The organism is Pseudomonas sp. RIT411 (genome assembly GCF_003057735.2).
GTDB lineage: Bacteria > Pseudomonadota > Gammaproteobacteria > Pseudomonadales > Pseudomonadaceae > Chryseomonas > Chryseomonas oryzihabitans.
Map to the genome: position 1 here is coordinate 1 of NZ_QBIZ02000003.1, position 56157 is coordinate 56157.

Genomic DNA, 56157 nt, shown 5'->3' on the forward strand with positions numbered 1-56157 from the left:
TTGACCCCGGAGAGGCGGGCCGCCCCCGCGTTCGAGCCCCCCGCGTAGAAGTGGGGCCCCCCGCGGGGGGGGGGGGGGCCCCACCCCCCGGGGGGGGGCCCCCCCCGCCCCCCCCCGGGCCGCCGCCCTGGTGCGCATCGGCGCCGGCAGTCACCAGGCGCCGCGGGCCTTTCCGGGGCTGGCGCACTTTCTCGAACACCTGTTCTTTCTCGGCAGCCGCCGTTATCCGGCGACGGACGGCCTGATGCCGCTGGTGCAGCGCCTCGGCGGTGAACTCAACGCCAGCACCCGCGAGACCACCACCGACTTCTTTTTCGCCCTGGCCCCCGAGCACCTGGCCGCCGGGCTCGCCCGGCTGCTGGACATGCTCGCCGCGCCGCTGCTGGCAGCAGACGCCCAGCGCCGCGAGCGCGAGGTGCTGCACGCCGAATTCATCGCCTGGTCACGCAGCGCCGATACCCGCCGCGACCTGGCGCTGGCCGCCGGACTGCCCGCCGACCATCCGGCCGCCGGCTTCCATGCAGGCAACCGTTACAGCCTGCCGCTGCAGAGCCCGGCCTTCCAGGCGGCCCTGCGCGACTTCCAGCGCCAGCACTACCGGGCGGAAAACGCCCTGCTGGTGCTGGCCGGGCCGCAACCGCTGGCCGAACTGGTCGACCTGGCCCGGGAACAGGGCGCCCTGCTGCCCCCTGGCCCGGCGCCCAGCGCCGTAGCGCCGCAAGCACTTCCGGCTGCAGGCGAACGCTGGCAGACCACCGCCACAACGCCCCCGACGCTGGCCGTACAATTCGCCCTCGATGACCTGCCACCCGGCAGCTGGGAAGCGGCGGAGCTGCTGGAAACCCTGCTGCTCGGCGACCATTCCGGCGGCCTGCCGGCCCTCCTGCGCCAAGCCGGCCAGGCCGAACGACTGGGCCTCGCCTGGCCCTATCGACAGGCCCGCCAGGGCCTGCTCCGACTGGATCTCGCGCCCGGCCCCCAGGCCAGCCCGAGCCACCTGACCGGCATCCTGTGCCCCTGGCTGGACGCCCTGCGCCAGACACCCCTCGCCGCACTGCAGCAGGGCCACGCCGAACGGGTCCGGCGCCTCTGGGCCACCCTACCCGCCCTGGGGCTGGCAAGGCGCCTGGGTGAGCGCCTCTGGCTGGATCGGCGAGGAAACGCCTGGCCACAACCGGCGCTCTCCCCGGCCGCCCAGGCCGCCTGGCCCCGGCTGCTCGCGCAACTGGTCACCGAGCGCCTCAGCGGCTTCGCCGCCGGCCTGGCCGACTCCCCGTGCATAACAGCTCCCGTCGCCGCCCCCTTTGCCCTGCCTCCGATCAATCCTTTGCTCGCCGACCCCGTCACGCCGAGCGCCCCGATGAGGCAGTCCTGGCCGATCAGCCAGGCCCTCGCCCCCCAGCAGCGCGAAGGCCTGCTGTTTTTGCGCTGGCAATGGCCGGGACCGGCACCGGTCGCGCCCGATGTCCGGGTGCTGGGCACGCTGCCCCGGCTGGCCGCCGAGGCGGGCGTCAGCCTGCGCTGGAGTCCGCCCGGGACGCCCTGGGAATTGCGGCTACAGGGCTGGGCCATGGCGCTGCCGGCGGTGCTGGAGCAGGCGCTCGGCCGCCTGACGAACGCGCTGGACCTTTCCCAGCCGCTCCCCGCAGCCTCGATCGAGCCCATGCTGATCCGCCAGTTGCTCAAGGTCCTGCCCGAGCGACTAAATGCGGTCATGCGGCTGACAAGCAATGAAGCAGACCCGCGCTGGCAGGCCCTGGCCTGTGGCCTGCCCGAGGCGGCGCAGGCGTCCCTGGCCGCCCTCACGCCGCCGCCTCAGCCTCGGGCAGCGCCGCTGGGCGAACCCCCGGGCTGCACCGGTCGCCACTGGCACCACGAACCCAGCGCCGACGCCCAGCAGGCGCTGCTGCTGTTCTGTCCGCAACCCGATGCGCGTCCCGCTACCGAAGCGGCCTGGCGACTGCTCGCAGCGCGCCTGCAAGGACCGCTGTTCCAGCGCCTGCGCAGCGAGCGACAACTGGGCTATGCGGTGTTTTCCGCCTATCGCCTGCTGGGCGATCACGGTGGCCTGCTGATCGGCGTGCAGTCGCCCCAGGCCCGGGCGGCGGAGATCCTCGCGGAAATCGAAGGCTGCCTGGCCGACAGCCGCAACGCGGTGCAGGCCGAGGCCACTACGCTGGCAGAAGACATCGGTCAGCTGGGGCGCGACTTCAGCCCCGCCACCCCTCAGCGCGCCGCCCTGGCCGAGCGACTCTGGTGGGGCTTCCAGCGCAGCGGGGCGCTGGATCTCGCCCCCCTGCAGCAGGCCCTGGCCGCCCTGGACGCCGAGGCTCTGCAGCAGGCCTGGCAACAACTCACCGCCAGCGACGCGCCGCGCTTCGCCCTGGCCAATGCCCACGCGCCATCCGGCTGGATGTCATAGCTTTCAACACTTTCCCGGGAGCGTCGGCCGGCCTTGGCGGTCAATCTGTTGCAGGATCGGTAAGACAGTTATGTCCGCCGGACCGCCAGCGATTCGTCGCGGCAAAAACCCTTAGCTAGGTAACATTTGTTAGACTTGACGACCGGATCCTTCCGGCTTTCGCAGTCAAAAGAGGAGACCTCCCATGTGGACCAAGCCTGCTTACACTGACCTGCGCATCGGCTTCGAAGTCACCATGTACTTCGCCAACCGTTGATGCGCCCCACGCCCCGGTTCGCCGGGGCGTACTTTTTCCAGGTTTAGCCTTTCCCATGCATATCCAGATTCTCGGCTCCGCCGCCGGCGGTGGCTTTCCCCAGTGGAACTGCAATTGCGTCAATTGCGACGGCTTCCGCAAGGGCACCCTCAGGGCCCAGGCCCGTACCCAGTCTTCCATCGCCCTGTCCGACGACGGGGTGAACTGGATCCTGTGCAACGCCTCGCCCGACATCCGCGCCCAGCTGGCCGGCTTCGCCCCGCTGCAGCCGGCGCGGGCCCTGCGTGACACCGGCATCCGCGCCATCGTCCTGCTGGACAGCCAGATCGACCACACCACCGGCCTGCTCAGCCTGCGCGAAGGCTGCCCCCATGAGGTCTGGTGCACCGAGATGGTCCACCAGGACCTCACCACCGGCTTTCCGCTGTTCAACATGCTCGAACACTGGAACGGCGGGCTCAGTTGGCAGCCCATCGCCCTGAGCGGCAGCTTCACCATCCCGGCCTGTCCGAATCTGGAATTCACGCCCTTCCCGCTGCGCAGCGCCGCGCCGCCCTATTCGCCCCATCGCCACGATCCGCACCCGGGCGACAACCTGGGCCTGCTGGTCCACGACCGACGCACCGGCGGCAAGCTGTTCTATGCCCCGGGCCTGGGCCAGCCGGATGCCGCCCTGCTGGAGCTGATGGGCCAGGCCGACTGCCTGCTGGTGGACGGCACCCTCTGGACCGATGACGAGATGCAGCGTCGCGGCGTGGGCACCCGCACCGGCACCGAGATGGGCCACCTGCCGCAGAGCGGCCCCGGCGGCATGCTGGAGGTGCTGGCCGGCTTCGAGCGCCAGCGCAAGGTGCTGATCCACATCAACAACACCAATCCGATCCTGGACGAAGACTCCCCCGAACGCGCCATCGTCGCGCGCCAGGGCGTGGAAGTCGCCTGGGACGGCATGTCCATCGAGTTGTGAACGCCATGCCCGACGCCCTTACGCCCGCCGAATTCGAAGCCGCCCTGCGCGCCAAGGGCGACCTCTACCACATCCACCACCCCTATCACGTGGCCATGTACCAGGGCCGCGCCAGCCGCGAGCAGATCCAGGGCTGGGTGGCCAACCGCTTCTACTACCAGGTCAACATCCCGCTCAAGGACGCCGCCATCCTGGCCAACTGCCCGGATCGCGAGATCCGTCGCGAATGGGTGCAGCGCATCCTCGACCACGATGGCGAGCCCGGCAGCGAAGGCGGCATCGAGGCCTGGCTGCGCCTGGCCGAGGCCACCGGCCTGGACCGCGAGCAGGTGCTCTCCCAGGAACTGGTGCTGCCCGGGGTGCGCTTCGCGGTGGACGCCTACGTCAACTTCGCCCGTCGCGCCTCCTGGCAGGAAGCCGCCAGCAGCTCCCTGACCGAACTGTTCGCGCCGCAGATCCACCAGTCGCGCCTGGACGCCTGGCCGACCCACTATCCCTGGATCGATCCGGCCGGCTACGAGTACTTCCGCACCCGCCTGGGCCAGGCCCGGCGCGACGTCGAGCACGGTCTGCAGATCACCCTGCAGCACTACACCACCTGGGAGTCCCAGCAGCGCATGCTGGAGATCCTGCAGTTCAAGCTGGACATCCTCTGGACCATGCTCGACGCCATGAGCATGGCCTACGAACTGCACCGCCCGCCCTATCACAGCGTCACCGCCGAGCGCCGCTGGCACCGAGGAATCGACCTATGAGCTTCGACCGCACCCAGGTGCCGCGCTGGCGCCCCGGCTATCGCTTCCAGTTCGAGCCGGCGCAGGACGCCCATGTGCTGCTCTATCCCGAGGGCATGATCAAGCTCAACGACAGCGCCGCCGCCATCGGCGGGCTGATCGACGGCCAGCGTGACGTGGCCGCCATCATCGCCGTCCTCGACGAACGCTTCCCCGGCGTGCCCGAGCTGGGCGCCGACGTCGAACAATTCATGGAGGTCGCCCGTGCAGAGCACTGGCTCCTGCTCGGCTAGCACCAGCTTGCCGGGCATGCCCATGCAGTTGCCGCAACCGCCAAAAGTAGGCAAACCGGCTGTCGGCCTGCCGCTGTGGCTGCTGGCCGAGGTCACCTATCGCTGTCCGCTGCAGTGCCCCTATTGCTCCAATCCCCTGGACTTCGCCGCCCAGGGTCGCGAGCTGACTACCGAACAGTGGTTCAAGGTGATGGCCGAGGCGCGAGAGATGGGCGCCGCCCAGATCGGCTTTTCCGGCGGCGAACCCCTGGTGCGCCAGGACCTCGCCGAGCTGATCCGCGAGGCGCGCCGGCTGGGCTACTACACCAACCTCATCACCTCCGGCATCGGCCTCACCGAGGCGCGCATCGCCGAATTCAAGGAAGCCGGCCTGGACCATATCCAGATCAGCTTCCAGGCCAGCGACGAACAGGTGAACAACCTGCTGGCCGGCTCTAGGAAGGCCTTCGCCCAGAAGCTGGCCATGGCCAAGGCGGTCAAGGCCCATGGCTATCCGATGGTGCTCAACTTCGTCACCCACAGGCATAACATCGATCGCATCGACCAGATCATCGACCTCTGCCTGTCCCTGGAAGCCGACTTCGTCGAACTCGCCACCTGCCAGTTCTACGGCTGGGCCGAGCGCAATCGCGCCGGTCTCCTGCCGACAAGGGCCCAACTGGAGCGCGCCGAAGGCATCACCAATGACTACCGCGCGCGCCTCAAGGCCGAGAACCACCCCTGCAAGCTGATCTTCGTCACCCCGGACTACTACGAAGAGCGCCCCAAGGCCTGCATGGACGGCTGGGGCAAGCTGTTCCTCACCATCACGCCGGACGGTACCGCCCTGCCCTGCCACGGCGCCCGGCAGATGCCCATCGCCTTCCCCAACGTGAAGGAGCAGGACCTCAGGCACATCTGGTACGACTCCTTCGGCTTCAACGTCTACCGCGGCTACGACTGGATGCCCGAGCCCTGCCGCTCCTGCGACGAGAAGGAAAAGGACTACGGCGGCTGCCGCTGCCAGGCCTTCATGCTCACCGGCGATGCCCGCAACGCCGACCCGGTCTGCGCCAAGTCCCCGCACCACGACCTCATCCTCGCCGCCCGCCAGGAAGCCGAGACCGCGACCCAGCGGATCGAAGATCTGCACTTCAGGAACGAGCGTAATTCGCGGCTGATCGCCAAGGCCTAGGGCCGGCGGCGGCGCCAGGCACGCCAAGGTCGCCGCTGGAATCCAGGTCCCCGCGCCAAGGCGCAGGCTAGCGACGGGACTCACCACCCACGGCTCCGAGGCGTTTGCCTCCCGGCCGGGCAGTGACCATACTGCCCGGCCGGACCTTTTCCCCCGCCTCGTCATGCCTTCGATACGCCCGCTGCGCCCCGCCGACCTCCCGGCCGTCCTCGCCATCCAGGCGGCCAACTACCCCGCCGACCTGCTCGAAGACCACGCCTTCTACGCCAATCGCCTGGAGCTCGCCCCGGAACACTGCTGGGCGGCCCTGGACGCCGAGGCGCGGCTGCAGGGCTATCTGATCGCCTATCCCTGGGACGACGGCCTGCCACCGGTGCTGGGCGCCCGCCTGGAGCAGCTGCCGGGCGCGGCCTCGACCTGGTTCCTGCACGACTGCGCCGTGCACCCCGCCGCCCAGGGCCAGGGCGTGGCCGGGCGGCTCTATCGCCACGCCAAGGGCCAGGCCCGACGCGCCCGCCTGCGCCAGGGGCGACTGGTGTCGCTGTCCAACGCCATCGGCTACTGGCAGCGCCATCACTATCACCCGGTTCCGGCCGACGCCGCGCTCGAGGCCAAGCTGGCCGGCTATGGCGCCGGCGCCTGCCTGATGCAGCGCACCCTCGATACCCCGGACAGCGACCTCGCGTAAAACCTGCAAATCTAAATGCAAGTATTTCGCTTTCGCCTTAACATGGCCTAGCCCAGGAGGGCCTCCGCTGCCCGGCGCTCTGGCGCGGGTATCTTGATCGCCGCTACAAGGAATCCCTGATGAACATCGCTCCAGCGTCTTCGGCCAAGGGCCGGCGCGTCTTTTCCGTCACCCTGCTGGCCGCCCTGCTGGCGCTGGGTGGGCAGGCCGCCCAGGCGCGCTCCAGCTTCGAAGCCCCCGATCCGGACTACCACGGCGAGATCAAGGCCAGTCCCGTCAGCGGCACCGCCATCCTGGCCGGCAGCGAGGTCGCGCTGGACGGCCGCGGCTTCACCCCCGGTCAGCAGATCACCCTGTCGCGCGGTGGCGTGGCGCTCAACCCCGACGCCGCCTACGTGGCCGACGCCCAGGGTAATTTCAAGGCGACCATCCGCATCCCCGAAGACGCCGCCCCCGGCCAGCATCCCATCGTCATCAGCACCGCCCAGCCCTCGGGCGCCGCGGTCTTTCCGCTCAAGGTCTCGCCGGTGGTGCCGCTGTCCGGCGCCGAGGCCTACAGCCTCACCGCGGTCAAACTGGTCCCCGGCCTCTACCAGGTGGACAGCAGCGCCAAGACCGGCGCCCTCTTCGTCACCTCGGCCGTGGGCCGCCCGCCGGTCAAGGTCTCGCAGCTGCTCAAGCTCGACCCCAAGGACCTGTCCATCCAGCGCCAGATCACCCCGGCCGCCGCCCCGGGCGAGGACGCCGGTGTCTACGCCGTCTACGGCGTGGGCGTGGACGATCGCAACGGCACCGTCTGGACCACCAATACCCGGCAGAACACCGTGACGGTCTATCGCCAGAGCGACCTGGGCCTGGTCAAGCAATTCGAACCCGGCCTCGTGCCCCATGCCCACACGGTGGTGGTCGACGAGAAACTCGACCGCGCCTTCGCCTCGGCGGCCATGACCCCGGACATCGTCAGCTTCGACGCCAAGACCCCGGCCGTGCGCAAGCACATCGCCATCGAATCGGGCGTGCGCGGCGAGCAGTTCGCCGTGGTCGGCATGCACCTGGACCCGGCGGTGCACAAGCTCTACGCCGTCAGCCTGAAGACCAACGAAGCCGCGGTGATCGACGCCAAGACCGAGCAGGTCGAGAAGGTCTTCCCGATCCAGGGCGCCAAGACCCCCATGGGCGTGGCCCACGATCCCCAGACCGATCGCCTGTTCATCACCGCCCAGGGCAGCGACAACCTGCTGATCGTCGACGCCAAGACCGGCAAGACCCTGCACAACGTCACCACCGGCGCCGGAGCGCTGAACGTGGCCTTCGACCCGGTCAAGCGCCTGGCCTACGTGACCAACCGCGGCGCCGGCACCCTGACCGTGGTCGATCCGGACGGCACCATCAAGGCCAACCTGGAACTGGGCACCTACCCCAACCACGCGGTGGTGGATGGCAAGGGCGTGGTCTACGCGGTCAACAAGGCCAAGGGGCAGGATGATGCCGAGGGGGACCGGATTACGCGGGTAGTGACCAAGTAAGGGGCCTGAGGCCCTGTGGCTGGGCAGGGCTGCCTTCGTACAGAGCGACTGCCCTATCGCGGTCATGGACCGCTCCTACAGTTTCAAACTCCTGCTGTAGGAGCGGTCCATGACCGCGATAAGGGCATGATTTCAGCCTTGAACTGCGCGCCGTGCAGGTGCCCTGGCTGTTTATTGAGTTCTGCTGATGCCCCTGGTTTCGCCTGGCCGGCGACTCACTTTTCTTTGCTTGCGGATCGCCGCCCGGTGCAAAGAAAAGTAAGCAAAAGAAAGCACACCCCAACAGTTCGGCCTCACTGACGGGGACGGAGCGCCAGCCTGAGGCTTACGTATTCAGAAGATTCGTAGCGTGGAAAACCGCGCAGCGTTTTCCACTTAGGGAGTAACGCTTAACACGTGGACAAGGCTACGCCGTTGTCCACCCTACCGGTTTGCACCCAAGGCATCAGGCGCGTGAATCGCCCCGTTCAGCAGGGCGAACGCCAGCGTCGTGGAGTGGGTCGAGCCGCAGGGATGCGGCGAGAGGTCCAGTGGGCCAGGGACGGCCCATCTGGACCGACCCCGGAACGGCACTGGTGTGAGCGGACCCGGAGCGAAGCGGAGGGCCGGATGGTCGGGGCAAGCGTTTTTGCTTACTTTTTTGGCGACTGCAAAAAGTGAGTCGCCCGGGTGGGCGAAACAAGAACCTTCAAAGCACTCGATAACCAGCCCTGGCACCCAATAGCACAGGCGTTGGGCTTCGCTAACGCTCAACCCAACCTACGCCCAACAACCAACGCCCGCCGAATCCAACCCGGCGGGCATCATCCAAACAGGGGCCAAAGGGGGGAAACTCACCCCTCCAGCGACTCCACCCCCAACTCACCCCATACCGCCTCCGCCAGATGGAAGGTGGCATTGGCCGCCGGGATGCCGCAGTAGATGGCGCTCTGCATGATCAGCTCCTTGATCTCCTCCCGCGTCACCCCGTTGCTGCGGGCGGCGCGCAGGTGCAGGCGCAGTTCGCCTTCGCGGTTCATGCCGATCAGCATGGCGATGGTGATCAGGCTGCGGGTGTGCCGCGGCAGACCCGGGCGGGTCCAGATATCGCCCCAAGCGTGGCGGGTGATCATCTCCTGGAATTCTTCGTTGAAGGGGGTCAGCTTTTCCAGGCTGCGATCGACGTGGGCGTCGCCCAGCACCGCGCGGCGGACCTGCATGCCGGCTTCGTAACGTTCTCTTTCGTCCAAGATCGACTCCTTCAGGCGCTGAGAAAGGCCAGCACGCGCTGGGTAAAGGCAGTGCCCATCTGCACGTTGGACAGGTGGGCGGCGGGAAACTCGACGTACTCGGCGCCGGGGATGCGCTCCTGCAGGAAGCGCCCGTCGGCCGGGGTGGTCACGGCGTCATGACTGCCGGCGACGATCAGCGTCGGGGCCTGGATGGCGTCCAGCACCTCGCGGAAGTCGGCGTCGCGTACCGCCGCGCAGTTGGCGGCATAACCCTGGGGCGAGGTGCCGGCGAGCATGGCGACGATGCGGTCGACCTTATCCGGCTCAGCGCTGGCGAAGTCAGGGGTGAACCAGCGGCCGATGGAGGCGTCGCGCAGGTCGCGCATGGCCTGCTCACCACCAGCTTCCACGGTCTGGATGCGGGTATTCCACACTTCGGGGGTGCCGATCTTGGCGCCGGTGTTGCACAGCACCAGACGGGTGACCCGCTCGGGGGCGTTGATGCCCAGCCACTGGCCGATGGAGCCACCCATGGACAGGCCACAGAAGGCGAAGCGGTCGATACCCAGGGCGTCGGCCAGGGCCAGGACGTCACGGCCGTTCTGATCCATGCGATAGGGGCCGGGCGTCACCAGGGAGGCGCCGTGACCACGGGTGTCGTAGCGCAGCAGGCGAAAGCGCTCGCTGAAGGCGGCGGCCTGGTCGTCCCACATGGCCAGGTTGGTGCCCAGGGAATTGGACAGGATCAGCACGGGGGCGCCCTCGGGGCCCTCCAGCCGGTAGTTCAGGTCGCCATCGGCGAGACGTACGCTGGGCATCAGGCAGTCCTCTGGTTTAGGAATGGGTAGGCAGGGTGCGATGTTCGGCCAGGGCGCGGGCCACCCAGGCCCGGGCCTGGCCCTGGTAATGGGCGGGGTCCAGCAGGCGATCCAGCTCGGCGCTGGAGAGTTCGGCGGTGACCTCGGGGGTATCGCCGAGCACCAGACGCAGATGGCGACCCTCCTGGACGGCGCGCTTGCAGCTCTGCTCCACCAGGTGGTGGGCCGCCTCGCGCCCCAGGCGTCCGGCGAGGGCGATGCTGACCGCCTCGGCCAGCACCAGACCGTGGGTCAACTCCAGATTGGCCTGCATGCGCGCGGCATCCACCTCCAGCCCGGCGACGATGGCCTGGGCCTGCTGCAGGGCACCGGAGACCAGGCAGAACAGCTCCGGCAGGGTTTCCCATTCGGCATGCCAGAGGCCCAGGCTACGTTCGTGCTCCTGGGGCATGGCGGAAAACAGGGTGCTGACCAGTCCCGGCGCGCGGGTGGCAGCGGCGATCAGCACCGCGGCGCCGACCGGATTGCGCTTGTGCGGCATGGTGGAGGAACCGCCCTTGCCCGGCGCCGAGGGCTCGAACACCTCGGCGGCTTCGGTCTGCATCAGCAGCGACAGATCGCGTCCCAGCTTGCCCAGGCTGCCGGCCACCAGGCCCAGCCAGGCGCCGACCTCGACGAGACGATCACGCTGGGTGTGCCAGGGTTGCTCCGGCAGGCTCAGCCCCAGCTCGCGGGCCAGGGCCTCGGCCACCGGCAGGGCGTCAGCGCCCAGGGCGGCCAGGCTGCCCGAGGCGCCGCCGAATTGCAGCACCAGCACCCGCGGCCGCAACTCGGCCAGGCGCTGGCGGTGCCGGGTGATGGCGCCCAGCACCCCGGCCAGTTTCATGCCCAGGGTCACGGGCGTCGCATGTTGCAGCCAGGTCCGGCCGGCCAGCACGGTGCCGGCATGACGCTCGGCCTGGGTGGCAAGGGCCTCGGCCAGCTGCGCCAGATCGGCGTCCAGCAGGTCCAGCGCCTGGCGAATTTGCAGCACCAGGCCGCTGTCCATGGCGTCCTGGCTGGTGGCACCGCGGTGCACATGGCGCTCGGCCTCGGGGTCCTGGGCGGCGATCTGCCGGCCCAGGGCCTTGACCAGGGGAATGGCAGAGTTGCCGGCGCTGACCACCGCCCGGGCCAGCTCGGCCGCGTCATAGCGTTCGGCGCGGCAGGCGGCGGCGATGGGCGCCACCGCCGTCTGGGGGATCACCCCCACCGCCGCCTCGGCGCGCGCCAAGGCCGCTTCGAAGTCCAGCATGCCCTGCAGTCGCCCCTGGTCACAGAACACCGCACGCATGGCGGCCTGGGTGAAGTAGGCGTCGAACAGCAGGTTGGACATGGGGATTCCTCGGGGCTCAGTGGTCGTGATGCAGGTAGGTGGCTTGCCGCGGCAATCTCAGGCTGACCAGGAAGGCCACCGCCAGCATCACCGAGACATAGATGTAGAAGACCTCTTCATGCCCCTGGGTCTTGAAGCTCAGGGCGACGAATTCCGCCGAGCCGCCAAAGACCGCATTGGCCACCGCATAGGACAGGCCCACGCCCAGGGCGCGCACTTCCGGCGGGAACATCTCCGCCTTCACCAGGCCGCTGATGGAGGTGTAGAGGCTGATGATGGCCATGGCCAGGCAGATCAGCAGGAAGGCCACGAAGGGACTCTGGACGCTGGCCAGCGCGGTGAGGATCGGCCAGGTGCAGACCGTACCCAGGCCGCCGAACAGCAGCATGGAGGCGCGCCGGCCGATGCGGTCGGAGAGCATGCCGAACAGCGGTTGCATCAGCATGAACACCAGCAGGGCGCAGGTCATCACGGCACTGGCGGTCTTGGCATCCATGCCGCTGGTGTTGACCAGGTACTTCTGCATGTAGGTGGTGAAGGTATAGAAGATCAGCGAGCCACCGGCGGTGTAGCCGAGCACGGTGAAGAAGGCCGCCTTGTGGTGCTTGAACAGGCCGCTCAGGGTACCGGCTTCCTTGTTGGCGCGGGTCTCGGCGGTGGTGGTCTCTTCCAGCGAACGCCGCAGGAACAGCGAGATCACCGCGGCAGCGGCGCCGACCAGGAAGGGAATCCGCCAGCCCCAGGCACGCAGGTCGGCGTCGCTCAAGACCTGCTGCAGGATCACCACCACCAGCACCGCCAGCAACTGGCCGCCGATCAGGGTGACGTACTGGAAGGAGGCGAAGAAGCCGCGCTGGCCACGCAGCGCCACCTCGCTCATGTAGGTGGCGGTGGTGCCGTATTCACCGCCCACCGAGATGCCTTGCAGCAGGCGCGCGAGCAACAGCAGGGCCGGCGCCGCGACGCCGATGCTGGCATAGGTGGGCAGGCAGGCGATGGCCAGGGAGCCGGCGCCCATCATCAGGATGGAGATGACCATGGAGGTGCGCCGGCCATACTTGTCGGCGATGCGCCCGAAGATCCAGCCGCCCAGGGGCCGCATCAGGAAGCCCGCGGCGAAGACGCCGGCGGTGCTCAGCAACTGCACGGTGGGATCGCTCTTGGGGAAGAAGGCGGCGGCGAAGTAGATGGAGCAGAAGGCGTAGACGTAGAAGTCGAACCATTCCACCAGGTTGCCGGACGAGGCGCCGACGATGGCGAAGATGCGCTTCTTGCGCTCCTCGAAGCTGTAATGCGGGTGAGTGCTCATGGAGATCCTTAATTATAGGTATGGATGGACGGAGGACAGCCTACCGCCATCGGACCAGGAGAGACACACGCGGTTACAGGGGGTGTGGGCATGGTGGAAATGGAACTGGGGCGATTTTCTGGCCTAGCCGCTCTGCAATGAGAGGCTTATCGCGGCCATGGGCCGCTCCTACAAAAGCAGGACCCTGTAGGAGCGGCCCATGGCCGCGATAAGACCGGAACATCGAACCTAAACCGAATCCACCCGCTCCACCGCCAGCGCCAGCCCCTGGCCGACGCCCACGCACATGGTGGCGAGACCCAGGCGGCCGCCGGTCTTCTGCAGGTGGTGCACCGCGGTGAGCACCAGGCGATTGCCGCTCATGCCCAGGGGATGACCCAGGGCGATGGCGCCGCCGTTGGGATTGACCTTGGGACTGTCGTCGGCCACGCCCAGCTCGCGCAGCACGGCCAGGCCCTGGGCAGCGAAGGCTTCGTTGAGTTCGATGACATCGAAGGCCTCGATGGTCAGGTCCAGTTGCTTGAGCAGCTTGCGCACCGCCGGCGTTGGGCCGACGCCCATGATGCGCGGCGCCACCCCGCCACTGGCCATGCCCAGCACCTTGGCCCGCGGGGTCAGGCCGTGCTTTTTAACGGCTTCCGCCGAGGCCAGGATGATGGCCGAGGCGCCGTCGTTGAGGCCCGAGGCGTTGCCGGCGGTGACGGTCTGATCCGGGCCGTTGACCGGCTTGAGCTTGGCCAGGCCGTCAGCGGTGGTGTCCGCACGCGGATGCTCGTCGCGCTCCACCACCACGTCACCCTTCTTGCCCTTGATGGTCACCGGAACGATTTCCCCGGCGTAGTAACCGGATTCCTGGGCCGCGGCGGCGCGCTGCTGGCTGCGCAGGCCGAAGGCGTCCTGGTCGGCGCGGCTGACGCCATAGTCGGCGGCGACGTTGTCGCCGGTGACCGGCATGCTGTCGACGCCATAGGCCTCTTTCATTGCCGGATTGACGAATCGCCAGCCCAGGGTGGTGTCTTCCAGTTTCTGGCCACGGCCGAAGGCGCTGTCGGCCTTGCCCATCACATAGGGCGCGCGGGTCATGGATTCCACCCCGGCGGCGATCACCAGGTCCATCTCGCCCAGGGCGATGGCGCGGTAGGCCTGGCCCACCGCTTCCATGCCCGAGGCGCAGAGGCGATTGAGGGTCACGCCCGGCACCGTTTCCGGCAGTCCCGCCAGCAGCACCGCCATGCGCGCCACGTTGCGATTGTCTTCGCCAGCCTGGTTGGCGCAGCCCATGAACACCTCGTCCACGGCGGACCAGTCCACCTGGGGATTGCGTTCCTGCAGCGCCTTGAGCGGGATGGCCGCCAGGTCATCGGCACGCACGGCGGACAGCCCGCCGTTGAGCCGGCCAATGGGGGTGCGGACGGCGTCGCAGATATAGACGGGGCGACTCATTCCTCGCCTCCCTTCTGGCCGCCGTGGGCCGCCGTGGTGCGGGCCTGCAGATCGCGCAAGGCCTCGAGTTCGGTGGCGGTCGGCGCCTCGGTGGTGGCGACCTGATCGGCGAAGCGGAGGGCCCAGCCGGTGGCGGCCACCACCTGCTCGCGAGTCACCCCGGGATGCAGGGCGGTCACCACGAATTCGTTCGTGCCGGCTTCCGGCTCCATGATGCAGAGGTCGGTGATGATGGCGGTCGGGCCCTTGCCCGGCAGCCCCAGTTGCTGGCGGTGATCGCCGCCCTCGCCGAAGCCCACCGAGGTGATGAAGGCCAGCTTGTCGACGAAACTGCGGTGCGACTGCTTGAGGATGATCAGCACCTCCTTGGCCGAACCGGCGATCTCCGGCGCGCCGCCGGCGCCCGGCAGGCGCACCTTGGGCTGGTGGTAGTCGCCGATCACCGTGGTGTTGATGTTGCCGAAGCGGTCGACCTGGGCCGCGCCGAGGAAGCCGACGTCGATGCGCCCGCCCTGCAGCCAGTAGCGGAAGATCTCGCCGGTGGGCACCACGGTGTCGGCGGTCTCGGCCAGTTCGCCGTCGCCGATGGACAGCGGCAGTACCGAGGGCTTGGCGCCGATGGGACCGGATTCGTAGATCAGCACCACATCCGGCGCATGGGTCAGGCGCGCGAGATTCGCCGCGGTGGACGGCAAGCCGATGCCGACAAAGCAGACGCTGCCATTGCCGAGGCGGCGCGCGGCGGCCACGGTCATCATTTCATTGGTGGTGAAGTCGCTCATGGTTCAGGCCTCCGCAGCCAGCTTCGCCTGGAAGGCGGCGAAGTCCGCGGTACCGCGGATGTAGGTGTCGATCCACTGGGTAAAGGTGTCGCGATCGCGGGCGATCGGATCCCAGGCCTGGTAGAAGCGGTTGTCCCGTTCGTAGTAGCCGTGGGCATAGGACGGATGCGCCCCGCCCGGCACCACGCAGACCGCGCTGAGCGCCCACGTAGGCAGCACGCAGGCGTTCATCGGTGCCTGGAGGTCGTCGACGATCTCCTCCACGGTGACGATGCAGCGCTGGGCGGCCAGGGCCGCTTCCTTCTGCACGCCAAGGATGCCCTGGATCAGCACGTTGCCCTGGCGGTCGGCCTTTTGCGCGTGGATGACGGTGACGTCCGGACGCACGCTGGGCACAGCAGCCAGTTTTTCGCCGGTGAAGGGACAGGCGATGAACTTGATGTCCGGATTGACCTTGGCCAGGTCCGAGCCCTGGTAGCCGCGCAGGACGGCGAACGGCAGGTTGGAGGCACCGGCGACATAGGCATTGGCCAGGGCCGCGTGGCTGTGCTCGGAAATCTCCAGCGGGTGCGGCCAGCCCTTTTCCACCGCATCGCGCAGCCGGTGCAGGGAGCCGACACCCGGGTTGCCACCCCAGGAAAAGATCAGCCGCTTGGCGCAGCCGGCACCGATCAGCAGGTCGTAGACCAGGTCGGGGGTCATGCGCACCAGGGTCAGGTCGCGCCGATTCTGGCGGATCAGCTCGTGGGCGGCGGCGGTCGGAATGAGATGGGTGAAGCCTTCGAGGGCGACGGTCTCGCCATCGTGGACGAAGCGCTGGATGGCTTCGCTCAGGGACAGGATCTGGGCCATGGATTGTCGACTCGCGTCTTTGTTGTCGGCGCCGCCCGGTGCGGCGGTCTGGGGTCAGACTACAAAGCCCCATCGGCGCAAACAATCCGATAATCGACTAACAGTTCGATTATCGAACAGCATCGTTCCGCAGGCGGGCGACCGCTTCGCTGCGCAGCGCGACGTCGCAACGGCTACACTGCCCTGCCCTCACCCAGAGCCCTGCCGATGTCCGACAAGCCCCGCCCCTCCCTGGAAGGGATCACCCTCGAAGCCCTGCTCACCCGCCTGGTGGAGCATCACGGCTGGGAAGAACTCGGGCGGCGCATCCCGCTGCGCTGCTTCACCCATGAGCCCTCCATCAAGTCCAGCCTGACCTTCCTGCGCCGCACGCCCTGGGCACGGGAAAAGGTCGAGCAGCTCTATCGGCGCTTGCCGAAGCAGGGTTGAGCACCCAGCGTAGGCTGGGTTGAGACGGCTCCACCGTCGAAGCCCAACAAGACGGGGTCGAGCCCGGGCATCGTTGGGCTTCGCTGCGCTCAATCCAACCTACGATGCTTGTCTCTGCTGGAACACCAATACTTTAAGGCCGCCCTCGGGATCCTCGTCGGCGAATTCCGGTGGATTGCCCAGGCGCTCGACGAAGGCCAGCCCGGGGGCCTCCTGGGCCATGCCGGCGATGAGGAAATCCGCGCCCACGCCGGGGTCATTGACGCAGGCCAGCACCCGGCCGCCGGGGGTGAGCAGTTCGGGCAGGCGGCGCAGGATGCGGGCGTAGTCCTTGGTCAGGGCGAAGCTGCCCTGCTGGAAGCTGGGCGGATCGACGATCACCAGGTCATAGGGCCCCAGCTTGCGCACCTTGCCCCAGGACTTGAACAGTTCGTGACCGAGAAAGCTGACCTTGCCCAGGTCATGGCCATTGAGTCGGTGATTCTCGCGGCCGCGGGTCAGGGGCCCGCGGGCCATGTCCAGATTGACCACCTGGGCCGCGCCGCCGGCCAGGGCGGCCACCGAGAAGCCGCAGGTGTAGGCGAACAGATTGAGGATGCGCAGGCCGGCGGCCTGCTCGCGCACCCAGCGGCGGCCCAGGCGCATGTCGAGGAACAGCCCCATGTTCTGGTGGCGGGTGAGGTCCAGGCCGAACTTCAGGCCGTCCTCGTGGATGACGTGCTCCCCCACCGGCGCGCCGATCAGCGCCTCGCTGGCGGCGTCCAGGCGATAGCGATGCTGTAAGAGCAGGCTGCGGGCACCGCTGGCCATCCACACCGGGGTCTCGCCCAGGGCGGTCAGGGTGGCGCGCAGGGCCTCCAGCTCGGCCGCGGGCAATTCGCGAAACAGGCCCACCCGCACCACGCCTTCCAGCCAGTCCACGGTGAGTTGCTCCAGCCCCGGCAGCAGCCGGCCACGTCCATGCACCAGTCGGCGTGCCTCGGCGGGCGGCGAAGCGAGGGCGGTAAGCAGGAGCTCGGAGAGGCGGGCAAGGGGGGCGGTATTCATGGGCGGTCACGACGGCAAAGGAGCGGCATGCTACGGCAAAAGCGTCGGCCCCGCCTCTCGCAGCGAGTCCGGTAGACGTCTGCCGGCGCCTCGGCGCGGACACCCGGGCCGGACGTCGCCAGCGAACCGACCAGCCCGATGAAAATATGTCTCAGGCGGTAACGACTCGCAGTTGTATCCACTTTGTAACCCGCTCTAGAATCCGCCTCCCCAACCCCAGGACGATAACAATGCGCCGGCTGGTCCCTGCTCTCTATCTGCTGCCCCTCTGTGCCCTCCCCCTCGCCGGTCATGCCCAGGAGCAGGCGGAAGACTCGCCCCAGGCGCTGTCCGATCTCACCATCGTCGGCGCGGCCGAATCGCCCACCGGTCCGGTACAGGGCTACAAGGCAGAGCGTTCCAGCAGTGCGACCCGCACCGACACCCCGCTGCACGAGACGCCCCAGTCGGTGAGCGTGGTCTCCCGCGAGGCCCTCGACGACCTCTCCGCCACCCGCCTGCAGCAGGCGCTGGACCAGGCCGGCGGCGTCGGCCGTGGCAACAACTTCGGCGGTCAGGGCCTGACCAGCTACACGGTGCGCGGCTTCACCAGCTCCGAATATTTCCGCAACGGCTTCCCCATGAATCGCGGCTATCCCAGCGCGCCGGATGCCGCCACCCTGGAGCGGGTCGAGGTCCTGCGCGGCCCGGCGGCGACCCTCTATGGCCGCAGCGATCCGGGCGGCACCTTCAACGTGGTCACCAAGCAGCCGCTGGGCGAGCGCAAGACCACCCTCGGCAGCCAGTTCACCGACCAGGGCCTGCGGCGCGGCACCCTGGACACCACCGGTCCGGTGGATGAAGACGGCCGCCTGGCCTATCGCCTCAACCTGATCGCCGAAGGCGGCGACAGCTTCCGCGACGATGTCGAGCACGAGCGCTACGAAGTGGCCCCGGTGCTGAGCTGGCAGGCCACCGACGCCACCCTCATCACCTTCGAGGCCGACATCATCCGCAGCAACGCCCCGCTGGATCGCGGTCGCACCAACTACCTGACCCAGCGCGCCGAGGCCAGTCGCTCCACCAATGCCTGGGAAAAGGGCACCACCAACCTGCTGCACAACGACAGCGAGGCCTATCAGCTGCGCTTCGAGCACCAGTTGAACGACGCCTGGACCCTTGCCGGCGGCTTCCAGTACCTCGACGGCAGCCTCAAGGGCAATGCCGTGGAAGCCAACGGCGTGCAGGCCGACGGCGTGACCCTCGGCCGCAACTTCAACTACCGCAAGCTGGAGTGGACCGATCGCGACCTGCAGCTGAACCTGACCGGTCGCTTCGACACCTTTGGCCTCGGCCACACCCTGATCACCGGGATCGAGGTGGAAGACTATGACTACCGCTCCATCATCCAGCGCTCGCCGGGCAGTGTCAGCGCCTATCCGGTCAACCTGGTCGATCCGGTCCTTGGCCAGCCGCGCCCGGCCCTGACCCGTACACCCACCCACGACCACGAGACCCTCAAGACCTGGGCCGCCTTCGTGCAGGACCAGATCGCCCTCACCGAGCGCTTCAAGGTGCTGGGTGGCGTGCGCCTGGAGCGCTTCGAGCACGACTACGACAACTTCGTCGCCGGTGGTCAGAGCTGGTCCAATGCCGACAACGCCGTTACCCCGCGCCTGGGCGTCAGCTATGACCTCACCCCGGAATTGGCCCTCTACGCCAGCGCCTCCAAGTCGTTCAAGCCCAACACCGGCGCGGCGCGCCTGGGCGGCGGTTTCGACCCCGAGGAAGGCAAGGCCTACGAACTGGGCATGAAGTGGGCGGCGCTGGACGGCCGCCTCAGCGTCGACACGGCGATCTTCCACACGGTCAAGGAAAACGTCCTGACCCTGGACCCCGTCGATCCGAATTTCAACGTCGCCGCCGGCGAGGTACGCAGCCGCGGCTTCGAAGTCAACGTGACCGGCGACCTGACGCCCAACTGGCGCATCCTCGGCGGCTACGCCTTCACCGATGCCGAGGTCACCAAGGACAATACCCTGGCCCGCGGCACGCGCCTGACCAACATCCCGCGCAATGCCGTCAACCTGCTCAATGTCTACGAATTCCATGACGGCGTGCTACGCGGCCTGGGACTGGGCGCCAACCTCAAGTACGTGGGCGAACGCGAAGGCCAGAAGACCATTGCCAGCGACTACACGATGGACAGCTACACGGTCACCGACCTCTTGAGCTTCTACAAGGTCGACGAGCACCTGCGGCTGAACCTGGACGTGCGCAACGTCTTCAACAAGGGCTACGACGAGAGCTCCTGGAACGCCTACAGCTATCCGGGCGAGCCGCGTACGGTGCAGGCCGGTTTCACCTACACCTTCTAAAAGCACCCAACAAAACTACTGCGCGTCCGCCAGGCGGGCGCGTGCAGTGCTCGGAGTCCTCATGTACTGCTTGTACACTGCGGCTCCTGCGCGCCGCGCGCACCCGCCTGACAGCCGCTCGCTACGTTTTGTTAGCCGCTTTATGGCTCTTTAGAGTCAGGCCTCGCTGAAGGCCTGACCGGTCAGCGGCTGCACCACCGGGCGGCCCTGGCGGTCGTGGAGGATGTCCACCGCCACGCCGTAGGTGGCTTCCAGCAGGTCGGCGGTGACGATGGCGGCGGGTCGGCCGGCGGCCAGCAGGCCACCGTTGACCAGCACCAGCAGCGAATCGGCGTACTGGCAGGCCAGGTTGAGGTCGTGCAGCACCACCACGGTCACCCGCTGGTGCAGGCGGGTTTCGTGGCGCACGCGATCGAGCAGGTTGATCTGGTGCCGCAGATCCAGGGCGCTGACCGGTTCGTCCAGCAGCATCACCTCGGGTTCGCGCATCAGCACCTGGGCAAAGAACACCAGTTGCCGCTGACCGCCACTCAGGGCGCCCAGCTGGCGCGAGGCCAGATGGCCGATGCCCACCTCGTCGAGCTTGCCCAGCGCCCGTTCCAGCAGCTCATCGTCCAGGTGCAGGGTCAGCCGTTCCAGGCTGCCCATGGCCACCGTCTCCAGCACCGACAGCGCCGCCTCGGCATGGGAATCCTGGGGCATGTAGGCCACGCCCTGGCGCCAGCCGTCCCGCTGACTGCGCAGCGAAGCCCCCGCCACCAGCCGCCTGGCGCCGCGCTCGATCTGGCCGGCCGCCAGCGGCAGATCACCGGCCAGGGCGCGCAGCAGGGTGGTCTTGCCGGTGCCATTGGGGCCGAGGATCACATGCACCTGCCCCGCGTGCAGCTCGGTGCAGAGTCCGGAGATGACGGTGCGGTCGCCGCGCTTCAGCGCGAGGTCCTGGAGGCGGATCATGGGCTGGACCTGCGGGGGGCGAAGATGAGCCAGAGCAGAAAGGGCACCCCGACGATGGCGGTAACGATGCCCACCGGAAACAGCGCCCCGGGCAGGATCGACTTGGACAGCACCGAGGCGAAGGATAGCATCAGGGCGCCGCAGATCGCCGACAGTGGCAGCAGGAAGCGCTGATCCTCGCCCACCTGCCAGCGGGCGATATGGGGCGCGACCAGGCCGACGAAGCCGATCACCCCGACGAAGCTGGTGGCCGTGGCGGTCATCACCGCCACCAGGATCAGCACCTTGAGGCGCAGCCGGCGGATATTTACGCCGAGGCTCTCGGCCCGTGCCTCGCCCAGCCGCAGGGCGGCCAGCTTCCAGGCATCGCGCAGGAGCAGGAGGCAGCACAGTAGGGTCACCCCGGCGACGATGGCCAGGGTGGTCCAGGTGGCGCGACCGAGGCTGCCGAACAGCCAGAAAAGGATCTGCTGCGACAGCTCCGGCGAGGAGAGGAATTGCACCAGCGACAGCAGCGACTGGAAGAGGAACAGCAGGGCGATGCCGCCGAGGATGATGGTGTCGCTGCCGGTGCGCTTGAGCGAGGCCAGGGCGAAGAGAAACAGCGCCGCCAGCATGGCGAAGGCGAAGGCGCCCAGCGGCACCCCGATCAGCGCACCCAGGCCGAAGCTGCCCAGCGCCAGGCTGAGGGCGGCGCCACAACCGGCGGCGGCTGCCATGCCCAGGGTGTAGGGGCTGGCCATGGGGTTGTTGAGCAGCGTCTGCATCTGCGCCCCGCCCGCACCGAGGGCGGCGCCCACCGCCAGGGCCATCAACGCCACCGGCAGGCGCAGGTCGCGGACGATGGCGTCGGTCATCGGCTGCCGCTCGCCGAGCCCGGTCAGCGACTTGAGCACTTCCAGCGGCGAGAGCAGCGACGGCCCGGTGGCGATGTCCAGCACCAGACCCGCCAGGGTCAGCAGCAGAAACACCCCGCAGGCCCGCCAGCGGCGGCGCTCGCGGGCGCGTTGCTCGGCGATGGCGTTGCCGTGGCTGGCGTTCGCGGCCTCGCTCATGGCGTCAGGCCTATGGCAAAGGTGCCCTCGGGCTGGATCGGCATGTAGCGGCGGTAGTACTCGCGGTAGTTGGCCATCGGATCCACGTCCTGGAACAGATCCGGATAGAGCTGCTTGGCGATGAATTGCAGCATGGCGAAGTCTTCCAGGCTGCGCGAGGCGCCTTGGTAGACGCCATAGAGACGCCCGTCGCGGATCGCCGGCAGATTGGCCCAGCCCGGTCGCTGCATGAAGGCGCGCAGGTGGCTGCGGGCGTCGTCGGCGGTGACCCCGGGGCCCATGGGCAAGGCGGAGGGATTGCTGTTGTCCTCGCGCCCGGAGATGAAGATGACCTCCGGCTGGGCCAGGAGCACCTGCTCCGGATTCATCACCCCCCACCACTGGATGAAGGGCGCGGCGATGTTGTCGCCACCGGCCAGGGTCACCATGGCGCCCCACATGTTGCGGCCATAGGTGAAGGAGTATTCGGCCGGGCCCTTGTTGCCGAACTCGGCATAGACCCGCGGTTTCGGGCGATGAGCCGCCGCGATGCGGGTCTGGATGTCCTGCACCACCTTGGCGTAGAAGTCGGCCAGCTCGTTGGCGCGCGCCTCCTGGCCGGTGATCACCCCGAGCAGGCGGGTGGACGCCAGGTGGCGCTCCAGGGTCTGGGCGTTGTAGTCGATCGCCACCACCGGGATGCCGAGCTGTTCCAGGCGCTTGACCTCGCTGTCCAGCGCCTGGAATTGCCAGGCGGCCAGGACCACCAGATCCGGCTTGAGGGCGAGCACCTTTTCCACGGAGAAACTGTTGTTTTCCGTCTCGCCCACATCGGGAAGGCTGGCCAGGGAAGGTCGGTGGGCGACGTTGAGCGCCCAGTTGGCCGGCACCTTGCGCTCCCAGGCGCCACGGGAGACACCGACCACGGCGTCGAAGGCCTGCTCGCCACCGACCGCCAGGTAGTCGCCATAGTGGAAGCCCAGCACCACCCGCTTGGCCGGCGCCTCGATGGTCACCGTGCGCCCGAGGACGTCGGTCACCTGCCGGGTCTCGGCAAAGGCCGGTGCAATCAGAAAGCAAGCGATAAGCGTTACCAGCCGGACAGCCCACTGCCCGCTGCGAGCGAAACCTTTCATGGAACCCCTTGGACGTCTGCACCCGCTCTAGACGGGTGACTGCGGAGCATGCAAAGGGTGCAACTTTACGCGGTGGCAGCGCCTGCGCCTAGCGCCCGCCACGCTCCCAGAGCCCGCTTATAATCTCGCGAGCTAGAGCTAAACAAGGCGAAGGCCCTAGGAAACGGAGTTAGCCACGGTAAATGAGCATTCCGACCGGGCTGGCGACCCAGGGCCTTTTCAACGCAGTTTGGCCGACGCGCAGCAGATTAGGAGCGGGCTCTCAGGTCGCGTCGGCGTGACTGACCACCCCCTTGATCAGCACCGCCAAGGCCGCGAGACCCGCCGGCAGGAGCAGCGCGGTGAGCACCTGGGTGAAGGTCCAGCCCAGGCCCAGCAGGGTCGCGCCCATCCAGGCGCCGGTGATGGCGCCGAAGCGGCCGATGCCGAGCATCCAAGACACCCCGGTGGCGCGGCCGTGGGTCGGGTAGTAACGCGCCGCCAGCGAGGGCATGGCCGACTGGGCGCCGTTGATGCACATGCCGGCCACCAGCACCAGGGTGGCGACCAGGGCGACCTGGCCCAGGCTCTGGCCGACGCAATAGGCGAAGACGCCCGCCAGGACATAGAACAGGCCGATCACCTTGTGCGGATTGAACCTGTCCATGGCCCAGCCGACGAACACCGCGCTGAGCACCCCGCCGAACTGGAACAGCGCGCCGATCAGGGCGGCCTGCTCCAGGCTGGCGCCGGCGTCGCGCATCAACGTCGGCAGCCAGCTGGTGAGCAGGTAGACGATCACCAGGCCCATGAAATAGGTCAGCCACAGCAGCAGGGTGCCGGCGCTGTAGCTGCGGTTGAAGATCACCGCGAAGACGTTGCCGGTCTTGACCGACTTCTGCTCGGGCACCACGAAGTGCCGCGCCTCGGCGGCTTCGCGGCCGATGGGTGCCAGCACCCGGCGGATGCGCTCGGCGCTCTTGCCGTGCACCACCAGATAACGCGCCGATTCCGGCAGCCAGAGCAGCAGCACCACGGCCAGCGCCAGGGGCAGCACGCCGCCCAGCACCAGCAGGCTGTGCCAGCCGTAGGCCGGGATCATCCAGGCCGAGACGAAGCCGCCGCCGGCCATGCCCAGATTGAAGCCGCAGAACATGCTGGTCACCAGCAGCGACTTGAGGCGCTCGGGGGTGTATTCCGAGAGCAGCGTGGTGGCATTGGGCATGGCGGCGCCCAGGCCCAGCCCGGTGAGGAATCTCAGGATCACCAGCTGTTCGAGGTTGCTGCTGAAGGCCGACAGCAGGCTGAAGCCGCCAAAGATGAAGGTGGCGACCACCAGCACGCCCTTGCGACCGAAGCGATCGGCCAGCGGCCCGGAACCCAGGGCGCCAAAGACCATGCCGCCCAGCGCGGCGCTCATCACCGGCCCCAGGCTGGCCCGCGGGATGCCCCATTCCACCGACAGCGCCGGGGCGATGAAGCCCATGGCCGCGGTGTCGAGGCCGTCGAGAAAGACGATGAGAAAGCACAGGGCGACGATGCGCCACTGGTAGGCGGACAGCGCCTGGCGATTGATGAACTGCTGGACGTCCAGGGTGCCGGCTGTCGCCGTGGCCGAGGAATCGGCCAGGGGCACGGCGCCCGCGAGGGTGTGCGTCATGGTGGTCTGCTCGTGTTGTTGTTATCGGCGTGTTGCGCCACTGCGCCGACGTTAAGCCCAACCCCAGACAGCTGACAATTCGATTATCGGCAATATGGCCGATAATCGACCGGATTCGCTAGTGAAACAACCGGGTGCTCAATTCCTGGCTGGCCGCCAGGAGCACCGGCAGGAAGCGCGTCTCCAGTTCCTGGCGACTGACCCGACTGGCGTGGGTGCCGACGTTGAGCGACGCCAGCACCTGGCCGGCGGCGTCTCTCAGGGGCACCGCCAGGGATCTCAGCCCCACCTCCAGCTCCTGGTCGACGATGACGTAGCCCTGCTGGCGCACCTGGCCCAGGCACTCGATGAGCGCCGGCGGCTGATAGAGGGTACGGCTGGTCTTGGCCTGGAGGTCGGCGTGTTCCAGGTAGTCGTGCAGGGCGGCATCGTCCAGGGCGGCGAGCAGGATGCGGCCCATGGAGGTGCAATAGGCCGGCAGCCGGCTACCGACGCTGAGGTCCACCGAGATCAGCCGCTGCGGCGTGGCCGAGCGGGCGATGTAGAGGATCTCGTCGCCTTCCAGGGTGGCCATGGAGCAGGCTTCGTGCAGTTGCTCGCTGAGGCGATCGAGCACCGGCTGGGCGGTGACCGCCAGGGGTGTCGACGACAGATAGGCGTGCCCCAGGGTCAGCACCTTGGGCAGCAGCGAATAGGTGCGCCCATCGGTGGTGACATAGCCCAGCTTCATCAGGGTGTGCAGGCAGCGACGCACCGCGGCGCGAGGGATCTCGGTGCGATGGCTGATCTGGGCGATGGTCAGCTGGCGCTTGCGCTCCTGGAAGGCGTGAATGACCGCCAGGCCGCGGGCCAGGGAGGTCATGAAATTCGGGTCGCCGGTGAAGGCTTCGATGCGCTTGGCCGGCGAGGCGATGATGGGCGGCGCGGCCAGTGGCGGCAGGCCGGTGGCGTGAGCGGTGCGGTTATCGTCCATCGACCCTATCCTCGGCAGGCTTTTGATCGATTATCGAGCGAGGGGGCGATTATCGCAATCGCATTTCTGCCGACACCCGCAGACGCGCAGGGGCCTCCAGGTGCATGCTGAGGCTTCCCGCCCAGCCGCCTGGATGCCTGTCGATGAAGACCCTGGAAGATCATCTCAGCCAGTACGCGAGCTACCACCGCGATCCGCGCAATATCGCCAGCCACTTCCCCGGCATCCTGCTGATCGTGCTGGCGGTGGCCATCCTGCTTTCCCGACCGGTCTTCAGCCTGGCCGGCTGGCCGCTGTCACCCGCGGTGCCGGTGGCCGGTGCGGTGGCGCTCTTCTATCTGCGCCTGGATCGGCCGCTGGGGCTGCTGATGAGCGTTCTGCTCGCGCTCGCCCTCTGGCTGGGCGCCGCGCTGGCGGCCCAGACCAGGGGTGTCTGGCTGGCCTGGGGGCTGGGTCTGTTCCTGATCGGATGGGCCATCCAGTTCGTCGGCCACCACTACGAGGGGCGCAAGCCGGCCTTTCTCGACGACCTGGCCGGCCTGGCCATCGGCCCGCTGTTCATCGCCACCGAAGCCGTCTTCTGGCTGGGCGGCCGCCAGCAGCTCAGGCAGGCGATCGAAGAACGGGCCGGCCCGGTGCGGCGCCTTCAGCCCAGTCGATAGCGGATCGACGGCCGACCGTCGGGACCGTCCAGCGTCACCTGCGCCCTCACCCCCCAGACCTGCTGGATCAGCGCGGCCGTCAGCACCTCGCCGGGGGCGCCTTCGGCGACCAGGCGGCCGTCGCGCAGCACCGCCAGGCGATCGCAGAACAGCGCGGCCAGGTTGAGATCGTGGATGGCCAGCACGCAGGTCGCCGGCAGGCGGCGGACCAGGTCGAGGATCTCGAGCTGGTGCTGGATATCGAGGTGGTTGGTGGGTTCGTCCAGCAGCAGTTCGCTGGGCTCCTGGGCCAGGGCGCGGGCGATCTGGGCGCGCTGGCGCTCGCCGCCGGAGAGGCTGTGCCAGCGCCGTGCCGCCTTGTCGACCAGGCCGACCTGGGCCAGGGCGCGCTGGCAAACCTCGGCGTCGCGCGCGCTCCAGGCATCGAGCAGGCCGCGATGGGGCGTGCGCCCCAGGCGCACCACCTCGGCCACCGAGAGATCGGCTTCGGTACCGGCCTGCTGCTCCACCAGGGCGACCCGGCGCGCCAGGTCGCGCCGGCGCAACTCGGCCAGCGGCGTCCCGTCCAGACTGACCCTACCCTCCTCCGGCCGCCGCAGCCCGGCCAGCAGCCGCAGCAGACTGGACTTGCCCGAGCCATTGGGGCCGAGCAGTCCGAGCACCCCGCCCGGCGGCACCGCGAGGGTTACCCCGGCGAGGATCGGCTGCCCGCCGGCGCTCCAGGCCACGTCGCGCGCAGCGAGGCTCATCGGACCTCCCGTGCGCGATAGAGGATGAAGGCGAAGGCCGGGGCACCCACCAGGGCGGTGACCACGCCGATGGGCAGGGTCTGCTTGGCCACCAGGGTACGGGCGACGATATCGGCCAGCACCATGAACAGCGCGCCGATCAGGGCGCAGGTGGGCAGCAGGCGACCATGGCCGGGGCCCACCAGGAAGCGCGCCACATGGGGAATCACCAGGCCGACGAAACCCACCGCCCCTACCAGGCTGACCAGGCAGGCGGTGATCAGGCCGGTGACCGCCAGGAGCAGCAGGCGCAGCGGTCCCACCGCTACCCCCAGGCTGGCGGCGGCGTCCTCGCCGAAGGCGAAGGCGTCCAGCGCCCGGGCGCAGGCGAGGCAGACCAGCAGGCCACCCAGGACCACGGCGCCGGCCAGCCAGACATCCGGCCAGCGCACCCCGGACAGGCTGCCAAGTAGCCAGAACATGACGCTACGCGCCTGCTCGGCATTGGCCGCGGTGGCGACGATATAGGCGGTCAGGGCGTTGAACAGCTGGGAGGCGGCGACCCCGGCGAGAATGATGCGGGTGCTGCCGCCACTGCCGAGAAAGGGCAGCACCACGGTGAAGGCCAGCAGGGCGCCGAGAAAGGCGCCCAGGGAGACCCCGAGCACCCCGCCGCCGACGCCCAGCAGCATTACCAGCACTGCGCCGGTGGAGGCTCCGGCCGACAGTCCCAGCACATAGGGTTCGGCCAGGGCGTTGCGCAGCAGCGCCTGGAGGATGGCGCCGGACACCGCCAGGCCCGCGCCGCAGCAGGCCGCCACCAGGGCGCGGCTGAAGCGGTATTCCCAGACGATGCCCTGGACAATGCGCTCCACCGGATAGGGCCCCAGGCCGAGGCCATTGGCGATGGCCTGCAGACTGGTCAGGGGCGCGATGGGCATCTCGCCGAAGGACGCCGCCAGCACCACGCTCGCCGCCAGCGCCAGCACCGCGGCCAGGCCCAGCAGCCAGCGCCAGGGCCGGGCGCCTTCGGCCGCCAGGGGCAGGCTCATGGTTTGGGCTTGGCCAGGTCGCTGGCCAGGGTCTCGACGCTGTCCACCACCCGCAGCGAGGGATTGAGGGTCGGGGCGTCCACCACCAGCAGATGATTCTCGCGTACCGCGCGCAATTCGCGGGTCAGGGGATCGCTGCGCAGGAAGGCCAGCTTCTTGTCCACGTCATCGGCCGGGTAGAGACGCCGGTCCATGCGCGCCACGACGATATAGTCAGGGTCCAGGCTGGCGATGCGCTCCCAGCTCACCGCCGGCCATTCCTCGGCGCTGTCGACCACGTTGCGCAGCCCCAGGGCCCGGGCGATCCAGGCCGGCGCACCGAGGTTGCCGGCGACCCAGGGATCCCCTTCCAGCCGCGGACTGGAAAACCAGAACAGCACCGAGCGGCCCTGCACCCCGGCGGCTTTGGCCTGCTCGCCCGCGGCGCCGATACGGCGGTCCAGGTCGGCGACCAGGCGCTCGCCGGCCGGCTGCACATCGAGGATGGCCGCCAGCTCGCGGGCTTCACGGGTCACCAGCTGCATGTCGAAGGGCGCGCTGCGGCTGCCATCGCTGTTGGAATCGGCGGTCACCGCCTTGCCTTCGCAATCGCTGGGCGCCACATAGGCGGCGATGCCCAGCTTGGCGAAGCGCGGGAAGTCCGCCACCTCGCCACCGGGGCCGACGTGATAGGTGTACTGGGCCGCCACCAGGTCCGGCCGGGTGCCGACCACGGCCTCGAAGCTGGGGGCGTTGTCGGCCAGCCGCGGAATGCCCTTGCCCGCCGCCTGCAGGTCCGCGGGCAAGCCGCCGAACCAGACGCCGGTGCCCACCAGCCGCGCGCCCACGCCCAGGCGCAAGAGCAACTCGGTGCTGGCCTGACCGAGGCTGACCAGCCGCTGGGGCGCGCGCTCGAAGACCAGTTCACGACCGCAGTTGTGCACGGTCAGCGGATAGGCGGTGGCCGCCTGGGTGGTGAGAGAGGCAGCGGACAACAGGCCGGCGGCGAGCGGCGGCAGAAGACGGCGAAACATGGACTCTCCTTGGGATGACGCGTCCCTTGTGGATGTTGGGTAGCCCCTGGCAAGGTCTGGCTCGCTTCTCGCGAAGCTCACAGTGGCGCGACCGCACCGGAGTTGCACCGGCTTCCCGCCAGGGAACAGGAAGGTCGCCGAGGGTGAGCCAGCGGCGACCAGGATTCAAGCACTAAATGTTACTTTATAACAATTCCGGATCGTACCAGCGCGGCGTATAGACCCACTCGCCGCCATCGGCCCGCGGGAAACGCCGGGTATGGCTGGAGCCGAGGATCACCAGGGTGCGTGAATCCACCATGTCGCTGCGCAGCGCGCCGAGGCTGGTGTATTCGAGACCGCCACCGGGACGCCCGACGTCGCGGCCGAGGATCACCGGGGTGTTCGCCGGACGGCAGCTGCGCAGGACGTCCAGCGCCCGCTCCAGCTGATGCGGCCGGGCCTTGGAGATGGGGTTGTAGAAGGCCATGGCCAGGTCCGCCGCGGCGGCCTGGCGCAGGCGCTGCTCGATCACCGCCCAGGGCTTGAGGTTGTCGGACAGGGAGATCAGGCAGAAGTCGTGGCCCAGGGGCGCGCCGGCCAGGGCGGCGCTGGCCATGGCCGCGGTGATGCCCGGGAGGATCTCCAGCTCCACCGCCGCCCAGCGCGGATCGTCGGCGCCTTCCAGCACCTCGAGCACCGCGGCGGCCATGGCGAAGACGCCCGGATCGCCGGACGACACCATGACCACCTGGCGACCGCTGGCGGCCAGTTCGAAGGCGTGGCGGGCGCGCTGCAATTCTTCGCGGTTGTCGCTGGCATGGGCCAACTGATCCGGGCGCAAGGGACCGGCCATCTGCACGTAGGTGGCGTAGCCGAGCACGTCCTGGGCCTGGTCCAGGGCGCGGCGCACCACCGGTGCCATGAGCTCCGCCGCGCCGGGGCCGAGACCCACCACGCTGAGGCGCCCACGGCGCTGGCCGAGGTCATCGGCGTCCAGCGGCCGGTCATGCAGGTGCAGGGCGAGACCCTGGGCCTGGGCCCGCGCCACCGACGCCCGGGCGAAGTCCGGGGTGCGGGCGTCGACGAATCTCAGGGGTACGGCCAGCGTCTGGCTCAGCTCGGCGAGGCCGGGCGCGGCCATGTCTTCCGCCCGCGCCAGCAGCAGCGCCACGGCGCCCGGCGCATAGCCGGCGCTGGCGAGCAGCGCGGTGACGGCGGCGGCGGTGGCATCGGCGCGTGCCGCCACCAGCACGGCGCGGGGATGGATCAGCAGGGTGTGGTCGTCAGCGCTGGCCAGTGGCGAGACCAGGATACGCTGCCGCGCCGCGGGATCGCGGGCCAGGGGCACCTCATCCAGCCAGGGCGCCTCGCCCTCGATGCGTACCGGGGCGCCGGCCAGCAGATCGGCCACCCGGTGCTTGGCCACGTCGACATCGGCCAGGGCATAGCCGGCCGGCGGATCGAGCAGGCAGGTGCTGAATCTCAGTTCGCCACTGGTGGTGATGGCCGGGGCCACGTTCAGCAGCGTACCCAGCTGACGGGCCAGGCGATTGGCACCGGCCAGGCCGCCCAGCAGCGGCACCACGGCGCTGCCGTCCTCGGCCACGGCCAGCACGGGCGGCTCGGCGGTCTTGTCGTCCAGCAAGGACGCCAGGCTGCGGATGACGATGCCGGCGGCGCAGAGAACCAGCAGCGGGCGCTGTTGCCGATAGAGCTCGCGCAGATGATCGCCAAAGTTCGTATAGCTGACGTCGCCCTCGACCCGCCCGGCCAGGCCGTGCACCAGGCTGCCCGGCAGGCCGGCCTGCAAGCGGCGGGCGGTGGCCAGGGCGCCGGGACCGAGGATGACGATGGCCGGGCTCAACCCTTCCATTTCACCCCCGGCACCACCACCAGCGAGAAATACGGCGAGGCCATGGGGTCGACGGCGTCCAGCGCGACGATGCGCTGATTGTCCATGGTGGCGCGCTCGATGTAGCGGGCGCGCTCGTCCAGACCCAGCTCACGCAGCACCTGGCGCACCTTCTCGAAGTTGCGGCCGAGCTTCATCACCACGGCGGCGTCGGCGCTGGCCAGGCGCGCCTTGAGTTCTTCCGCGGAGAGCACACCGGAGAGCACCGTCAGGGTCTGGTTGCGATAGACCAGCGGCAGGCCGAGCATGGCCACGCCGCCGAGCATGGAGCAGACCCCCGGCACCACCTGGGCCTCGTAGCGCTCGGCCAGGCGGTCGTGCAGGTACATGTAGGAGCCGTAGAAGAAGGGATCGCCCTCGCAGATCACCGCCACGTCGCGGCCGGCGTCCAGATGGTCGGCCACCTGGGCGGCGGCGGTGTCGTAGAAGTCGGCGATCACCGTCTCGTAGGACAGCGGCGGTGCCAGCTTCTCGGTGGTCACCGGATAGACCAGCGGCAGGCGCTGCTGGCCGTCCAGCAGATAGCCCTCGATGACGCCATAGGCATTGCCGCCCTGGCCCGCGTTGGCCTTGGCCTTGGCGACGAAATAGGCCACCACCGGCGCGCCCTGCAGCAGGCGCAGGGCCTTGAGGGTGATGAGTTCCGGATCGCCGGGGCCGACGCCCAGGCCGAGCAGGCGGCCTGCCATCACTCCACCTCCGTGGCCAGGGCGTTGACCGCCGCGGCGGCCATGGCACTGCCGCCCCGCCGGCCGCGGACGATGACATAGGGTACGCCGCGGCTGTCGGCGGCCAGGGCGTCCTTGGACTCCATCGCCCCGACGAAGCCCACCGGCATGCCGAGGATCAGCGCCGGCCTGGGCGCCCCGGCGTCGAGCATTTCCAGCAGATAGAACAGCGCGGTGGGGGCATTGCCGATCACCACCACGCTGCCGGCCAGGTGCGGCCGCCAGCGCTCCAGGGCCACCGCCGAGCGGGTGTTGCCCTGGGCCAAGGCCAGCTCGCGGATGCCCTCGTCGTGCAGGGTGCAGATCACCTGATTATTCGCTGGCAAGCGGGTACGGGTGACGCCCTCGGCGACCATGCGCGCATCGCAGAGGATGGGCGCGCCGGCCGCCAGCGCCGCGCGCCCGGCCGCCCCGGCCCCCGGGGAAAAGGCCAGGTCCTGGACCACGTCGACCATGCCGCAGGCGTGGATCACCCGCACGGCGAGCTTTTCCAGGTCGGCGGGGATGGCCGAGAGATCGGCCTCGGCGCGGATGGTGGCGAAGGATTGGCGATAGATCGCCTGGCCGTCGCGTTCGTATTCAAGCATCACTGGGACTCCGGGCCAGCCAGGCGGCGGCCTCGTCGAGGGACAAATGGGTGGCGCGCCGCCGGCCCGGACCGGGCTGGGTGGCGTCGCGCACGAAGAGGTCATAGCGACCGGGGGCCACCGCCAAGAGCGTGTGGGGCGCTTGACCGGCCAGGGCGCAACTGCGCGGGCAACCGGAGAGGTGCACTTCCACGTCTGCCGGCAGTTGCTCGGCCAGGCGCAGGGCATCGCCCTTCGTGTCGGCCTGGCCCTTGGCGCAGCCCTGGCTGCCGGTACAGGCGACCAGCCGGCCCAGGGGCGCGGCGGGATCGGTGGTCAGCTCCAGGGCGGCCAGCGCGGCGAGTAGCTCGGGGGCTTGGTCGACCGGCACATCGGGCAGCAGCAGGCCCTGCCAGGGGGTGAGGTGCAGGTCGCCATTGCCGTGGTGTTCGGCCAAGTCGGCGACCGTGGCCAGGCTCTTGGCGGGCAGTCGCCCCAGGGCGGGCTGGGCGCCGATCCAGTGGAGGCCGGCTTGGCGCTGCTGATGGCTACCCAGGCGCAGCGCGGCGTCGGCCGGCGCGCGCAGGCTGGGCGGTACCGGTAGCAGGTCCAGTTCCGCCAGCAGCTCCGCGAGCGTACGCTGCGCCAGCAGCTGGCGCATGCGGTGCTGCTCGGGACCGGCGAGGTCGAGGAAGCGATGCAGCAACCGGGCGACGGTCGCTACCTCCTGACCCGGGGCGATCAGTCCAACTGGAATATCCAGCGGGGTACCGGCCAGGCCAAGGACATAGCCCTCGGCGCGCGCCGACAGCCAGACATCATGGGGATGGTCGAGCCGGGCCAGGGCTTCGCCGCCGTCCAGTTGCAGAGCGAACTTGGCCGACAGCCCATGCAGGCGGCGGTCGCCTTCCAGCAGGGCGAGCAATTCGGCGGCCAGGGGGCGAACGTCGCGCAGCTGCTGCGGATCCCTGCCGGCAGACGGGCTGAGCAGCAGATTGCGCACGTCATCGGCGGCGGGATCGCTGGGACCGAGGTCGGCGGCCTGCAGCTCGGCCACCAGGGCAGCGGCACCGTCCGCGCGTACACCACGCAATTGCAGGTTGGCCCTGTTGGTCAGCTCCAGAACCCCGCTCGCCCAGCGCGTGCTGGCGGCGGCGATGGCCCGCGCCTGGGCTGACGTCAGCCGGCCCCCCGGCAACTTCACCCGGCACAGGCCGCCATCGCGCGCGGGCACGATGCGCAGCAGCCCCGGACAGGCCGAAGGCCGCGGGACGAGGGCGGAAGGAGACGGAGGATTCACGGCGGAAGGTCGGGCTGAACGGGGAAAGACGTTATTATGCCCGCTTTGCCCGACCCCTTGAAAACGCCCGGTCGGCTGACGTTCGATGAGGTGTGTTCATGATCCCCTGGCTGACCGTGGTGGGTATCGGCGAAGACGGCTACCCCGGCCTCGGCAAGCAGGCCCGCCGCGCCCTGCTGGAGGCGGGGGTGGTCATCGGCGGTCCGCGCCAGCTGGCGCTGCTGCCACCCTGCATCCGCGCCACCCGCGAGCCCTGGCCGCAGCCCTTCGCCCTGGCCCCGGTCCTGGACCGTCGCGGCACCCCGGTCTGCGTGCTGGCCAGCGGCGATCCCATGCTGTTCGGCGTCGGCGCAAGCCTTTCGCGCCAGCTGTCGGCCGACGAGCTGCAGGTGCTGCCGGCGCCCTCCTCCTATTCCCTGGCCGCGGCTCGCCTCGGCTGGCCGCTGCAGGACGTCACCCTGCTGTCGGTGGTGGCCCGCCCCCTCGCCGCCGTGGTGCGCCATCTGCACCCGGGCGCCCGCCTGCTGGTATTGAGCAACGACGGCCACAGCCCTGCGGCCCTGGCCGCGTTGCTGGTGGAACAGGGCTTTGGCGCCAGCCAGCTGCAGGTGCTGGAGCACCTGGGCGGTCCTCTGGAGCGCCGGATCGCCGGTCGCGCCCAGGACTGGTCGCTGGCGGAAGCGGCGGCGCTCAACCTGGTGGCCATCGAGGTCCTGAGCGAGACCGGGGAGACGGGTCTGCCGCTCACCCCCGGTCTGCCGGACAGCGCCTATCGCCACGACGGCCAGTTGACCAAGCGAGACGTGCGCGCCGTGACGCTGGCGCGCCTGGCGCCGCGCCCCGGCGAACTGCTGTGGGACGTGGGCGCCGGTTGCGGCTCCATCGGCATCGAATGGGCGCGCAGCCATCCCGGCTGCCGGGTGCTGGCCATCGAGGCCGATGCCGGTCGCCAGGCCCATATCCTCCACAACCGCGACCACCTCGGCGCTCCGGCGCTGCACCTGGTAGCCGGCCAGGCGCCCGAGGCCCTGGCCGGGCTGGCCACGCCGGATGCCATCTTCATCGGCGGCGGCCTCACCGCGCCGGGGGTGCTGGACACCTGCTGGGCGGCCCTGAGGCCGGGCGGTCGCCTGGTCGCCAATGCCGTGACCCTGCAGACCGAGGCCGCCCTGGTAGCCTTTCGCGAACGCCACGGCGGCGACCTGACCCGCCTGCAGGTGGCCCAGGCCCAGCCGCTGGGCGCCTTCGACACCTGGCGTGCGGCGCTGCCTATTACCTTGCTGGACGTGGTGAAGCCGTGAGGGTTGGACGCGCCCCCCTCACCCCGACCCTCTCCCCGAGGGGAGAGGGGGTGGTTTGGTGTGACCCTTTAATCCGCGGCGGCAAGCAGCGCCTCGTCCCCTCACCCCAGCCCTCTCCCCGTAGGGGCGAGGGGGCGGTTAGGCGTGCCTCCTTCATCCCTGAAGACCATGAGCGGCGTTTTGCCCCCTCACCCCAGCCCTTTCCCCGTGGGGGCGAGGGGGTGGTTGGGTGGTGGCTCGGAAGTCTGGCGTCCGGGCTGACGCCCGCGACTCTTGCTGAGCACGCTGCAATGACCAGCGGGAAAGCCGCCTGCGAGACCAATACCCCTACTCCGCCGCTCGCCCCCCGGCACCGCCTTTCCTCCCCTCTCCCTCGGGGAGAGGGGCCGGGGGTGAGGGCGCGCCATGCATGACGAAGCCGCCGCCGCTCCTGGGGAAGACCGCCCATGAAGATCCTCCTGCTCGGCGGCACCACCGAAGCCCTGGCCATCGCCCGCACGCTGCCGGCCGAGGCCCTCTACAGCCTCGCCGGTCTCGGTCGGGTGCCCCAGGACCTGCCCTGCCAGGTGCGGGTCGGCGGCTACGGCGGCGCCGCGGGGCTGGCCGCCTTTCTCCACCGTGAAGGCATCGAGTTGCTGCTGGACGCCACCCATCCCTACGCCGCCCGGATCAGCCACAACGCCGGCCTGGCCGCGGCCCAGGCCGGTATCCCCTGCTGGGCCCTGCGCCGCCCCGGCTGGCAGGCCGGCCTCGACGACGACTGGCGCGAGGTGGCCGACTGGAGCGAACTCCAGACCGCGCTTGCTTCCTTTACCCGCCCCTTCTTCACCCTGGGTCGCGAACCCCTGGAGCACCTCGCGGAAATCCCGCCCCACCAGTTCTGGACCCTGCGCCTGCTCGACGCCCATCCCGGCCACGCACGGGCGCGGATCATCGCCGACCGTGGACCCTTCGCCCTGGAGGCCGAGCGCCTGCTGTTCGCCCAGGGTGACTTCGATGTGCTGATCAGCAAGAACAGTGGCAGCGCCGCCACCCAGCCCAAGCTGCAGGTGGCCCGCGAGCGGGGTCTGCCGGTGCTGATCCTGCGCCGCCCCGAGTTGCCCAGCGTCGATCGTGAATTCGCCAGCGTCGCCAACCTGCTCGCCGCCCTGGCCGAGGAAACCCCATGACCGTTCATTTCATCGGCGCCGGTCCCGGCGATCCCGACCTCATCACCGTCAAGGGCCAGCGGCTGATCCGCCAGTGCCCGGTGATCCTCTATGCCGGCTCCCTGGTACCGCCCGCGGTGCTGGAAGGTCACCAGGCCGAGACGGTGATCGACACCGCCCACCTGGACCTGGATGCCATCGTCGGCCATCTGGCCGCCGCCCATGCCCGCGGCCAGGACGTGGCCCGGGTGCATTCCGGCGATCCTTCGCTGTATGGCGCCATCGGCGAACAGATCCGTCGCCTGCAGGCGCTGGGCATTCCCTACGAGATCGTGCCCGGCGTCACCGCCACCGCCGCCTGCGCCGCCCTGCTGGGTTGCGAGCTGACCCTGCCCGGGGTCAGCCAGACGGTGATCCTGACCCGCTACGCCAGCCGCACGGCCATGCCGGAAGGCGAGGCGCTGGCCGACCTGGCGCGCCATCGCGCGACCCTGGCCATCCACCTCGGCGTCGGCCAGCTGGAGCGCATCGTCGCCGACCTCCTGCCGCACTACGGCCCCGGCTGCCCGGTGGCCATCGTCCACCGCGCCAGCTGGCCGGACCAGGACAGCGTCCGGGGCACCCTGGCCGACATCGTCGAACGGGCGCGGGACAAGGATTTCCGCCGCACCGCGCTGATCCTGGTCGGCGAGGTACTGGCGCCAGGGGATTTCCAGGATTCCAAGCTGTATCGGCAAGGGCCGGGCTAGTCCTCCCAGGTCTTAGCGCGGCATGCCGGTGCGTCCTGGCGACCGCTCGAGTGCAATGCGTTATCGCGGCCATGGGCCGCTCCTACAAAGGCGTCCCCCGTAGGAGCGGCCCATGGCCGCGATGACACCAACCAAACACAGGAGCGACCCTTGCCTCGATGTTTTGGAATCCAGCTTTAGTACCCCGCCCCACCCTCGCCACCGCTGACGATGGCCACGCCCGAGCTGGTCCCCAGGCGGGTCGCGCCGGCGTCCAGCATGGCCTGGGCGGTGGCGCGGTCACGCACGCCGCCGGAGGCTTTCACGCCCATTTCCGGACCCACCTCTTCGCGCATCAGCCGCACATCGTCCAGGGTCGCACCGCCGTGGCCGAAACCGGTGGAGGTCTTGACGAAGGCGACGCCGAGGTCGCGACAGATCCGGCAGGCCTGGCGCTTCTGTTCATCGTCGAGCAGACCGGTCTCCAGGATCACCTTGAGCGGTACCGCACCACAGGCGGCCTGCACCGCGGCGATGTCGGCAGATACCTCTTCCAGCAGGCCGTCCTTGAGCCAGCCGAGGTTGAGCACCATGTCGATCTCCCCGGCCCCGGCGGCGATGGCCTGCGCGGCCTCGAAGGCCTTGGCCGCGCTCAGCCCGGCGCCGAGCGGAAAGCCCACCACCGCGCAGACCTTGACCGCGCTGCCGGCCAGTTGCGCCGCGGCGTGGGGGACCTGGGCGGAATTCACGCACACCGAATAGAAGCCATGGGTGCGCGCCTCCTGGCACAGGCGGTCGATCTGGGCGCGGCGGGCATCGGCGGCGAGCAGGGTGTGGTCGATGGTCTTGGCGAGTTCGCCGGGTTCAAGCTGCATGGGGCCTCCTCAGGCACGGGTAGCGTATGATCGGATCAGAATTCTTGGTTGGTGCGGCCTGCACCTCTAGTCGGACTCCCCTAGCGCACCCCTCATGGATAGCAAGAAAGCCGCTCGGCTCAAGCTGATGCACCAGGCGCTGCAGGATCAGCACGCCATTCACCTGCGCGAGATGGCCCAGCTGCTGGGTGTCTCGGAAATGACCCTGAGACGCGACCTGCGGCTCCCGCCGGACGGCCTGCGCCTGCTCGGCGGTCATGTCACCCGCGATGTCGGCGGCAGCGAGGCGCCCGGCTACCAGGTGGTGGAACAGGACCTGCGCCAGGTCGAGGAAAAGCGTCGCATCGGTCGGCTGGCCGCGGCGCAGATCCGCGCCGGCGACACCGTCTTCCTCGATTGCGGGACCACCACGCCCTTCGTGGTGGACTTCATTCCCGATGACCTGGAATTCACCGCCGTCTGCCATTCGCTCAATGTGCTGCTCAAGCTGCAGCAGAAGGTCAACTGCACCCTGGTGGTCTGCGGCGGCACCTTCCAGCGCAAGAACCAGATCTTCGAGAGTCGCCTGGAGACCGGGGTGCTCGATGGCGTGCGCCTCACCCATGCCTTCGTCTCGGCCGCCGGGGTGAGCGCGGACTTTGGCGTCACCTGCTTCAACTTCAACGAGGTCGAGGTCAAGCAGAAGGTCCTGCGCCAGGCCCAGCAGCGGCTCCTGCTGGTCGACCATACCAAGTTCGACGTGGTGCGCGCCGCGCATTTCGCGGCGCTCGGCGACTTCGACCTGGTGGTCAGTGACGGACGCATTCCGCGCAGCTATCGCGAGCGGATCGAGGCGAACGGCGCGCAACTGCTTACCTGATCCGCGCCGGGTCGGCCAGGCGCGTCAGCAGCGCCTCGCGCTCGGCGGCGGCGAGATAGCCGGTCCTGACGCTGAAGGCGCGACGCTCTCCCGGTTGCAGCTGCTGCACCTGCCCCTTGGTCGTCTCGGCCAGATAGCCCTCCGGTTCGCAGGTCGCCGGCAGCACGAAGGCCGCCACCTGCTGATCGGGGTTGTGCAGCACCCAGCGCGTGGCATGGGGCAAGTCCTGCGGGCGATAGGCCGTGTAGAAGGCGGCGCCGCCCGGATGCTCCAGCAGGAAATGCGCCTCCCCCGCCGCGTCGGTCCCCGGCGCATCGATGAAACTGACGATCTCCGGCTGGTAGCGCGCCGGCGCATCCAGCACCCGCAGTCGCTCGGGGTCTTCCGCCAGTGCGGCGATGAAGGCCTGCCAGTCGGCGGTCGGCCGCACATGGGCCGGCACGCTGGTGCGCACCCGGGTGCGGGCCACCCCGAGCGGCTCATGGAAGCGTCCGCCGGGCACATAGGCGTAGTTCATGTGCGCCATGTACATCAGGTCCATGGGCTGGCCGGCCTGGTTTTCCACCTCCAGGCCCAGTTCGAACACCGCGCTGTCCGCTCTCAGGGTCACGCGGGGCTGGGCGCGATAGCGATCACCGAAGCCCATGGCGTAGTCGTGGCGACCGCCCAGGCGCAGGAAATCGCCCTCCGCGTCCTGGCCCAGTTCCAGCCAGGCCTCGTCCAGCGGCGCGCAGGGCAGCTCGCCGTGCAACTCGTGGCTGTCCTCCGGTGCCGGGCAGCCGTTGCGCAGCACCCCGGCGTGGAACATGAAGCAGCCATAGGTCTCGATGATCCGCCGGGTCGGCCGCGGCTGGTCGAACAGCCCCGGCATGGTCAGGCGGCAGCCGTCGAAGCTGGCGTCCCAGATCATCTGCCCCTGGTAGGGCAGCACCACCAGGCGGCCACGACGATTCTCCAGCGCCAGGGCGCGCACCCCGGAGGAATAGGTCCAGGCGCGCACCTGGAAGGCGTCGCTGGCGAGCAGGGTGCGCTCGTCGGCGGTGAATTGCTCAGGCTGCAGGGGCAGGCGTACGGACATGACGGCGCCCTCCTCAGGCGGTCTGGGCGGCGCCCACCGGCAGCCGTTCGCTGGCCGGGTGACGCAGGCAATAGAGGGCGTAGGCGACGATCACCGTGAAGCACAGCAGCGGCACCGAATAGGCCAGCTGCATGTTGCCGCCGGTGTAGTCCGACAGCAGGCCCTGGAAGATCGGGATCACCCCGCCGCCGACGATGCTCATCACCAGCAGCGAGCCGCCGAATTCGGTGTCCCGGCCGATGCCGTCGACGGTCAGGCCATAGATGGTCGGCCAGCAGGGGCCAAGGAAAATGCTCACGCCCACGGCGGCGTACACCGCGGTGATGTTGGGCACCAGGATGGTGTAGGCCAGCAGCGCGATGCACAGCACCCCGTAGACGCCCAGCACCTTGGCCGGATGCCAGCGGCGCATCAGCAGGTTGGCGATCAGCTTGCCGACGAAATAGGCGGCGAAGGTGGTGAGCAGGAACCAGGAGGCGCTGCGCTCGTTCATGCCGCCGAGTTGCATGGCCAGGCGGATGGTGAAGCTCCAGACGCCGACCTGGGCGCCGACGTAGAGGAATTGCGCCAGCACGCCAAAGACGAAGCGCGGATTACGCCGCAGCCGACCCAGGCTGGCGGCGACGCCGTCGCCCTCGCTGCGTACGCGCTCGTTGCCCTTGCAGGCCGGATAGCGGGTGCAGGCGATGAGCACGAAAATCAGCACCAGCACGCCGATCATCCACTGGTAGGGCGTCAGGGTGGCCTGGATCATCTGCAACTGCTGGGCGGCGGCCTCGGCGGGATTCATCTGCAGCAGCTGCGCCTGGCTGGCGTCACCCTCCTTGAACATCACGAAGCTGCCGACGTAGACCCCGGTCATGGCGCCGAAGGGGTGGAAGGTCTGGGAGATGTTCAGCCGACGGGTGCCGGTCTCGCGCGGCCCGAGCAGGGTCGAATAGGTGTTGCAGGCGGTCTCCAGAAAGGACAGCCCCGCAGCGATCACGAACAGCGCCAGCAGGAACATGCCGTACTTGGCCATGGAGGCGGCGGGAAAGAACAGCAGGCAGCCGACCATGTAGAGGAACAGGCCGAAGAGGATGGTCGTCTTGTAGCTGAAGCGCCGCACCATCAGCGCGGCGGGCAAGGCCAGGAAGAAATAGCCGAGATAGAAGGCCGACTGGACGAAGGCGGTCTGGAAGTCACTGAGCAGGAAGGCCTTCTTGAAGTGGGCGATGAGCACGTCGTTCATGCTCGCCGCCGCGGCCCAGAGGGCGAAGATGCAGCACAGCAGGATGAAGGCGAACCACGGCGTGCGGTTCAGGTAGTAGCCGTCGGCACTGGGCCGCAGGGGTGACTGGCTCATTGTTGTTCTCCGTAGGGTGCCAGGGTGGGGGATCGCCGACCTTGCGTCAGAGGTCCAGGGAAGCGAGGTAGTCTTCGAATGCCGCGGCCTCGGGATAGGAGGTCTGGGTGCCGCGCCCGGTGACCGACAGCGCCGAATAGGCCACCGCCCGCTGCATGGCCTCCCGCAGGCCCAGGCCTTGGACGCGGCCATGGGCGAAGCAGCCGATGAAGGCATCGCCGGCGCCGGTGGTGTCGAGGGCCGCCACCCGCTGGCCGGGCAGGCTGAATTCGCCCTCCTCGCCCACGTACAGTGCGCCCGCGGCGCCCAGGGTGACCACCACGTGCCGGATGCCGCGACCGGCCAATACCCGCGCCGCGGCGAAGGCGCTGTCGCGATCCGCCACCGGCAGGCCGCTGACCAGGGCCAGCTCGGTCTCGTTGGGGACGAAGTAGTCCAGCCGGGCGAGGTGCGCGGCGCTCAGGTCGGCCACCGCCGGCGCCGGATTGAGCAGCACCGGGATGCCCAGGCGCTGGCCGCAGTCGATGGCGGCATAGACGGTCTCCAGGGCGATCTCCAGTTGCAGCACGATCAGCGCACAGTCGCGCAGATCGGCTTCCGCGGCCTGGATGTCGGCCGGACCGAGGGCGGCGTTGGCGCCCTTCACGATGAGGATGCTGTTGTGCGAATCGGGCTGCACGAAGATCGGCGCCACGCCGCTGGAGCGCCCGGACGCGCGGGTCACGTGGCGGGTGTCGATGCCGAAGCGGCGGAAGTTGGCCAGGGTGTTGTCGGCGAAGAGGTCGTCGCCGACCTTGGTCACCATCAGCACCTCGCTGCCCAGCTTGGCCGCGGCGACCGCCTGGTTGGCGCCCTTGCCGCCACAGCCGAGGGCGAAGTCCGGCGCTTCCAGCGTCTCGCCCTGGACGGGCAGTCGCTCGATATAGGTGATGAGATCGACCATGTTGCTGCCGATGACCGCGATTTTGCCCATGCCGAGCGCGCCTCCGTTTTTCTTGATGTTATTAAATTAACGGTTTTTGTTAATTTTCCATCATAGATACTGCAACTCGGGGCGCAGCTCAAGCGCCGGTGATCGTCCACGGACGACAGCGGGCGTCCAACGCTCAAGGCTGGGAGCTGCGACACACGAAATGCGAGAAACGGAGAGATCAGACGGCGGTGCGGTACGACAGCGGGAAGCGGCGCACCGGGGACCCGGTGCGCGGGGCGGATCAGTGGAAGAGTTCGGCGATGAACACGGCGCCGATGAAGGTGCCGAAGCCGGCGGTCAGGGAGACCACCACGATGCGCCAGCCCAGCCGGCGAAAGGCCGGGATGTCCTTGGCGATGGACAGGCCGGCGAAGGCCAGCATGGGCGTGATCACCGCCAACACGCCGACGCTGTTGGCGGCGGCGGTGATCTGCGGTGCCAGCGGGCACCAGGGCGAGGTGAGGAACATGGCCACCAGCGACACCCAGCACACCGCCGGCACCTTGCGGCGGAACAGCTGGCAGAGCAGCTCGCCGACGACGGCCGCACCGATCATCAGCGCCACCGCGATGAGGGCGGCAGCCGGCAGCGTCTTGGTCGCCACGAAGGTACCCAGCAGGGCCAGGCCGGCCGCGGCGAACCAGGCACTCAGGCGTCCCGACCAGCCCAGCTCCACCGGCTCGTCCACCACCGTCTGGTCTACCGCGCTCTGGGCGAAGGAGGCCTTGGTCGTCCGGCCGATGCGCGGCTCCAGCACCCGATAGCCCCAGACCGCCAGCGGCAGGGAGATGAACAGGGTGAAATAGGTACCCAGGGTGGTGGTGATCAGGTTGGCCGCGGCGGCCAGCGCCATGACCTCCTTGGCCACCTCGGGGGTCTGCTGGGCCGCCACCGCACCGGCCGCGGCGGCCATGATGCTGCCCGAGCCGATGCCGGCGCCCATGGCCAGCGAATAGGGGTGGAAGATGTTGAGGCTGGCGATGAAGCCGGCGACGATGGCCATGAACACCGCGCCGATCAGGGTGCCGGTGAGGTACTCGGCGAGCACGCCGCGGCCTTCCGGGGAGTCCATGCCGTAGCGTTCGCCGATGATCGCCAGGCTCGGTTCGCGCCCCACGGAGAAGGTGGCGCCGATGGCCTCGCGCTTGATGCCCAGCAGCAGCGCCACAGGCAGGCCGAGCAGGATGGTGCCGACGAAATGGCCCAGCTCCTGGAAGGCCAGCGCCCAGCCGGCGGCGATCACCGTGGGCAGGGAACCGCCCACCACCAGGCCGAGCTTGGCGATGAAGATCAGCAAGGCGTACTGCAGGATGGCCGCCGAGCGCACCTGGGCGCTACGGCTGACGCTCAGGCCCTGCGGCAGTCGCGTGCTGGCCAGGCCAATGGCGGCGCCCAGCAGCAGCGCCCAGATCATCGGCAACAGCACCACCTTGCCCGGGCCCAGCGGGATGCTGACCGAGCCGATCAGCTCGGCGATCAGCAGCACCAGCGCCGCCCAGAAATAGAGTTTCACGGTATCGCTGACAGCTCGGTCCTGGCCCACGGCCAGCGTCGGATTGGCGCTCATTCTTCCCCCTGCGGCCCGCTCGCGGGCTCGGTTGTTGGTATGGTTGGCAGTCGCGAGCGGCGAAGCCCGCTGGGCAGAAAAGGGCTCCGCGAGGGAGCGCGACCCGGTCGTTCTGGAGGTCCGGTCGAGGTCGCACGGCTGGCGTACCGGAGGCTGGAAGCCCGCCGCGGACAGGGTCTCGCGCGGGGTTCTGCGCCCTTTCCGGGGCTCTGCGTCGCGGGCCTCGGCCAGGCCGGGGCGGCCGTGGTCTTGGCCCGAGTATGGACAGCGCCCTGTTCTCTCTCCAATACTGGTAATGGCCTTTTCCGTTGCCTTTACGAGAACACACGGATGCGTGGAATTCACGAACAACGCTTGCACTATTTCGTCGAGGCGGTGCGGCTGGGCAGCGTGCGCGCCGCCGCCGACGCCCTGGACATCGCCCCGTCCGCAGTCAGCCGGCAGATCGCCCAGGTCGAGGCGGAACTGGGCGTCGACCTGATCGAGCGCCACCGCCGCGGCATCACCCCGACCGAGGCCGGGCGCCTGGTGCTGGATTACTTCCGCCAGCGTCAGACCCAGCTCGACGGGCTGAGAGACGCCATCGCCGATCTGCAGGGGCTGCGCACCGGTCGCGTGGTGCTGGCCATCGGCGAAGGCTTCATCGGCGACCTGTCGTGCAGCCTGGGCGACTTTTCCGCGCGGCATCCGGAGATCGAGGTCAGGGTCAACGTGGTGGGCACCAACGAGGTGATTCGCCAGGTGATGGAAGACGAGGCGCAACTGGGGCTGGTGTTCAATCCGCCGCGCGATCCGCACCTGCGGGTGCATGGCAGCCGTGGGCAGCCGCTCTATGCCATGGTGGCGCCGGACCATCCGCTGGCCGCGACCCAGGGCCCCGTGACCCTGACGGAGCTGGGCCAGCATCGCCTGGCGCTGCCGGACATCTCCTACGGCATCCGCCAGATGCTCGACGCCGTGGAGCAGGCCGCCGGCCAGCGCCTGGCGCCGACCCTGACCTGCAACACCTTCGCCCTGCTCAAGCACTATGCCCAGCAGGGCGGCGTCACCCTCCTGCCGCTGTTCGCCGCGACCCAGGAACTGGACAGCGGCGCCTTGCGCGCCCTGCCCCTGGCCGATCCCGGCTTCGCCCGTGCCCACGTCGAACTGGTCACCCGCCTGGGCCGCAAGCTCAGCCGCGCCGCGGACGAGTTGCGGACCAGCTTGGTGCAGCAGATGACCGCCTTTCGCTGAGCGCCTGCCCAAAGCCAGCTGCGCGTCGGCCAAACTGCGTTGAAAAGGCCTTCGGAATGCTCATTTACCATGAGTAAACTCCGCTTCCTCAGGCCTTTGATTCGCTAGCGCTCACCCTCCGGGCCAGCCTTCGGCTGTTACTCCCGTTGGTCGTTGCGCCTTGCTTGACTCTAGCTCGCAAGCCTTTGAGCAGACGCTAAGGCGTCTCAGGCGGGCAGTTCCTGGCGCACCAGCTCGGCCCACAACCGTACGGCCGGTTCGATGATGGCGTCGTTGAAGTCATAGGCCGGGTTGTGCAGCGGCGCCGAGGGCTGGGCGCCGTCGACCCCCAGCCAGAGATAGGCGCCGGGCCGCGCCGCCAGCATGAAGGCGAAGTCCTCGGAGGCCATGGATGGCGGTACGCCGTCGCTGACCCGCTCGGCACCAAAGGCCTTTACCGCCGCCTCACGCACCCGCGCGGCCTGGGCCGGATGGTTCTGGGTCACCGGATAGCCGCGGGTGAATTCCAGCTCGCCGCGCACGCCCTGAGCCAGCGGCGCCTGGGCGACGATCTCGCCGATCAGCCGCTCCACCTCGGCGCGCACCGCGCCGTCCAGGCAACGCACCGTGCCCCGGAGTCGCGCCACCTCGGGGATGACGTTGATCGCCTCCCCCGCTTCCATCATGGTCACGCTGACCACCGCCGACGCCAGCGGCGAGATCCGCCGGGCAACGATGGTCTGCAACTGCAGGATCAGGTCCGCCGCGGCGACGATGGGATCGCGGCCGCGCTCGGGCATGGCCGCGTGGCAGCCCTTACCGGTCAGGGTGATGGCGAAGGTGTCCAGCGAAGCCATCATGGCACCCGGATTGACCACCACCTGCCCGGCCGGCAGCCCCGGCCAGTTGTGCAGGCCGTAGATGGCGTCCATCGGAAACCGTTCGAACAGGCCGTCTTCGATCATCTTCTGGGCGCCGCCGAGATTCTCTTCGGCGGGCTGGAAGACGAAATAGAGGGTGCCGCGGAAATCGCGGTTCTCACTCAGGTGGCGCGCAGTGGCCAGCAGGATGGCGGTGTGGCCGTCATGGCCGCAGGCATGCATGCGCCCGGCGGCGGTGGAACGATGGGGGACGTCCCCCACCTCCTGCATCGGCAGGGCGTCCATGTCGGCGCGCAGCCCCAGACTGGGGCCCTCGCCATGGCGCAACACCCCGACCACGCCGGTGCCGCCGAGGCCACGATGGACCTCCAGGCCGAAGCCCTCGAGCAATTCGGCGACCCGCGCCGCGGTACGGTGCTCGGCGAAACCCAGTTCGGGATGGGCGTGGAAATCGCGACGCCAGCTACGGGCGTCGTCCAGCAGCGCTTGGTGAATGGTCATGGGCTACTCCAGGCTGGCGCCGTAGCCGAAGCCGGCGGCGGGGACGGCGGCGGTTTCCACCCAGACGCTCTTCACCTCGCTGTATTCGCGCAGGGCGTCGAGGCCGGAGGAGCGACCGTAGCCGCTCTCGCCATAGCCACCGAAGGGCGAGCTGACGTGGATGGTCTTGTAGCCGTTGACCCAGAAGGTGCCGGCGCGCACGCCACGGGCCACCCGGTGGGCACGCCCGACGTCACGGGTCCAGACCGCCCCGGCCAGGCCGAAGCGGCTGTCGTTGGCGATGCGGATGGCGTCGGCCTCGTCCTTGAAGGGAATGGCCACCACCACCGGCCCGAAGATCTCTTCCTGGGCGCAGCTCAGGCCATTGTGGCCGGCCAGTACCGTGGGATTGACGTAGTAGCCGGTCCCGGCGGGCAGCGGCTCGACGCCATTGGCGACATGCCGCGCGCCTTCGCCCAGGGCGCCTTCCACCATGGTGCGCACATGGGCGAATTGCTTGGCGTTGTGGATCGGACCGATCTGGGTCTCGGGATCGCTCGGGTCACCCACCTTGAACTGGCTGGCGGCGCGGGCCACCGCCTGGATGAAGCGCTCGTAGATGGATTCCTGCACCAGCAGCCGCGAACCCGAGACGCAACTCTGGCCGGCGCCGGAAAAGATCGCCGCCTGGGCACCGCGCACGGCCAGGTCCAGGTCGGCGTCTTCGAAGACGATGTTGGCCGACTTGCCACCCAGCTCCAGCACCACCGGGATGCAGCGCTGGGCCGCGGCGGCGGCGATGTGCCGGCCGGTGGCCGGCGAGCCGACGAAGACCACCTTGCGGATGTCGGCGTGGGCGATCACCTGCTGGCCCACGGTATGCCCCTGGCCGGCGAGGACGTTGACCAGGCCCTTGGGCGCACCGGCGCGTTCCACCAGCACGCCGAGCAGCAGCGAGGTCACCGGGGTCAGTTCGGAGGGCTTGAGGATCACCGCGTTGCCGGCGGTGATGGCCGGGGCGATCTGCCAGCCGCCGGTGAAGATGGGCGCGTTCCAGGGGGTGATCTGCAGCACCGTGCCCAGGGGTTCGTAGGTCACGTAGTTGAGATGACTGGTGGGCACCGGGATGACTTCGCCGTGCAGCTTGTCGGCCCAGCCGGCGTAGTACTCGAACATCTCGGCGACCTTGAGCACCTCGACGCGGGCATCACGGATCGGCTTGTTGGCGGTCTGGGATTCCAGTTGCGCCAAAACCTCGGCTTCCTCGCGGATCAGGGCGCCGACCCGGTAGATGATGCGCCCGCGCGCCTGGGCGGTCAGGGCGCGCCATTCCTCGCGCGCCCGGCGGGCGGCGGTATCGGCGCGCTCGACCACGGCCAGGTCGGCGTCGGGGTAGCTGTAGGCGGGGCTGTCGTCATGGGCGTTGCGCACGGTGATCCGCTCGCCGCTGCCGTCGACGAAGGTGCCGTCCACAAAGCTGGCGACCTGCTGGCGGTCGCCCCAGAAGGGCTTGAGCAATTCCAGTGTCTTGGCGTTCATCATGATCATTCCCCCTTGCCGAACAGGTCTTCGCTGGTGCGTCGTGCGATGGCGCAGAAATCCTCGCCATCGGCCAGGGTCTCGGCGCTGGCCTTCCAGGCCTGGGCCGTGGCCGCGGCCAGTGGCAGGTCGAGGCCGAGTTCGGCGATGAGCTGCTGGGCCAGGCCCACGTCCTTGCGCATCAGGCCCATGGTGAAGCCGGAGTCATAGGCCTTGTTCAGCACCCAGGTGGGGAACATGCCCTGGCTGGCGGCGCTGCGCCCGGAACCGGCATTGATGCCTTCGAGCAGCTTTTCTGGGGCGACGCCGGCACGGGCGGCCATGGTGACGGCTTCCGCGGTGGTGATCAGGTGCGCCGCGGCCAGGAGGTTGTTGGCGATCTTGGCGATGTTGCCGGCACCCACGGCGCCGATATGCACCCGGGTCGCGCTCATGGCTTCCAGCGCCGGCAGCGCCTTGGCCAGGGCCGCCTCGCTACCGCCGATCACCATGGTCATGGTGCCGGCCGCGGCACCGGCGGGGCCGCCGGAAACCGGGGCATCGAGGAAGTCGGCGCCGACCTCGGCGAAGGCCGCCGCCACCCGGCGACTGGTCTCCGGGGTGGAGGTGGTGGTGTCGACCACCACGGTGCCCGGTCGCACGCGGCTGACCAGACCCGCCTCGCCCAGGCACACGGCCTCGACATGCTCGGCCTTGGGCAGCGACAGCACGATGACGTCGCTGCTGGCGGCCAGGGCCGCCAGGTCGCCGGCGATGGCCACGCCCTGGGCGGCGACCCGCTCGCAGGCGGCGCTGGAAGGATCCAGTCCGGTGACGGTCACGCCCTTGCGCGCCAGGGTGATCGCCATGTTGCCGCCCATGTTGCCGAGTCCGATGACCCCGACCTGCCTGCCCATGCCTTGTTCCTCTGCTTCGAATTGGCGGTGACCGACCCGGTGGCCGGCCCCTTGGCGATCGAGTATGGGAGGCCCCAGGCATCACCACCAATACGGCATTCGGACTTTCATGTTGCGCAAAAGGCAACGCGAGCCAGAGGCACCAGCAGTGTGCAAAGGCGCGATTCAAGGGCACTGCCCAGCCCCAGACTGGTGCAGGGCGACCGACCGCGAAGTCGCCGCCGAGGCCGAGGCGCCAGTCCCTATGCGTCTCGCCGACGCCTGGCACAGTTCCTGAAAAGGCGCCCTGGCTGGCCAGCAGTCCAGCCCAACAACAGCGCACGTTCGCTCAGGAGCCTTTCGCATGAAGCGCCGCCCTCTACTGAAGACCACCCTTGCCGCCTCCGCCCTGCTCATGAGCGGCCTGTTTCCCTGGAGTGCCGCCCACGCCGCGGACACCATCAAGGTCGGTATCCTGCATTCGCTGTCCGGCACCATGGCCATCTCCGAGACCTCGCTCAAGGACATGGCGCTGATGACCATCGACGAGATCAACGCCAAGGGCGGGGTACTGGGCAAGAAGCTGGAACCCGTGGTAGTGGATCCGGCCTCCAACTGGCCGCTGTTCGCCGAGAAGGCGCGCCAGCTGGTGACCCAGGACAAGGTCGCGGTCACCTTCGGCTGCTGGACCTCGGTCTCGCGCAAATCGGTCCTGCCGGTCTATGAAGAACTCAACGGCCTGCTGTTCTACCCGGTGCAGTACGAAGGCGAAGAGATGTCGCCCAACGTCTTCTACACCGGCGCGGCGCCGAACCAGCAGGCCATCCCGGCAGTGGAATACCTGATGAGCGAAGAAGGCGGCGGCGCCAAGCGCTTCTTCCTGCTGGGCACCGACTACGTCTATCCGCGCACCACCAACAAGATTCTGCGCTCCTTCCTGCACAGCAAGGGCGTGCAGGACAAGGACATCGAAGAGGTCTACACCCCCTTCGGCCACAGCGATTACCAGACCATCGTCGCCAACATCAAAAAATTCTCCGCCGGCGGCAAGACCGCGGTGGTCTCCACCATCAACGGCGACTCCAACGTGCCCTTCTACAAAGAACTGGGCAACCAGGGCCTGAAGGCCACCGACGTGCCGGTGGTGGCCTTCTCGGTGGGCGAGGAAGAACTGCGCGGCATCGACACCAAGCCGCTGGTGGGCCAGCTGGCCGCCTGGAACTACTTCGAGTCGCTGGATAACCCGGTGAACAAGAAGTTCGTCGAGGCCTGGAAGGCCTACGCCAAGGCCAAGAACCTGCCCAACTACCAGACCGCCGTGACCAACGACCCCATGGAAGCCACCTACATCGGCATCCACATGTGGGCCCAGGCGGTGGAAAAGGCCGGCAGCACCGACGTCGACAAGGTGCGCAAGGCCATGGCCGGCCAGACCTTCGCCGCGCCGGACGGCTACACCGTGAAGATGGACGAGAAGAACCATCACCTGCACAAGCCGGTGATGATCGGCGAGGTCCAGGACGACGGTCAGTTCAACGTCGTCTGGCAGACCGAGGGCCCGGTCCGCGCCCAGCCCTGGAGCCCCTACATCCCCGGCAACGACAAGAAATCCGACGAACCGGTGAAGAGCGGCCAGTAACGGCCCGCCTTCACTCCCGGCCCCTCACTCCGAGGGAAGGGAAGCGAAGCCTGAAAGGTGGCACCTCGCTCTTGCCCCCTCTCCCCCCCGGGAGAGGGTTGGGGTGAGGGCAACAGGCGCACCGAAGCCAACAGTTCTTCCCCTCTCTTTGGCAGAGGGCCGGGGTAAAGGCAAAAGGCGCTCCAAGGCCAACAGCTCTTCCCCCGCTCTTCTAGGGAGAGGGCCAAGGCGCTTCCCGCCAGAACCGGAAGCGCCCGCAACAGCAACGCTCCGCTCCGCCCCCTCTCACCCTGGGAGAGGGCCGGGGTGAGGGCCCGCCTGCGCCCCCGGCCAGACCGCCGGACGCCGGCACCAGAAACGAGGCCACGCCCGCCCTCTCCCGGAGACGCCGTGCAGGAGCCTTTACCCACCCACGAGGCCGAGTATGTCCCTACGCCTTTTTCTGCTGCCCCTGCTGTTGCTGCTCATGGGCACCGCCCAGGCCGGCCCCGCCGCCGACCTGGCCGCCGCCAGCGCCAACGACCAGGCCAAACTCCTCCAGGACTGGGCCGCCGCGCCCGATCCCGCCCAGCTCCCGGTGCTCCAGGCACTGCAGGACGGCCGCTTCTATGTCGATGAAGACAAGCGGCCCTTCTACAAGACCGGCGACAGCTACAGCGCCGCCGAAGGCGACGCCGCCCCTCCCACCGGCACACCCAAGCCGGTACGCCTGAACAACCGCCTGCGCATCCTCATCGGCGCTGCCCAGGCCAGCGGCGGGCTGCTGTCGCCCGATGCCAGCGTGCGCCTGGCCGCCGCCCAGGCCCTGCGCCAGGAGGCCAAGCCCGAGCAGCGTGCCTTCCTGGAAAAGCGCCTGCAGAGCGAAGCCGACAAGGACGTCAAAGGCGCCCTTACCGCCGCCCTGGCCAATCTGCAGCTGACCGATCCCGATCCCGCCGTGCGCCTGGCCGCGGTGCGGCTGCTCGGCGAATCCGGCGAGCCCCAGGCCAAGACCCGCCTGCAGGCCCTGCTCGATCCGGCCGTGGAAGCCAACGAAGACGTCCGCAAGGCCGCTGCCACCGGCCTTGCCCAGGTGGACCGCAAGCTGCTGCTGGGCGACCTGCTCGGCCAGGCCTTCACCGGGTTGTCGCTCGGCTCCATCCTGCTGCTAGCCGCTCTGGGTCTGGCCATCACCTATGGCCTGCTCGGCGTCATCAACATGGCCCACGGCGAGATGCTGATGCTCGGCGCCTATAGCACCTATGTGGTGCAGCTGACCCTGCAACGCCTAGCGCCCGAATGGCTGGCCTGGTACCCGCTGCTGGCGCTGCCGGTGGCCTTCGCCGTCACCGCCGCCATCGGCATGGCGCTGGAGCGCACCGTAATCCGCCACCTCTATGGCCGCCCGCTGGAAACCCTGCTGGCCACCTGGGGCATCAGCCTGATGCTGATCCAGGCGGTGCGGGTGCTGTTCGGCGCCCAGAACGTCGAGGTGGCCAACCCGGCCTGGCTGTCCGGCGGCATCCAGGTGCTGCCCAACCTGCTCCTGCCGTGGAACCGGGTGATCATCCTCGGCTTCGTGGTCTTCGTGCTGATCCTCACCTGGACCCTGCTGAACAAGACCCGCCTGGGCCTCAACGTGCGCGCCGTGACCCAGAATCGCAACATGGCCGCCTGCTGCGGCGTACCGACGGGTCGCATCGACATGCTCGCCTTCGGCCTCGGTTCCGGCATCGCCGGCCTCGGCGGCGTGGCCCTGTCGCAGATCGGCAACGTCGGTCCGGACCTTGGCCAGAGCTACATCATCGACTCCTTCCTGGTGGTGGTGCTCGGCGGCGTCGGCCAACTGGCCGGCAGCGTGCTGGCGGCCTTCGGCCTGGGCATCGTCAACAAGATCCTCGAACCCCAGATCGGCGCCGTGCTGGGCAAAATCCTCATCCTCGGCCTGATCATCCTGTTCATCCAGAAGCGGCCCCAGGGCCTGTTCGCCCTCAAGGGGAGGGTCATCGATTGAACCAGCCACTCGCGCTTACCGCTGTGCAGAAGGCCGGCCCGCGCCTGAGCCTGGCCGTGCTCGGCCTGGCCCTCGCCGTGCTGATCGCCCTGCCGCTCTTGTCCCTGCTGCCGGCCGACAACCCCTTCCAGGTCTCGGCCTACACCCTCACTCTGGTGGGCAAGATCCTCTGCTACGCCATCGTCGCCCTGGCGCTGGACCTGGTCTGGGGGTACGCCGGGATGCTCTCCCTCGGCCACGGGCTGTTCTTTGCCCTGGGCGGCTACGCCATGGGCATGTACCTGATGCGCCAGGCCGCCGGTGACGGTCTGCCGCCGTTCATGAGCTTTCTCTCCTGGACCCACTATCCCTGGTTCTGGGCCGGCACCGACCACTTCCTCTGGGCGCTGTGCCTGGCGGTGCTGGCCCCCGGTCTGCTGGCCCTGGCGTTTGGCTTCTTCGCCTTCCGTTCGAAGATCAAGGGCGTCTACTTCTCGATCATGACCCAGGCGCTGACCTTTGCCGGCATGCTGCTGTTCTTTCGCAACGAGACCGGCTTCGGCGGCAACAACGGCTTCACCGGCTTCACCACCCTGCTGGGCTTTCCGGTCGCCGCCCAGGGCACCCGGGCGGTGCTCTTCCTGCTCACCGTGGCCCTGCTGGTGGCCAGCCTCTGGCTGGGCTGGCGCCTGGCGCAGAGCAAGTTCGGCCGCATCCTCACGGCGATCCGTGACGCCGAGAATCGAGTGACCTTCTGCGGCTACGATCCGCGCGGCTTCAAGCTGTTCGTCTGGGTACTGTCGGCGGTGCTCTGCGGCCTGGCCGGGGCGCTCTACGTACCCCAGGTGGGCATCATCAACCCCAGCGAGATGGCCCCCACCAACTCTATCGAAGCGGCCATCTGGGTCGCCCTCGGCGGACGCGGCAGCCTGATCGGCCCGGTGCTCGGCGCCGGCATCGTCAACGGCGCGAAAAGCTGGTTCACCGTGGCCTTCCCCGAATACTGGCTGTTCTTTCTCGGCGCCCTGTTCATCGTCGTCACCCTCTATCTGCCGCGTGGCGTGATCGGCCTCATCAAGAAGGAGCGCGACGCATGAAAGCCGCCCCCGTACCTCCCACCGCCGCGGAAGTGCTCGATGCCGGCATCGGCGCCGAAGCCAGCGGTCTCGGCCATCGCGCCGGCACGGGCCTGGATACCCGCCACGGCACCATCCTCAGCCTGGAAGGCATCGAGGTCAGCTTCGATGGCTTCAAGGCCCTGCGCGACCTCAACCTCTACATCGGCGTCGGCGAATTGCGCTGCATCATCGGCCCCAACGGCGCCGGCAAGACCACCATGATGGACGTCATCACCGGCAAGACCCGCCCCGACCGCGGCAGCGCCTGGTTCGGCGAGACACTGGACCTGACCCGCCTGCAACCGGTGGAAATCGCCCAGGCCGGCATCGGTCGCAAGTTCCAGAAGCCCACGGTGTTCGAGGCCCTGACGGTCTGGGAAAACCTCGAGCTGGCGCAACGGACCGACAAGTCGGTCTGGGCCAGCCTGCGCGCGCGCCTCTCCGGCGAACAGCGCGACCGCCTGGAAGAGGTGCTCACCACCATTCGCCTGCAGGAATCGCGCGGCCGTACCGCTGGCCTGCTCTCCCACGGTCAGAAGCAATTCCTCGAGATCGGCATGCTGCTGGTGCAGGAGCCGCAACTACTGCTGCTCGACGAACCCGTGGCCGGCATGACCGATGCCGAGACCGAATTCACCGCCGAGTTGTTCAAGTCGCTGGTGCCCAGGCACTCGCTGATGGTGGTGGAGCACGATATGGGCTTCGTCGGCAGCATCGCCGACCACGTCACCGTGCTGCACCAGGGCCACGTCCTCGCCGAAGGCTCGCTGGACCAGGTCCAGGCCAACGACCAGGTGATCGAGGTGTATCTGGGGCGCTAGCGCCCCTGACTTGAGAATGCGCATCGCGGCCATGGCCACGAGCGGCACCCTATCCGTAGGAGCGGCCCATGGCCGCGATAGAACCTTCCCGAGGCCCCCATGCTCCAGGTCAACGAACTCCATCAGTACTACGGCGGCAGCCACATCCTGCGTGGCCTGTCCTTCGACGCCCCCATCGGCGAGGTCACCAGCCTGCTCGGCCGCAACGGCGTCGGCAAGACCACCCTGCTGCGCTGCCTCATGGGCCTGATCCCGGCCAAGCGCGGCAGCGTCACCTGGGAAGGCCAGGACATCACCAGTCGCAAGCCGCACCAGCGGGTGCAAGCCGGCATTGCCTACGTGCCCCAGGGCCGCGAGATCTTTCCGCGCCTCACCGTCGAGGAAAATCTGCTCATGGGCCTGTCGCGCTTTCCCGCCCGGGAGGCCCGCGAGGTGCCCGAGTCCATCTATGAGCTCTTCCCCGTGCTGCGGCAGATGCGCCAGCGCCGCGGCGGCGACCTCTCCGGCGGCCAGCAGCAGCAACTGGCCATCGGCCGCGCCCTGGCCAGCCGCCCGCGACTGCTAATCCTCGACGAACCCACCGAAGGCATCCAGCCCTCGGTGATCAAGGAGATCGGCACCGTCATCGCCCACCTGGCCAAGCGCGGCGACATGGCCATCCTGCTGGTGGAGCAGTTCTACGACTTCGCCAGCGAGCTGGCCGACGGCTATCTGGTGATGTCCCGTGGCGAGATCGTCCAGCGCGGTCGCGGCGCCGACATGGAGGCCGAAGGGGTACGGGGACTGGTGGCGATCTGAGCCATCAAGGTCGATAATCGAACGCTTCCGCGGCCTGCCCGGCCGCCCGCCAGTTCGCCTCGATTGACGAAATTAACCGACTGGTACATTTTCTCTCCAGCGCCGGGCAGTGCTTGCCTGGCAAGACCCCAAGAGAGAAGGCTGTCATGTCCTCCCGTCGCATCCTGGTCCTCAACGGACCCAACCTCAACCTGCTCGGCACCCGCGAACCCGCCACCTATGGCCACGAGACCCTGGCCGACGTCGCCCGGCTGTGTGCCGAGACCGCCGCCGCCGAGGGGTACGAGGTGGATTTCCGCCAGACCAACCACGAAGGCGAATTGCTCGACTGGATCCACGCGGCCCGTGGCGCCTATGCCGGGGTGGTGATCAATCCCGCCGCCTGGACCCACACCTCGGTGGCCCTGCGCGACGCCCTGGTGGCCAGCGAGTTGCCGGTCTACGAGGTGCACCTGTCCAACGTGCATCGCCGCGAAGCCTTCCGTCACCATTCCTATGTCTCGGGCATCGCCGTCGGCGTCATCTGCGGCCTCGGCAGCCAGGGGTATCGCGCCGCCATCAGCGCCCTCATCGCCCACCAGGGAAACTAACGCCATGACCGCACCCAAATCCGTTCTCGCCGGCCTCATCGGCGCCGGCATCCAGGCTTCGCTGACGCCCGCCATGCACGAACGCGAAGGCGACGCCCAGGGCCTCAGATACCTCTACCGCCTGATCGACCTGGACGTGCTCGGCCTCTCCGCCGACGCCCTGCCCGAGCTGCTGCAGGCCGCCCAGCGCACCGGCTTCACCGGTCTCAACATCACCTTTCCCTGCAAGCAGGCGATCATCCCGCTGCTCGACGACCTCTCCCCCGAGGCGCGCGGCATCGGCGCGGTGAACACCGTGGTGCTGGCCGACGGCCGCACCGTGGGCCACAACACCGACTGCCTGGGCTTCGCCGAAGGCTTTCGCCGCGGCCTGCCGGACGTGGCCAAGCGGCTGGTAGTGCAGTTGGGCGCTGGCGGCGCCGGCAGCGCCGTGGCCCACGCCCTGCTCGCCGAGGGGGTGGACCAGCTGTTCATCTTCGACGTCGAGGCCGAGCGCGCCCAGGCGCTGGTGGACAACCTGACCCGCCACTTCGGCCCCGGGCGCGCCGCGGTCGGCACCGACCGGGCCGCCGCGGTAGCTGCCGCCGATGGCCTGGTCAACACCTCGCCGGTGGGCATGGCCAAGCTGCCCGGCATGCCTCTGCCGGCCGAGTTGCTGCACCCCGGCCTATGGGTCGCCGAGATCATCTATTTCCCGCTAGAAACCGAACTGCTGCGCCAGGCCCGCGCCCTCGGCTGCCGCACCCTGGACGGCGGCACCATGGCCGTCTTCCAGGCGGTCAAGGCCTTCGAACTCTTCAGCGGCCGCACCGCCAACGCCGACCGCATGCAGGCTCACTTCGCCGAATTGCGCGGCTGATAGCGCGTTTGATCGCGGCCATGGGCCGCTCCTACAGGCTCCGATATGCCCCGTAGGAGCGGCCCATGGCCGCGATAATTTCCGCGCAACCATCTACAGCCACACCGCATCCCAAAACGAATAATCACCCGCCCGCT

The 56157-nt window shown here is 68.8% G+C and carries 51 protein-coding genes, 1 other RNA gene, 1 pseudogene and 1 riboswitch (1 of these 54 only partly in view); of the genes and pseudogenes, 24 read left to right on the top strand and 29 right to left on the bottom strand.

Annotated features, from left to right (window positions below; genetic code table 11):
- Positions 1-118: 118 nt before the first annotated feature.
- The 8 genes and pseudogenes from pqqF to DBY63_RS05380 all read left to right on the top strand — a co-directional run.
- Positions 119-2422, top strand: a pseudogene (pqqF, locus tag DBY63_RS05345) (pyrroloquinoline quinone biosynthesis protein PqqF); the annotation flags it as partial.
- 184 nt (positions 2423-2606) lie between these two features.
- Positions 2607-2678, top strand: coding sequence for a pyrroloquinoline quinone precursor peptide PqqA (gene pqqA / locus DBY63_RS05350; RefSeq protein ID WP_003243383.1), 72 nt, complete (start codon positions 2607-2609; stop codon positions 2676-2678).
- Positions 2679-2733: 55 nt separating this feature from the next.
- The gene (pqqB, locus tag DBY63_RS05355; protein ID WP_027601037.1) at positions 2734-3645 is read left to right on the top strand and encodes a pyrroloquinoline quinone biosynthesis protein PqqB; all 912 of its coding nucleotides are present in this window, start codon (positions 2734-2736) and stop codon (positions 3643-3645) included.
- A 5-nt stretch (positions 3646-3650) separates the two neighbouring features.
- On the top strand, positions 3651-4400 hold the full coding sequence (gene pqqC, locus DBY63_RS05360; RefSeq protein ID WP_027598782.1) for a pyrroloquinoline-quinone synthase PqqC: 750 nt from the start codon (positions 3651-3653) through the stop codon (positions 4398-4400).
- Positions 4397-4672: a pyrroloquinoline quinone biosynthesis peptide chaperone PqqD gene (pqqD, locus tag DBY63_RS05365; protein ID WP_007161090.1), complete on the top strand. Its 276-nt coding sequence runs from the start codon at positions 4397-4399 to the stop codon at positions 4670-4672. Before pqqC ends, pqqD begins: the two co-directional genes overlap by 4 nt.
- Before the next feature lie 22 nt (positions 4673-4694).
- Positions 4695-5846 (top strand): pyrroloquinoline quinone biosynthesis protein PqqE, encoded by a 1152-nt coding sequence (pqqE, locus tag DBY63_RS05370; RefSeq protein WP_108581438.1) that lies wholly within the window; start codon positions 4695-4697, stop codon positions 5844-5846.
- Positions 5847-6009: 163 nt separating this feature from the next.
- Positions 6010-6534, top strand: coding sequence for a GNAT family N-acetyltransferase (locus DBY63_RS05375; protein WP_108581439.1), 525 nt, complete (start codon positions 6010-6012; stop codon positions 6532-6534).
- A gap of 119 nt (positions 6535-6653) precedes the next feature.
- A complete protein-coding gene (locus tag DBY63_RS05380; RefSeq protein WP_108581440.1) occupies positions 6654-8060 on the top strand; it encodes an ATP-binding protein in 1407 nt (468 codons plus the stop codon).
- Between the two features lie 833 nt (positions 8061-8893).
- Here DBY63_RS05380 and pcaC read toward each other — a convergent pair.
- From pcaC to DBY63_RS05415, 7 genes are all read right to left on the bottom strand, one after another.
- Positions 8894-9289, bottom strand: a complete 396-nt coding sequence (gene pcaC / locus DBY63_RS05385; protein WP_108581441.1) for a 4-carboxymuconolactone decarboxylase — start codon at positions 9287-9289, stop codon at positions 8894-8896.
- An 11-nt stretch (positions 9290-9300) separates the two neighbouring features.
- Positions 9301-10089, bottom strand: a complete 789-nt coding sequence (gene pcaD / locus DBY63_RS05390; protein WP_108581442.1) for a 3-oxoadipate enol-lactonase — start codon at positions 10087-10089, stop codon at positions 9301-9303.
- 16 nt (positions 10090-10105) lie between these two features.
- On the bottom strand, positions 10106-11464 hold the full coding sequence (locus DBY63_RS05395; RefSeq protein ID WP_108581443.1) for a 3-carboxy-cis,cis-muconate cycloisomerase: 1359 nt from the start codon (positions 11462-11464) through the stop codon (positions 10106-10108).
- Between the two features lie 16 nt (positions 11465-11480).
- Positions 11481-12773 (bottom strand): MFS family transporter, encoded by a 1293-nt coding sequence (locus tag DBY63_RS05400; protein ID WP_027598789.1) that lies wholly within the window; start codon positions 12771-12773, stop codon positions 11481-11483.
- Positions 12774-13001: 228 nt separating this feature from the next.
- Positions 13002-14216 carry a 3-oxoadipyl-CoA thiolase gene (gene pcaF, locus DBY63_RS05405; protein WP_108581444.1) on the bottom strand — a complete coding sequence of 405 codons (1215 nt, stop codon included), beginning with the start codon at positions 14214-14216 and terminating at the stop codon, positions 13002-13004.
- Positions 14213-14998, bottom strand: a complete 786-nt coding sequence (locus DBY63_RS05410; protein ID WP_027598791.1) for a CoA-transferase subunit beta — start codon at positions 14996-14998, stop codon at positions 14213-14215. Before DBY63_RS05410 ends, pcaF begins: the two co-directional genes overlap by 4 nt.
- A gap of 3 nt (positions 14999-15001) precedes the next feature.
- The gene (locus tag DBY63_RS05415) at positions 15002-15850 is read right to left on the bottom strand and encodes a CoA transferase subunit A (protein ID WP_027598792.1); all 849 of its coding nucleotides are present in this window, start codon (positions 15848-15850) and stop codon (positions 15002-15004) included.
- A gap of 207 nt (positions 15851-16057) precedes the next feature.
- Between DBY63_RS05415 and DBY63_RS05420 the strand changes: the two genes are divergently transcribed.
- Positions 16058-16279: a VF530 family protein gene (locus DBY63_RS05420; RefSeq protein ID WP_042137422.1), complete on the top strand. Its 222-nt coding sequence runs from the start codon at positions 16058-16060 to the stop codon at positions 16277-16279.
- A 99-nt stretch (positions 16280-16378) separates the two neighbouring features.
- Here DBY63_RS05420 and DBY63_RS05425 read toward each other — a convergent pair whose 3' ends face one another.
- Positions 16379-17326: a class I SAM-dependent methyltransferase gene (locus DBY63_RS05425; RefSeq protein ID WP_112298113.1), complete on the bottom strand. Its 948-nt coding sequence runs from the start codon at positions 17324-17326 to the stop codon at positions 16379-16381.
- Positions 17327-17556: 230 nt separating this feature from the next.
- On the opposite strand from DBY63_RS05425, the gene DBY63_RS05430 reads away from it, so the two are divergent.
- Positions 17557-19683 carry a TonB-dependent siderophore receptor gene (locus DBY63_RS05430; RefSeq protein ID WP_108581446.1) on the top strand — a complete coding sequence of 709 codons (2127 nt, stop codon included), beginning with the start codon at positions 17557-17559 and terminating at the stop codon, positions 19681-19683.
- Between the two features lie 61 nt (positions 19684-19744).
- Positions 19745-19820: non-coding RNA, sX9 sRNA (locus tag DBY63_RS05435), on the top strand.
- 19 nt (positions 19821-19839) lie between these two features.
- Here the strand turns inward: DBY63_RS05435 and DBY63_RS05440 are convergent.
- The 5 genes from DBY63_RS05440 to DBY63_RS05460 form a co-directional block, all read right to left on the bottom strand.
- A complete protein-coding gene (locus DBY63_RS05440) occupies positions 19840-20637 on the bottom strand; it encodes an ABC transporter ATP-binding protein (protein WP_108581447.1) in 798 nt (265 codons plus the stop codon).
- On the bottom strand, positions 20634-21692 hold the full coding sequence (locus DBY63_RS05445; protein ID WP_027598797.1) for an iron ABC transporter permease: 1059 nt from the start codon (positions 21690-21692) through the stop codon (positions 20634-20636). Before DBY63_RS05445 ends, DBY63_RS05440 begins: the two co-directional genes overlap by 4 nt.
- Positions 21689-22711, bottom strand: coding sequence for an ABC transporter substrate-binding protein (locus DBY63_RS05450; RefSeq protein WP_256203980.1), 1023 nt, complete (start codon positions 22709-22711; stop codon positions 21689-21691). The genes DBY63_RS05445 and DBY63_RS05450 overlap by 4 nt, the downstream gene beginning before the upstream one ends.
- 358 nt (positions 22712-23069) lie before the next feature.
- Positions 23070-24446 carry an MFS transporter gene (locus tag DBY63_RS05455; protein WP_244898757.1) on the bottom strand — a complete coding sequence of 459 codons (1377 nt, stop codon included), beginning with the start codon at positions 24444-24446 and terminating at the stop codon, positions 23070-23072.
- Between the two features lie 118 nt (positions 24447-24564).
- A complete protein-coding gene (locus DBY63_RS05460) occupies positions 24565-25419 on the bottom strand; it encodes an IclR family transcriptional regulator C-terminal domain-containing protein (protein WP_017642952.1) in 855 nt (284 codons plus the stop codon).
- 143 nt (positions 25420-25562) lie between these two features.
- On the opposite strand from DBY63_RS05460, the gene DBY63_RS05465 reads away from it, so the two are divergent.
- Positions 25563-26081, top strand: coding sequence for an Mpo1-like protein (locus DBY63_RS05465; protein WP_108581448.1), 519 nt, complete (start codon positions 25563-25565; stop codon positions 26079-26081).
- Here the strand turns inward: DBY63_RS05465 and DBY63_RS05470 are convergent.
- The 7 genes from DBY63_RS05470 to cobG form a co-directional block, all read right to left on the bottom strand.
- Positions 26066-26830: an ABC transporter ATP-binding protein gene (locus tag DBY63_RS05470; protein WP_027598801.1), complete on the bottom strand. Its 765-nt coding sequence runs from the start codon at positions 26828-26830 to the stop codon at positions 26066-26068. The two genes, DBY63_RS05465 and DBY63_RS05470, sit on opposite strands and share 16 nt — an antisense overlap.
- Positions 26827-27861, bottom strand: a complete 1035-nt coding sequence (locus DBY63_RS05475) for an iron ABC transporter permease (RefSeq protein ID WP_108581449.1) — start codon at positions 27859-27861, stop codon at positions 26827-26829. Before DBY63_RS05475 ends, DBY63_RS05470 begins: the two co-directional genes overlap by 4 nt.
- Entirely contained in the window at positions 27858-28874 is a 1017-nt protein-coding gene (locus DBY63_RS05480) for an ABC transporter substrate-binding protein (protein ID WP_108581450.1), read from the bottom strand. Before DBY63_RS05480 ends, DBY63_RS05475 begins: the two co-directional genes overlap by 4 nt.
- A 30-nt stretch (positions 28875-28904) precedes the next feature.
- Positions 28905-29052: riboswitch (cobalamin riboswitch) on the bottom strand.
- A 6-nt stretch (positions 29053-29058) separates the two neighbouring features.
- Positions 29059-30729 carry a precorrin-3B C(17)-methyltransferase gene (gene cobJ, locus DBY63_RS05485; protein WP_177411430.1) on the bottom strand — a complete coding sequence of 557 codons (1671 nt, stop codon included), beginning with the start codon at positions 30727-30729 and terminating at the stop codon, positions 29059-29061.
- Positions 30717-31457, bottom strand: coding sequence for a precorrin-2 C(20)-methyltransferase (locus tag DBY63_RS05490; RefSeq protein ID WP_007161114.1), 741 nt, complete (start codon positions 31455-31457; stop codon positions 30717-30719). The genes cobJ and DBY63_RS05490 overlap by 13 nt, the downstream gene beginning before the upstream one ends.
- Positions 31457-32083, bottom strand: coding sequence for a precorrin-8X methylmutase (locus DBY63_RS05495; RefSeq protein ID WP_108581452.1), 627 nt, complete (start codon positions 32081-32083; stop codon positions 31457-31459). Before DBY63_RS05495 ends, DBY63_RS05490 begins: the two co-directional genes overlap by 1 nt.
- On the bottom strand, positions 32076-33362 hold the full coding sequence (gene cobG / locus DBY63_RS05500) for a precorrin-3B synthase (RefSeq protein WP_108581453.1): 1287 nt from the start codon (positions 33360-33362) through the stop codon (positions 32076-32078). The genes DBY63_RS05495 and cobG overlap by 8 nt, the downstream gene beginning before the upstream one ends.
- 98 nt (positions 33363-33460) lie before the next feature.
- Between cobG and cbiE the strand changes: the two genes are divergently transcribed.
- From cbiE to cobM, 3 genes are all read left to right on the top strand, one after another.
- A complete protein-coding gene (gene cbiE, locus DBY63_RS05505) occupies positions 33461-34663 on the top strand; it encodes a precorrin-6y C5,15-methyltransferase (decarboxylating) subunit CbiE (protein ID WP_108581454.1) in 1203 nt (400 codons plus the stop codon).
- A 446-nt stretch (positions 34664-35109) separates the two neighbouring features.
- Positions 35110-35832 carry a cobalt-precorrin-6A reductase gene (locus tag DBY63_RS05510; protein ID WP_108581455.1) on the top strand — a complete coding sequence of 241 codons (723 nt, stop codon included), beginning with the start codon at positions 35110-35112 and terminating at the stop codon, positions 35830-35832.
- Positions 35829-36560: a precorrin-4 C(11)-methyltransferase gene (gene cobM, locus DBY63_RS05515; RefSeq protein ID WP_044340999.1), complete on the top strand. Its 732-nt coding sequence runs from the start codon at positions 35829-35831 to the stop codon at positions 36558-36560. Before DBY63_RS05510 ends, cobM begins: the two co-directional genes overlap by 4 nt.
- A 176-nt stretch (positions 36561-36736) precedes the next feature.
- Here cobM and deoC read toward each other — a convergent pair whose 3' ends face one another.
- Positions 36737-37414 carry a deoxyribose-phosphate aldolase gene (gene deoC, locus DBY63_RS05520; RefSeq protein ID WP_027601059.1) on the bottom strand — a complete coding sequence of 226 codons (678 nt, stop codon included), beginning with the start codon at positions 37412-37414 and terminating at the stop codon, positions 36737-36739.
- A gap of 94 nt (positions 37415-37508) precedes the next feature.
- Between deoC and deoR the strand changes: the two genes are divergently transcribed.
- On the top strand, positions 37509-38273 hold the full coding sequence (deoR, locus tag DBY63_RS05525) for a DNA-binding transcriptional repressor DeoR (RefSeq protein WP_027601060.1): 765 nt from the start codon (positions 37509-37511) through the stop codon (positions 38271-38273).
- Here deoR and DBY63_RS05530 read toward each other — a convergent pair.
- From DBY63_RS05530 to DBY63_RS05545, 4 genes are all read right to left on the bottom strand, one after another.
- A complete protein-coding gene (locus DBY63_RS05530) occupies positions 38266-39351 on the bottom strand; it encodes an aldose 1-epimerase family protein (RefSeq protein WP_108581456.1) in 1086 nt (361 codons plus the stop codon). The genes deoR and DBY63_RS05530 overlap by 8 nt on opposite strands.
- Before the next feature lie 13 nt (positions 39352-39364).
- Entirely contained in the window at positions 39365-40696 is a 1332-nt protein-coding gene (gene fucP / locus DBY63_RS05535) for an L-fucose:H+ symporter permease (protein ID WP_027598812.1), read from the bottom strand.
- Positions 40697-40742: 46 nt separating this feature from the next.
- On the bottom strand, positions 40743-41669 hold the full coding sequence (gene rbsK / locus DBY63_RS05540) for a ribokinase (RefSeq protein WP_108581457.1): 927 nt from the start codon (positions 41667-41669) through the stop codon (positions 40743-40745).
- A 241-nt stretch (positions 41670-41910) separates the two neighbouring features.
- On the bottom strand, positions 41911-43236 hold the full coding sequence (locus DBY63_RS05545; protein ID WP_027598814.1) for a DUF3100 domain-containing protein: 1326 nt from the start codon (positions 43234-43236) through the stop codon (positions 41911-41913).
- A gap of 330 nt (positions 43237-43566) precedes the next feature.
- Between DBY63_RS05545 and DBY63_RS05550 the strand changes: the two genes are divergently transcribed.
- The gene (locus tag DBY63_RS05550; protein ID WP_108581458.1) at positions 43567-44469 is read left to right on the top strand and encodes a LysR family transcriptional regulator; all 903 of its coding nucleotides are present in this window, start codon (positions 43567-43569) and stop codon (positions 44467-44469) included.
- Between the two features lie 206 nt (positions 44470-44675).
- On the opposite strand, the gene DBY63_RS05555 is transcribed toward DBY63_RS05550, so the two are convergent.
- From DBY63_RS05555 to DBY63_RS05565, 3 genes are read right to left on the bottom strand one after another with little or no spacing between them, the layout of a single operon-like run.
- A complete protein-coding gene (locus tag DBY63_RS05555; RefSeq protein ID WP_027598816.1) occupies positions 44676-45830 on the bottom strand; it encodes a M20 aminoacylase family protein in 1155 nt (384 codons plus the stop codon).
- Positions 45831-45833: 3 nt separating this feature from the next.
- Positions 45834-47351, bottom strand: a complete 1518-nt coding sequence (locus tag DBY63_RS05560) for an aldehyde dehydrogenase family protein (protein ID WP_108581459.1) — start codon at positions 47349-47351, stop codon at positions 45834-45836.
- Positions 47352-47353: 2 nt separating this feature from the next.
- The gene (locus DBY63_RS05565; protein ID WP_262376329.1) at positions 47354-48322 is read right to left on the bottom strand and encodes an NAD(P)-dependent oxidoreductase; all 969 of its coding nucleotides are present in this window, start codon (positions 48320-48322) and stop codon (positions 47354-47356) included.
- Between the two features lie 265 nt (positions 48323-48587).
- Here DBY63_RS05565 and urtA point away from each other — a divergent pair, with 265 nt between their 5' ends.
- From urtA to DBY63_RS05600, 7 genes are all read left to right on the top strand, one after another.
- Positions 48588-49862 (top strand): urea ABC transporter substrate-binding protein, encoded by a 1275-nt coding sequence (gene urtA, locus DBY63_RS05570; protein WP_027598819.1) that lies wholly within the window; start codon positions 48588-48590, stop codon positions 49860-49862.
- Between the two features lie 424 nt (positions 49863-50286).
- Positions 50287-51855: an urea ABC transporter permease subunit UrtB gene (gene urtB, locus DBY63_RS05575; protein WP_108581460.1), complete on the top strand. Its 1569-nt coding sequence runs from the start codon at positions 50287-50289 to the stop codon at positions 51853-51855.
- Positions 51852-52931 carry an urea ABC transporter permease subunit UrtC gene (urtC, locus tag DBY63_RS05580; protein ID WP_108581461.1) on the top strand — a complete coding sequence of 360 codons (1080 nt, stop codon included), beginning with the start codon at positions 51852-51854 and terminating at the stop codon, positions 52929-52931. The genes urtB and urtC overlap by 4 nt, the downstream gene beginning before the upstream one ends.
- On the top strand, positions 52928-53773 hold the full coding sequence (gene urtD, locus DBY63_RS05585; protein ID WP_027598822.1) for an urea ABC transporter ATP-binding protein UrtD: 846 nt from the start codon (positions 52928-52930) through the stop codon (positions 53771-53773). The genes urtC and urtD overlap by 4 nt, the downstream gene beginning before the upstream one ends.
- Before the next feature lie 99 nt (positions 53774-53872).
- The gene (gene urtE / locus DBY63_RS05590; RefSeq protein ID WP_027598823.1) at positions 53873-54571 is read left to right on the top strand and encodes an urea ABC transporter ATP-binding subunit UrtE; all 699 of its coding nucleotides are present in this window, start codon (positions 53873-53875) and stop codon (positions 54569-54571) included.
- A gap of 146 nt (positions 54572-54717) precedes the next feature.
- On the top strand, positions 54718-55161 hold the full coding sequence (gene aroQ / locus DBY63_RS05595; protein ID WP_042137376.1) for a type II 3-dehydroquinate dehydratase: 444 nt from the start codon (positions 54718-54720) through the stop codon (positions 55159-55161).
- A 4-nt stretch (positions 55162-55165) separates the two neighbouring features.
- On the top strand, positions 55166-56020 hold the full coding sequence (locus tag DBY63_RS05600) for a shikimate dehydrogenase (protein ID WP_108581462.1): 855 nt from the start codon (positions 55166-55168) through the stop codon (positions 56018-56020).
- 93 nt (positions 56021-56113) lie between these two features.
- Here DBY63_RS05600 and DBY63_RS05605 read toward each other — a convergent pair whose 3' ends face one another.
- Positions 56114-56157, bottom strand: the 3' end of a protein-coding gene (locus DBY63_RS05605) for a transposase (protein WP_074584930.1). Its footprint extends 412 nt past the window's final position; 44 of the gene's 456 nt are visible here — the last part of the coding sequence; its start codon lies off the right edge, out of view; its stop codon occupies positions 56114-56116.

Excerpts from the sequence above, each read along its gene's own strand:
- pqqB (WP_027601037.1), top strand. The coding sequence starts at position 2,734 with ATGCATATCCAGATTCTCGGCTCCGCCGCCGGCGGTGGCTTTCCCCAG.
- pqqC (WP_027598782.1), top strand. The coding sequence starts at position 3,651 with ATGCCCGACGCCCTTACGCCCGCCGAATTCGAAGCCGCCCTGCGCGCC.
- pqqD (WP_007161090.1), top strand. The coding sequence starts at position 4,397 with ATGAGCTTCGACCGCACCCAGGTGCCGCGCTGGCGCCCCGGCTATCGC.
- pqqE (WP_108581438.1), top strand. The coding sequence starts at position 4,695 with ATGCAGTTGCCGCAACCGCCAAAAGTAGGCAAACCGGCTGTCGGCCTG.
- DBY63_RS05375 (WP_108581439.1), top strand. The coding sequence starts at position 6,010 with ATGCCTTCGATACGCCCGCTGCGCCCCGCCGACCTCCCGGCCGTCCTC.
- DBY63_RS05380 (WP_108581440.1), top strand. The coding sequence starts at position 6,654 with ATGAACATCGCTCCAGCGTCTTCGGCCAAGGGCCGGCGCGTCTTTTCC.
- pcaD (WP_108581442.1), bottom strand. The coding sequence starts at position 10,089 with ATGCCCAGCGTACGTCTCGCCGATGGCGACCTGAACTACCGGCTGGAG.
- DBY63_RS05395 (WP_108581443.1), bottom strand. The coding sequence starts at position 11,464 with ATGTCCAACCTGCTGTTCGACGCCTACTTCACCCAGGCCGCCATGCGT.
- DBY63_RS05400 (WP_027598789.1), bottom strand. The coding sequence starts at position 12,773 with ATGAGCACTCACCCGCATTACAGCTTCGAGGAGCGCAAGAAGCGCATC.
- pcaF (WP_108581444.1), bottom strand. The coding sequence starts at position 14,216 with ATGAGTCGCCCCGTCTATATCTGCGACGCCGTCCGCACCCCCATTGGC.
- DBY63_RS05410 (WP_027598791.1), bottom strand. The coding sequence starts at position 14,998 with ATGAGCGACTTCACCACCAATGAAATGATGACCGTGGCCGCCGCGCGC.
- DBY63_RS05415 (WP_027598792.1), bottom strand. The coding sequence starts at position 15,850 with ATGGCCCAGATCCTGTCCCTGAGCGAAGCCATCCAGCGCTTCGTCCAC.
- DBY63_RS05420 (WP_042137422.1), top strand. The coding sequence starts at position 16,058 with ATGTCCGACAAGCCCCGCCCCTCCCTGGAAGGGATCACCCTCGAAGCC.
- DBY63_RS05425 (WP_112298113.1), bottom strand. The coding sequence starts at position 17,326 with ATGAATACCGCCCCCCTTGCCCGCCTCTCCGAGCTCCTGCTTACCGCC.
- DBY63_RS05430 (WP_108581446.1), top strand. The coding sequence starts at position 17,557 with ATGCGCCGGCTGGTCCCTGCTCTCTATCTGCTGCCCCTCTGTGCCCTC.
- DBY63_RS05440 (WP_108581447.1), bottom strand. The coding sequence starts at position 20,637 with ATGATCCGCCTCCAGGACCTCGCGCTGAAGCGCGGCGACCGCACCGTC.
- DBY63_RS05445 (WP_027598797.1), bottom strand. The coding sequence starts at position 21,692 with ATGAGCGAGGCCGCGAACGCCAGCCACGGCAACGCCATCGCCGAGCAA.
- DBY63_RS05455 (WP_244898757.1), bottom strand. The coding sequence starts at position 24,446 with ATGACGCACACCCTCGCGGGCGCCGTGCCCCTGGCCGATTCCTCGGCC.
- DBY63_RS05460 (WP_017642952.1), bottom strand. The coding sequence starts at position 25,419 with ATGGACGATAACCGCACCGCTCACGCCACCGGCCTGCCGCCACTGGCC.
- DBY63_RS05465 (WP_108581448.1), top strand. The coding sequence starts at position 25,563 with ATGAAGACCCTGGAAGATCATCTCAGCCAGTACGCGAGCTACCACCGC.
- DBY63_RS05470 (WP_027598801.1), bottom strand. The coding sequence starts at position 26,830 with ATGAGCCTCGCTGCGCGCGACGTGGCCTGGAGCGCCGGCGGGCAGCCG.
- DBY63_RS05475 (WP_108581449.1), bottom strand. The coding sequence starts at position 27,861 with ATGAGCCTGCCCCTGGCGGCCGAAGGCGCCCGGCCCTGGCGCTGGCTG.
- DBY63_RS05480 (WP_108581450.1), bottom strand. The coding sequence starts at position 28,874 with ATGTTTCGCCGTCTTCTGCCGCCGCTCGCCGCCGGCCTGTTGTCCGCT.
- cobJ (WP_177411430.1), bottom strand. The coding sequence starts at position 30,729 with ATGGAAGGGTTGAGCCCGGCCATCGTCATCCTCGGTCCCGGCGCCCTG.
- DBY63_RS05490 (WP_007161114.1), bottom strand. The coding sequence starts at position 31,457 with ATGGCAGGCCGCCTGCTCGGCCTGGGCGTCGGCCCCGGCGATCCGGAA.
- DBY63_RS05495 (WP_108581452.1), bottom strand. The coding sequence starts at position 32,083 with ATGCTTGAATACGAACGCGACGGCCAGGCGATCTATCGCCAATCCTTC.
- cbiE (WP_108581454.1), top strand. The coding sequence starts at position 33,461 with ATGATCCCCTGGCTGACCGTGGTGGGTATCGGCGAAGACGGCTACCCC.
- DBY63_RS05510 (WP_108581455.1), top strand. The coding sequence starts at position 35,110 with ATGAAGATCCTCCTGCTCGGCGGCACCACCGAAGCCCTGGCCATCGCC.
- cobM (WP_044340999.1), top strand. The coding sequence starts at position 35,829 with ATGACCGTTCATTTCATCGGCGCCGGTCCCGGCGATCCCGACCTCATC.
- deoC (WP_027601059.1), bottom strand. The coding sequence starts at position 37,414 with ATGCAGCTTGAACCCGGCGAACTCGCCAAGACCATCGACCACACCCTG.
- deoR (WP_027601060.1), top strand. The coding sequence starts at position 37,509 with ATGGATAGCAAGAAAGCCGCTCGGCTCAAGCTGATGCACCAGGCGCTG.
- DBY63_RS05530 (WP_108581456.1), bottom strand. The coding sequence starts at position 39,351 with ATGTCCGTACGCCTGCCCCTGCAGCCTGAGCAATTCACCGCCGACGAG.
- fucP (WP_027598812.1), bottom strand. The coding sequence starts at position 40,696 with ATGAGCCAGTCACCCCTGCGGCCCAGTGCCGACGGCTACTACCTGAAC.
- rbsK (WP_108581457.1), bottom strand. The coding sequence starts at position 41,669 with ATGGGCAAAATCGCGGTCATCGGCAGCAACATGGTCGATCTCATCACC.
- DBY63_RS05545 (WP_027598814.1), bottom strand. The coding sequence starts at position 43,236 with ATGAGCGCCAATCCGACGCTGGCCGTGGGCCAGGACCGAGCTGTCAGC.
- DBY63_RS05550 (WP_108581458.1), top strand. The coding sequence starts at position 43,567 with ATGCGTGGAATTCACGAACAACGCTTGCACTATTTCGTCGAGGCGGTG.
- DBY63_RS05555 (WP_027598816.1), bottom strand. The coding sequence starts at position 45,830 with ATGACCATTCACCAAGCGCTGCTGGACGACGCCCGTAGCTGGCGTCGC.
- DBY63_RS05560 (WP_108581459.1), bottom strand. The coding sequence starts at position 47,351 with ATGATGAACGCCAAGACACTGGAATTGCTCAAGCCCTTCTGGGGCGAC.
- urtA (WP_027598819.1), top strand. The coding sequence starts at position 48,588 with ATGAAGCGCCGCCCTCTACTGAAGACCACCCTTGCCGCCTCCGCCCTG.
- urtB (WP_108581460.1), top strand. The coding sequence starts at position 50,287 with ATGTCCCTACGCCTTTTTCTGCTGCCCCTGCTGTTGCTGCTCATGGGC.
- urtD (WP_027598822.1), top strand. The coding sequence starts at position 52,928 with ATGAAAGCCGCCCCCGTACCTCCCACCGCCGCGGAAGTGCTCGATGCC.
- urtE (WP_027598823.1), top strand. The coding sequence starts at position 53,873 with ATGCTCCAGGTCAACGAACTCCATCAGTACTACGGCGGCAGCCACATC.
- aroQ (WP_042137376.1), top strand. The coding sequence starts at position 54,718 with ATGTCCTCCCGTCGCATCCTGGTCCTCAACGGACCCAACCTCAACCTG.
- DBY63_RS05600 (WP_108581462.1), top strand. The coding sequence starts at position 55,166 with ATGACCGCACCCAAATCCGTTCTCGCCGGCCTCATCGGCGCCGGCATC.